Source organism: Stenotrophomonas sp. (assembly GCF_031995405.1).
Classification (GTDB): domain Bacteria; phylum Pseudomonadota; class Gammaproteobacteria; order Xanthomonadales; family Xanthomonadaceae; genus Stenotrophomonas.
Map to the genome: position 1 here is coordinate 1 of NZ_DAMAGC010000016.1, position 47033 is coordinate 47033.

Genomic DNA, 47033 nt, shown 5'->3' on the forward strand with positions numbered 1-47033 from the left:
CAGCGAACGGGCCACGTTCGGGATCATGCCGAAGATGCCGATCGACCCGGTGATGGTCGAAGGATCGGCATAGATGCGGTCGGCGTTCATGCTGATCCAGTAACCGCCGGACGCTGCCAGATCGCCCATCGACACCACCACCGGCTTGCCGGCGGCCTTCAGCGCGACCACTTCGCGACGGATCTGCTCGGAGGCGAACACTTCACCGCCCGGCGAATCCACGCGCAGCACCACGGCCTTCACGTCCTTGTCGTCGCGCGCCTCGCGCAGCAGCGCCGAGGTCGACACGCCACCCACGCGACCGGCCGGCAGGTCGCCACCGGCGATTTCGCCGGCAGCCACGATCACCGCCACCTGCGGACGCGAGTCGACCGGCGAACGACGGGTATCGAGCACGGACAGGTAGCTGTCCAGGTTGACGCTGCGGAAGCCGCCATCGGCGTCTTCATCGGCCACGCCACGATCGGCCAGCAGGTCTTCGACTTCCTCACGGGTCTTCAGGCCGTCGACCAGCTTCTGCTGCAGGGCGAACTTGGCCAGGTCGCCACCGGCGGCGGCGATCCCCTCGGGCATGGTGTCGATGCCGGCGGCCAGCTGCGCGGCGTCGAGCTTGCGGGCCTTGGCGATGTCGCCCAGGTAGCGCTGCCACACGTCGGTCATCCAGAACAGATCCGCTTCCTTGGCCTGCGCCGAGGCGGCATCGAGCACGTACGGCTCGGCGGCGGACTTGTACTCGCCGACCTTGAACAGGTGCACGTCCACGCCCAGCTTGTCCTGCAGGCCGGTGCGGAAGTACTGGCGGTAACGGCCGAGGCCTTCCAGCACCACGCCACCCATCGGATCCAGGTAGACCTCGTTGGCCTGCGCGGCCAGCAGGTACTGCGACTGGCTCATGTTCTCGCTGAAGGCCACCACCTGCTTGCCCGAGGCACGCAGGTCCTGCAGGGCGGCGACCACTTCGCGCATCGAGGCGAAACCGCTGGGCTGCAGCTTGTCCAGCTGCAACACCACGCGCTCGATCTTCTTGTCGTCGCGGGCGGCTTCGATCGCGCGGATCAGGTCACGCAGCTGCACCTCGTCGGCACCGTTGTCGCCCACCGCCTTGGCCAGCGCGCGGCTGACCGGATCGGCACTGTACTGCTCGACCAGCTTGCCTTCCGGCGCGATCACCAGGGTGGTGCGGTCCTGCAGCGACTTGCCCGCGGTGGCGCTCTTGCCCATCGCGAAGACGAACAGGACCAGCACCAGCAACAGCAGGCCGAAGAAGACCAGGTTGAGGATCAGCCTGCGGGTAAAGTTCATCACATCCCACAGCCCGATGAAGAAGCTGGCGACGGGATTGCGACGCGCGGGTTGGTTCATGGGGAAAACTCCAGTTGGCTTCTTGCCGTAGTGCCAGCATAGCCGTTGCCGGGCAGCCCGGCATCGGACACAAGTAAGGGGGTCGTCAGGCGGCGCACGTCAGGCCGCCGTGGTGACGCTGTTGCCGACACGCCGGCTGCTGACGTGCAGCCGCCATGCCATCAGGATGGCCGCGGCGGTCAGGCCCAGGATCAGGCCCAGCCACATGCCCTGCGGCCCCATGCCCAGCCCCAGGCCGAGCCCGGCGCCCAGCGGCATGCCCAGGCCCCAGTACGAGAACATGGCGATGAACATCGGCACGCGGGTGTCCTTGAGACCGCGCAGCGCACCGGCCGAGAGCACCTGGATGCCGTCGGGGAACTGGAACGCGGCCGCATACAGCAGCAGGGTGGAGGCCAGCGCGGCCACGCCCATGTCGGCGGTGTAGACCCCGACGATGGCGTCGTGCCCGAACAGCAGCACCAGCGCCGACAGCGTCTGCGTACCCAGGATGATCACCAGCCCGGCGATGGCCGCGCGGCGCACACCCAGCCCGTTGCCGCTGCCGACCGCATGGCCGACGCGCACGGTGGTGGCCTCGGCCACGCCCATCGGAATCATGAAGCACAGCTGCGCGACGTTGATCGCGATCTGGTGCGAGGCCGCCTCGGTAGCGCCGAGGCGCCCGATCAGCAGCGCGGTGACGATGAACAGCCCGCCTTCCATCAGCACGGTGATGCCGATCGGCAGCCCGGTGCGCAGCAGGTCCCAGATCGCGGCCCAGCGCGGTGCCTCGAAATGCGAGAACAGCTGCAGGTGCGCAAAGCGCCTGGTCTTGAACAGGTAACCGGCAAAACACAGCGCCTGGATCCACATCATCGTGGCCGAGGCGATGCCCAGGCCTTCAGCGCCCATCTCCGGGAAGCCCAGCTTGCCGTAACACAGCACATAGCCCAACGGCGCCAGCACCAGCAGGCCGCCGAAGCCCAGGATCATGGTCGGCAGCGTCCAGTGCATGCCTTCGCTGAGATAGCGCATGCAGAAGTACAGGGTCAGCGCCGGGCCACCCCAGCGCACCGCATGCAGGAAGGCCGTCGCCCCGGGCACGATGTCCGGCGCGATGCCGAACGCCGGCAGCAGCGGCGGCACCACGGTGAGGAAGGTGAACATGATCAGGCCCAGGCCCAGCGCCAACCACAGCGCCTGGCGGAACAACGGGCCGATCTCGCGCTCGCGCCCGGCGCCATGCAGCTGCGACACCGACGCGGTGAGCGAGATCAGGGTGCCGATCGGGATCAGCATCGGCAGCCACAGCAGCGCGGTGCCGATGGTCACCGCAGCGAGCGTCTCGGTGCCGTGGTGGCCGGCGATGACGTTGTCGACGAAAGAGATCAGGCCGGTGGAAACATGGCCCAGGACCAGCGGCAGCGCGAGCAGACCGGTGGCGCGCACTTCCTGGGAGAGGCGCGGCGTGGGAGTTGCGATGGACATGGGAATCACAGACGGCAACTACGGTCGCGCGCGGAGGGCACAGGCACCGGGTTGCAGCCGGGCATCTTACGCCCGCAGGCGCTCAAAACCCACGATGGCCGGTAAACGCGTGGTTTGCGACAGCGGGCGCCACGCATTGCGGTGGCACCCGGTCGTGGATCAATGGCCGACGTTCTGCTTCAACCACGCATCGCGCGCGCCCGGGGCCAGTGCAAGGAACTGGGCGCGGACCTGTTCGCGCTCCTGCGGCGGGGTGCGCTGGGCCACCAGGGTGAGCTGGGCAAGCTGGTCGCTGCTGAGCTGGCGCAGGATCGCCAGCGCCGGCTCACGTTGCTCGGCCGGCAGGTAGCCGAACAACCCCTGCAGCTTGGGGAACAGCTGGCCCAGCTGCGGGCCGAGCAGCCACCCGTCGCGGAAGCGCTGGTCCTGCTGGGCGAAACGCTCGCGCAGGGTCTGCTGCTGGGCCGGTGGCAACGCGGCGATGCGGCGCGCGGCGTCGCGCACGCGCGCGCGCTCGGGTTCGGGCAATGCCTGCCACGCGGCATAGCGGCTGCGCAGGTCGCGCAGTTGCGCCGGGTCCAGCGCGGCCGACGTGGCCGGCATCGCCGGGGTGGTGGTCGGTACCGGGGTGGCGCCGACGGGCTGCGGCAGCGGCAGAGCCACCGATTCCGGTGCCGCCGCTGCGCTGCCCGCCAGCGACAGGCCCACGACCAGGCTCAGGATCGTCTTACTCATCGGTGCTGGTCTCCAGCCCGGCCGTCGCGGGTTCCGGGCGGCTGGGTTGCGGTTGCGATTCGTCGACAGGAACCGGCCCGCCTGCGGCAAACCAGGCATACAGGTCGGCGTCCCGCGCTACGGCCAGCTCGGGGTCGGCCAGCATCGCCGCGTCGCTGGCGGTGTGGGCCGGATCGACCGGAGCGGTCACCGGCAGATCCTCGGCCGGCAGTTCCTCCACCGTCACCGGGCCGGCGTCGCCCACGGCGCCTTCCGGCGCGCTGGCCACCGGATCGGCACCGCCGCGCGCATGCTTCCACCAGGCCGCGCCACCCAGCAGGACCCCGGCGGTGACCGCGACAATCAGCAATCCCTTCCACGGCAATCGGCGCGTCCCCCGGCGCTTCGGCGCACGCGTCGGCGTGGCATCGGCCTTGTTCGGGGTGCGCCAGGAGGCGGCGTCCTGGCTCGGTGCGGGCGCGGCAACCGGTTGCTGCAGCCGCTGCAGGCGCGACAGGGGCAGGTCGCGCAGGCGCAGCTGCACCTGTTCGGCCAGCGCGCGCCACGCAGACGCATCGGGGTGCCCTTGGGCATCGCGCGGACACGCCTCGGCCAGCGCCTGCTGGTAGTCGGCCACGGGCAGATCGAGGATCTGCGCGGCAGCCGCCTCGTCCAGGCTGCCGCCAACCCGCAGCAGCAGCGCCAGCCGCGCGGCCGGGGCCAGCGCAGGCAGGTGCGCCAGTTCCGGCGGCCACTGGCCGCCGGCGGCCGGCACCCGGATCGGGGTGCGATGGGCCAGCAGGATCCAGAAGCGGTCCGGCCACTGCGCCATCGGCACGTCGCTGGCGATGCCGGCGAAGGCACGCATCACCGCGACCAGGGCCTGCTCGGCCACGGTCGGGTCGCCGCACTGCAGCTCGGCCACCACCAGGGCGCGGCGTTCAACGCCACGCAGGAACGCCGACAGCGCGCCGGCTGCGGTAGAAGAAACGGGGGCCGTCGCAGCCGTCATAGCAACTCCATCAAGTGCGGAAATGATAGCGATTGCGTCGCCGATCGGGCATGCCGATGTAGGCCACGTGTGAAGACGCGGGGCCCGGATTGACGCAGGGACGGGCGCAGGTTGTGCACAGCATCAATGAAATCCGCCGCGCGACAGTCCGTGAAGGCGGTTGCATGCATGTTTCAGCTTTGTTTCACAGATATCTTGTTGTTTTAATTGACTATTGTTGTGTGGCTATTTTTTGACCAAGTTGAGGAAGAGGTCGGAACTCCCTGACCCAGCGCCCGGAGTTCGCCAGTGGCACACAGACTTATCCACAGAAGATGTGGATAAGCCTGAATCTCTCGACAGGACAGATATTTAGCCACTATTTAGGTTGGGCGAGTCAGCTTGCCGAGCGTGTCGCAGGTCGCTGCCGGGCATGAGATGGACCGCTACACTGCTGCGATGCCCAGCTCCGAACCGGCCCCCTCCCTGTCGCTTACCGGCGGCCCCGCCCCCCTGCTGAATGCGCCGACCCTCCAGGTTGCGGTGCCGCTGCCCCTGCCGCAGTGGTTCGATTACGCCCCACCGCCGGGCGAGCCGCCGCATGCGGGCATGATCGGGCGGCGGATACGGGTGCCGTTCGGGTCTCGCGAGCTGGTCGGGGTGGTCGCGGCGATCGGCACGGTCGCCGATGGCGGCAGCCTGCGCGCCGCACTGGAATGGATCGATGTGGAACCGCTGCTGCGCGACGAGCTGTGGAGCTCGCTGCAGTGGCTGGCCCGCTACACCCATGCGCCGCTGGGCGAGGTGGTCAGCACCGCGTTGCCGGCACCGCTGCGGCGCGGCGATGCGCTGCCCGACACCCACCGCTGGGGCTGGCAACTGACCGAAGCAGGCCACGCGCAGCGTGACCGCCTGCGCGCCGGCACCCGGCCGCAGCGATTGGGCGCGCTGCTGGCTGACGGGGTGGTCGACGAGGACGTCTTGGACGCGCGCATGGACGACTGGCGCAGCGCTGCCCGTGCCCTGGCCAAGCGCAGCCTGGTGGCGCGGATCGCGCTGGACCATCAGCCCGCGGTGGCGCAGGCCGGTGCCGGGCCGCCGCCCAATCCCGAGCAGGCCGAGGCGATCGCCGCGATCACCGCCGCCACCGGCTTCGGCGCGTACCTGCTGGACGGCGTGACCGGCAGCGGCAAGACCGAGGTGTACCTGCAGGCGATCGTGGACTGCCTGGCGCGAGGTCGCCAGGCGCTGGTGCTGGTGCCGGAGATCGGCCTCACCCCGCAGACCCTGTCGCGCTTCCGCAAACGCCTGGGCATCCCGGTGCACGTGCTGCATTCGGGCCTGAACGACAACGAGCGCGCGCGGGTGTGGGCGGCGGCGGCACGCGGCGAGGCGCAGGTGATCGTCGGCACGCGCTCGGCGGTGTTCACCCCGCTGCCCAATGCCGGCCTGATCGTGGTCGACGAAGAGCACGATGGCAGCTACAAGCAGCAGGACGGCATCCGCTACCACGCGCGCGATTTCGCGCTGGTACGGGCCAAGGCGCTGGACGTGCCGGTGGTGCTGGGCAGCGCGACGCCCTCGCTGGAGTCGCTGCACAACGCGCAGGCCGGGCGCTACACGCACCTGCGCCTGAAGCAGCGCGCCGGCGATGCGCGACCGCCGCGCGTGCGCGTGCTGGATGTGCGCAAGCGGCCGTTGCGCGATGGCCTGTCGCCGGAGGTGCTGCAGGGCATCGCCGACCACCTGCAGGCCGGCCACCAGGTGCTGGTGTTCAAGAACCGGCGCGGCTACGCACCGGTGCTGCTGTGCCACGATTGCGGCTGGACCGCGCCGTGCCAGCGTTGCGATGCGCCGATGACCGTGCACGCCGGCGGACGCCGCCTGCAGTGCCACCATTGCGGCGCGCGCCAGTCCGCGCCGCTGGCCTGCCCGGACTGCGGCAGCCTGGCGCTGCAGCCGCAGGGCATCGGCACCGAGCGGCTGGAGGAACACCTGGTGCAGGCCTTCGCCAAGTACCCGGTGATCCGCATCGACCGGGGCACGACCGCGCGACGCGATGCGCTGGAAACCCAGCTGGCCACGCTCGGCGACCGCGCCGGGATCCTGGTCGGCACGCAGATCCTGGCCAAGGGCCACGACCTGCCCAAGCTCACCCTGGTGGTGGTGGTGGGGATCGATGAGGGGCTGTTCTCGGCCGATTTCCGCGCCAGCGAAAAACTCGCCCAGCAGTTGATCCAGGTGGCCGGCCGCGCCGGCCGCGCCACCGATCCCGGCGAGGTCTGGCTGCAGACCCACCACCCCGGGCATCCCCTGCTGGAAACACTGGTCAATGGCGGCTACCACGCGTTCGCCGAGGCCGAGCTGCAGCAGCGCGAAGCGGCCGGCTTCCCGCCATTCGCGTATCTCGCGCTGCTGCGTGCCGAGGCCCAGCAGGTGGAACATGCCAACGCGATGCTGAGTGCGGTGCGCGGATTGATTCCCGAGGATGCGGCGGTGGAGCGCTACGGCCCGATGCCCGCGCCGATGCCGCGTCGGGCCGGCTACCAGCGCACGCAGCTGCTGCTGTCGGCGCCGGCGCGGCGCCCGCTGCATGGCGTGCTGGATCTGATCACGCCGCAGATCCATGGGCTGCCGCAGGCGCGCAAGGTGCGCTGGTCGCTGGATGTGGATCCGACCGATCTGTATTGAGGTTGCCGGCTCGGTACAGATCCATCACCCGTGATCCAGCGCCTCAGGTCAACGCAGTCATGACACCGCGCTGATACGCCGGACGTTGTTTGAGGCGTTCGTACCACGCGGCCAGGTGCGGCAGGTGCGGGCGCTGGATCGGCATTTCGAACCAGGCGTAGATGAACGCGCCCAGCGGGATATCCCCCATCGCGAAGTCGTCGCCGGACAGCCATGGCTGACGCGACAGCGCGTCATCGGCCATCGCCAGCAGTTCACCCGAGCGCACCAGCGCCGCGGCGATGCGTGCCTCGTCGCGGTCGGCCGGGGCGGTGCGCAGCGTGCCCCAGAACAGATCGCGGAACACCCCGGCGAAGGTGGACGTGGTCCAGTCCATCCATTTTTCCGACTGCGCGCGGGCGACCACGTCTTCCGGGTACAGCGTGCCCAGGGCGTACCGCGCCGACAGGTACCGCACGATGGTGTTGGATTCCCACAGCGGCAGGCCGTGGTCTTCGATCACCGGCACCAGCCCGTTGGGATTCATCGCGCGGTACTCCGCCGATTGGGTACCGCCGAACGCACCGCCGACCTGGATCGACTCGTACGGCGCGCCGATTTCCTCGGCGCACCACAGCACCTTGCGCACGTTGCTTGAATTGTGTCGGCCCCAGATCTTCAGCATGGTGGATGTCCCAGTCGCAAAAGGCGTGGCACCGGGCCGCGCGGTGCCGCTACGATACGCCGATCGGCGGCGCAGCCGTCACCTCAAGGATGAAATGGAATGTTCACCCAGACCCTCGAGATCGGCCTGTTGTGCGTGGGCGTGGTGCTGCTGGTGATGGGCTACCGCCGCAACCATCGCAACCTGATGCTGGTCGCGGCCCTGGTGCTGATGTCGTTCGGGACGCTGCAGGACTTCAGCCGCGGGTTCATCGACGGCTACCAGCGCTCCGACGCGCGAGCGCTGTCGATGGCGCACCGGTAACCGGCCACGCGGGGTCCATTCGGGCGCCGTGCGGGCCTCGCGTGCAGGCGCGGCGCACGCTTCCCTTCACTTCGCCGGCTTGGCCGTGCTCTTCTTCGGCAGCGCGCGCACGTAGGTGGATTTGCCGTCCTTCTTCATCTCGAACAGCCCGGTGGCGGCCAGCAGCTCGCTCAGCTTGCCGTAACCGTAGTTGCGCGAATCGAACGAGGCCTGGTTGCCGATCTGGCTGCCCACCGGTCCCAGGTGCGACCAGCCATCGTCAGCCTCGGCCGAAGCCACGGCACTGCGCAGCATCTGCACCAGGCGCGTGTCGCTGCGCAGCTCCGGGCCACTCTTGCGCGGGCGCGCCTCCTCGTTGCCGTGCTCCACCTCCACGTCGGCGGCCAGGTCCTGGCCGAGCGCTTCCAGGTAGGTGAACTTGGAGCAGGCATTGACGAACGGCTCGGGGGTTTTCTTCTCCCCGAAGCCGTAGACCTTGACCCCGTCGGTGAGCAGGCGCATCACCAGCGGGGTGAAGTCCGCATCGCTGGACACGATCGCAAACCCATCCAGGTTGCGCGCGTACAGCATATCCATCGCATCGATCACCATCGCCATGTCCGAGGCGTTCTTGCCCCGGCTGTAGGCGAACTGCTGGATCGGGCGGATCGCGTAGGCATGCAGCACCGATTCCCAGCCTTTCAGCGCCGGACTCTTCCAGTTGCCGTAGGCGCGGCGCACGTTGGCCACGCCGTAGCGCGCCACTTCAGCCAGCACCACGTCGATCTTCGACGAGGGCGCGTTGTCGGCATCGATCAGCAACGCGATGCGCTTTTCCGGTTCGGTCATGTCAGCCTCCACGGCACTCAGGACGTGGCCGCCGGCAAGCGCGACGGCCCCTGAACCCAGTATCTGTCATCCACGTGAATATTCCGCTTCACGTGCGACGATAGGACGCGTCGACCATCTCCCCATGGGCCGGACGGCCGGCCCCCGCCAAGGAGTCCTTGCATGACCCGCGATCCCCTGCCCCACCTTGTCATCATCGGTGGCGGTTTCGCCGGCCTCTGGGCCACGCGTGCGCTGGCCAGCGCGCGCATCCGCATCACCCTGGTGGACCGCCGCAACCACCATCTGTTCCAGCCACTGCTGTACCAGGTCGCCACTGCCGGGCTGTCCGCGCCGGACATCGCCGCGCCGCTGCGGCACATCCTCGGCGACCAGCGCAATGTGGAAGTGCGCCTGGGCGAAGTGACCTCGATCGACAAGCAGGCCCGGCAGATCACCCTGGCCGATGGCAGCCACCTCGGCTACGACACCCTGATGCTGTGCACCGGCGCCACCCATGCCTACTTCGGTCATGACGAGTGGGCCGCCGATGCCCCCGGCCTGAAGACCCTGGACGATGCGATCGCGCTGCGCCGCAAGCTGCTGCTCGCCTTCGAGCGCGCCGAGGCCGAGCCCGATCCGGCGCGCAAGGCGGCGTGGCTCAGCTTCGCGGTGGTCGGCGGTGGCCCGACCGGCGTCGAGCTGGCCGGCACGCTGGCCGAGATCGCCCGGCACACGCTGCGCAACGAATTCCGCCACATCGACCCGGCCAGCGCCAAGGTGCGGCTGGTGGAAGCCGGCCCGCGCGTGCTGTCGACCTTCCCCGAGGTGCTCTCGCTCAAGGCCCGTCGCCAGCTGGAAAAACTGGGCGTGGAAGTACTCACCGGTACGCCCGTCAGCGACATCAACAGCGAAGGCTTCCAGTTAGGCGACCAGTTCGTGCCCGCGCGCACCGTGGTGTGGGCCGCCGGCGTGGCCGCCTCGCCACTTGCGCGCACGTTGGACGTGCCGCTGGATCGCGCCGGCCGCGTGCCGGTGCAGCCGGACCTCACCCTGGATGGCCATCCGGAGATCTTCGTCGCGGGCGATCTGGCCGCGCTCAGCCAGGCCGACGGCAAGCCGGTGCCCGGCGTCGCCCCGGCCGCCAAGCAGATGGGCAAGCATGTGGCGGCCATCATCCGCGCACGGCTGGACAACAAGCCCGCGCCGGGACCGTTCAAGTACCAGGACTTCGGCAACCTGGCCACGATCGGGCGCATGGCCGCGATCGTGCACCTGGGCAGGTTGCAGTTGTCCGGCGTGCTGGCCTGGTGGTTCTGGCTGGCCGCGCACGTGTTCTTCCTGATCGGCTTCCGCAACCGCGTGGTGGTGCTGCTGAACTGGGCGGTGGCGTACTGGAGCTATCAGCGCAGCGCGCGGATCATCTTTGGCGATGATCGCGAGGATCGGCGGGGGAAGGCACTCCCGTCCGCGCCCGATACGGATGAGCGGTCATCGCGATGATCAGGATGTAACGCTTGCCCGGAACGCGCGAGGTTGTTCGATGCCAGCAAGGCGCTGATATGCAGTGACCTGCAGATGGTCTTCAACGCCATCACGCCGCAAACAGTGGACGGGCACGTCCGTTCGGGTTGGTCTCACCAGAAAGATCTGCGCCCAGTGCTGCTGGGCGTGATCGCGCTGTGCTTCATCCTGGTGTTGGTGCCGCCGCCGCAGTAGAGGCAGCGTACGTCGACAGCGCTGAGCTGCCTGCCGTGTACTTCGGTGACACTGGACGTGCTCATTGCTTCGCCTTGCTGTACCACAGCGCGTTGACGATGACCCAGCGTTCGCCGAAGCGGCCCATGTGGAAATAGTCCACGAACCACGGCGTTTCCAGCCGCACCGAGGCGGCGTTGCCGGTCACGTCCAGCACCTGGCAGCTGCGGTTCCACTGCTGTTTCGGCGTTTTCAGTGCACCCTGCCGGGTCAGCCCGACCAGCTCTTCCTTCGACATCCGCCGCAGGCCGAGCCGCTCGTCCGGGGTATCGCCCAGGATGGCGCGTTTGGCCAGGTCCTTATGCAGCGAACGCGCGACGCGTTGCGGGTCGGCGTCGAGCTGGCCGTCCACGTAATCGAAACAGGTCGCCTCGATGGCGGCCAGCGTGGTCGGATCCGGAACGGTTGCGGCAGGCGGGGCGGTTGCGGCGGTGGCAAGGATCAGGAACAGGGCGGACATCGGTGCTCTCCAGCAGGGTGCGAATGAAGGGCGGTGTCGCGTGCAGTACGTGGCGTGCTGAAGGGCGTCACCCCTGCGCAACGCACCCCCACCCGTCCAGCCGCCCGCTGTACGGAATGGCCTCGGTACCCAGCAGGCCTTCGAAGCCGGCGATGTTGTGGTGGGTGGGCACCATCAGCGGGTGCACCAGGATCTGCCAGGGGAACTCGTCGTTGCCTTCGTAACGGGCGAAGGACACCTTCTGTTCGTTCTTGAGCAGGTGCACGGCAAAGGCGATGGCCACGTCTTCGGTGGGGAAGATCAGGGCGAAGTCCACCTCGCGGGGAATCGACAGGTCGTCGCCGTCCTGCAGCATGTTCCACAGCACATCGCCGTTTTCGTCTTCCGGGTACAGGGTCAGGTCGCGGGACATGGCACTCCAGGGGTTCAGCGGGCCGATCACCGGCAGATGCACGATGGTATGTCGGCGGCGAACATGCGAACAAGCGACGCGCGGGGTCCGGCGTTACACCGATTCCACCGCCTGCAGCCACGCCAGCTTGCGCGCGCGCGGCTGGCGCTTGAGCTGCCACTCGGCCCTGGAGGCGGTGGCGCGGTCGGGATAGGCGCGCATCGCCAGCAGCTTCACCGGCGGATTGGCGCGGGTGTATCTGGCCCCTTTGCCGTCCACATGGGCCTGGAAACGGGCCGCCACATCGTTGCTGATGCCGGCGTAGTAGCTGCCGTTGCGGCATTCCAGCAGGTAGACGTACCAGGGGGCGGGTTCAGCGGGCATACCGGGATTATCCACCGGAGCGGGGCCGCTGGCTGCTAGAATCCGCTCCGGATGCAGGAGAGAGGTGCCACGCTGGCACCCGCCGAAGGCGCAGGCTCCCATAATCGCTCAGGCCGGTGGCTGCACAGCCACCAACCATGCGTCCGACACGCCGATCTGGAGAGAGGTCTTCAATGACCCGCCGAAGGGGCACGTGGCCTGGCCACTGAACTCTCAGGCAAAAGGACAGCGGGAGCGGCAACGGAATCCCACCCCACGACAGTGCCCTGCGCTGGCGTGCGACGTGCGTGGTCCCGTCCCCGCCTGCCGTTGTACGGAGTTCTCCCATGCTGCTCTCCCTGATCTACCTCATCGCCATTTCCGCCGAAGCCATGACCGGTGCACTGTCGGCCGGGCGGCGGCGCATGGACCTGTTCGGCGTGGTGATCATCGCCTGCGTCACCGCGCTTGGCGGCGGCTCGCTGCGCGACATCGTGCTGGGCCATTACCCGCTGGGCTGGGTGAAGCATCCGGAGTATCTGGGCTTCACCATCTGCGCGGCCTTGATCGCCACCTGGGTAGCGCGCTGGATGCACCACTTCCGCCGCACCTTTCTGGTGCTGGATGGACTGGGCCTGATCTGTTTCACCCTGATCGGCTGCGCGGTGGCGCGCGAGGCCGGGCACGCCGCACCGATCGTGCTGATCTCCGGAATGCTCACCGGCGCCTTCGGTGGCGTGCTGCGCGACGTGTTGTGCAACGAGGTGCCGCTGATCTTCCAGAAGGAACTGTATGCGGTGATCACGCTGTTCACCGGTGCGGCTTACCTGGGCCTGCTGGAACTGGGCGTATCGCTCAATGCGGCCACGCTGTGGTGCCTGGGCGGCGGCTTCCTGCTGCGCCTGCTGGCGATCCACTTCAAATGGGAAATGCCTAAGTTCGTATATCGCGACGAGGTGCATTGAACGGAACGTTCAATGCACCGGTAGCGCCCGGCCGCTGGCCGGGCGACCTTTTACCGACCATAGGTCGGTGACGGAACGTTCAACGCGCCCCATGACCAAGGGCATGTGAGCGCAGCCCGCTGCACGCGGTAACATGACGCCCCCGTCCCCTCCCGGACGGCATCCAGCCACGCTGCGGCATTCGACCAGCGGCCCCGCCAGACAACCCCACTTCGCCTCGCCAGCCCCCACGGGCCGGTAAACCATGGACGCGCCGACCGCTGGGTGGGCGCGCAGGATGCCCATGTCTGCCCCGCTGCCCTCGCCTTCCCGTCGTCTGTTCAAACCGCTGTTGATCGTGGCCGTGCTGGCCGCTGCCGTCATCGCCTGGCGCGTGCTCGCGCCAGCCCCGGCCGCCGGCGCTGCACCTGCTGCTGCGGCCACTCCGGTCCGCGTCGCCACGGCGGTGCGCGAAGATCTGGTGGTGCGGCTGAAGGCACTCGGCACGGTGACGCCGTTGCACACGGTGAGCCTGCGCAGCCGCGTGGACGGCGAACTGCTGCGGCTGTCGTTCCGCGAGGGCGAGCACGTCAAGGCCGGTGCGCTGATCGCCGAGATCGACCCGCGCGCCTACCAGGTCGCGCTGTCGCGTGCGCTGGGCACCCAGCAGCAGAACCTGGCCGAACTGGACAACGCGCAGGCCCAGCTCAAGCGCTATGAAGAACTGCAGCGCAGGCACTTCGTCTCCGCGCAGGACCTGAGCGACCAGCAGAGCAAGGTGCGCCAGCTGCAGGGCCGTCGCCAGACCGACCAGGCCGCGGTGGACGAAGCACGCCTGCAGCTGCAGTACACCCGCATCACCGCACCGGTCGCAGGCCGCATGGGCCTGCGCAACGTGGACGTAGGCAACCTGGTGCGCAGCAGCGATACCGAACCGCTGGCCACCATCACCCAGACCACGCCGATCAGCGTGCTGTTCACCGTGCCCGAGCCGGACCTGCCGGCCGTGGTGGCCGCGGTGCGCGCGGCGCCGGAACTGCGCGTGGAAGCGTGGGATCGCGAAGAGCGCCAGTCGTTGGGCGACGGCGTGCTCTCCAGCCTGGACAACCGCATCGATACCGCCACCGGCACGCTGAAGCTGCGCGCGCAGTTCGCCAACGCCGAGGAGGCGCTGTTCCCCAACCAGTTCGTCAACATCCGCCTGCAGGTCAGCAGCAGCGATGCGGTGGTGATCCCCAATGCCGCCGTGCAGTTCGGCAGCAAGGGCAGCTATGTGTACGTAATTGCCCCGGACAACACCTCGCACCTGCGCAACGTGGTGCTGGGCCCGGCCGATGGCGAGCGCGTGTCGGTACGCGACGGCCTCAAGGCCGGCGAACGGGTGGTGGTGGAAGGCATCGACGGCCTGCGCGAAGGCGCCAAGGTGGAGGTGGTCAGCCAGGATCCGCCGCGGACCGGCGCATGAACCTGTCGCGTGTCTTCATCGAGCGCCCGGTAGCCACCACGCTGCTGATGGTGGCACTGCTGCTGTCCGGCGTGATGGCCTACCGGCTGCTGCCGGTGGCGGCGCTGCCACAGGTGGACTACCCGATCATCCAGGTCACCACGCTGTACCCCGGCGCCAGCCCGGGGGTAACCACCAGTGCGGTGACCGCGCCGCTGGAGCGCCAGCTGGGCCAGATTCCCGGGCTGAAGCAGATGTCCTCCACCAGCTCGGGGGGCGCCTCGGTGATCACCCTGCAGTTCTCGCTGGAGGTCGTGCTCGGCGTGGCCGAGCAGGAAGTGCAGGCGGCGATCAACGCCGCCGACAGTTTCCTGCCCGACGACCTGCCGGTGCCGCCGGTGTACCGCAAAGTCAACCCGGCCGACACCCCGATACTGACCCTGGCGGTGACCTCGCAGGGGCTGTCGCTGCCGCAGGTGCACGACCTGGTGGATACGCGCATGGCCCAGCGCCTGTCGCAGCTGCCCGGTGTGGGTCTGGTCAGCCTGGCCGGCGGGCAGCGCCCGGCAGTACGCATCCAGGTGAACCCGTCGGCGCTGGCCGCCAACGGGCTGAGCATGGCCGCCATCCGCACCGCGATCGGGGCGGCCAACGTCAACCTGCCCAAGGGCAGCTTCGACGGCCCCACCCGCGCGATCATGCTCGATGCCAACGACCAGATGCGCTCGGTGAGCGAGTACCAGGCGTTGATTCTTGCCTACAAGGACGGCGCGCCGCTGCGGCTGGGCGACGTGGCCACGATTGAAGACGGCGCGGAAAACCGCCAGCTGGCCGCGTGGTCGGGCACCACGCCTGCGGTCCTGATCAACATCCAGCGCCAGCCGGGGGCCAACGTGATCGCCGTGGTGGACCAGGTGCGTGCGCTGCTGCCGCAGTTGCAGGCCTCGCTGCCCAAGGGCGTGGACGTGGCGGTGCTGAGCGACCGCACCGAGTCGATCCGCGCCTCCATCCGCGGCGTGCAGCATGAGCTGTTGATCGCCATCGCGCTGGTGGTGATGGTCACCTTCGTGTTCCTGCGCAACCTGCCGGCCACGATCATTCCCAGCATCGCGGTGCCGCTGTCGCTGGTGGGCACCTTCGGGGTGATGCTGCTGGCCGGGTTCTCACTCAACAACCTCACGCTGATGGCGCTGACCATCGCCACCGGCTTCGTGGTGGACGATGCGATCGTGATGCTGGAGAACATCGCCCGCCATATCGAGCGCGGGGCCACGCCCATGCAGGCCGCACTGAAAGGCGCCCGGCAGATCGGCTTCACTTTGATCTCGCTGACCCTGTCGCTGATCGCGGTGCTGATCCCGCTGCTGTTCATGGCCGACGTGGTGGGCAAGCTGTTCCACGAGTTTGCGATCACCCTGGCGGTGGCGATCGGCATCTCCCTGCTGGTCTCGCTGACGCTGACGCCGATGATGTGCGCGCGACTGCTCAAGACCGGGCATGCCACCCGCCGCGATGCCGACGGCCAGGAATCGGCGCAGCAGGGCGATCCGTTCGATCGCGTGGTGGCGATCTACGACCGCCAGCTGCAGTGGGTGCTGCAGCGCCAGCCGCTGATGCTGGGTGCCACCGTGGCCACGCTGCTGCTCACCGCGGCGCTGTACGTGTGGGTGCCCAAGGGGTTCTTCCCGGTCCAGGACGCCGGCTTGATCCAGGGCATCAGCGAAGCGCCGCAGTCGATCTCGTTCCAGGCCATGGCGCAGCGCCAGCAGGCGCTGGCCGATGCGTTGCTGGGCGATGAGGACGTGGCCAGCCTGTCCTCGTTCATCGGCGTGGACGGCAACAACGCCACGCTCAACAGCGGCCGGTTGCTGATCGAATTGAAACCGCATGCGCAGCGCAGCAGCGACGCGCAGGCGATCATCGCACGGCTGCAGCAGCGCGTGGCGCGCGTGCCGGGCATCCAGCTGTACCTGCAGCCCGTGCAGGAACTGGGCATCGAGGACCGCATCAGCCGCACCCAGTACCAGTTCACCCTGACCAGCCCCGACAGCGACCAGCTTGCGCAGTGGACGCCCCGGCTGCTGGCCCACCTGCAGCAGTCCGCGGCCCTGGCCGACGTGGCCAGCGACCTGCAGGACCAGGGCCTGCAGGCGCACGTGCTGATCGACCGGGTCGCCGCCGCACGCCTGGGCATCCACGTGGATGCGGTGGCCGATGCGCTGTACGACGCGTTCGGCCAGCGCCAGATCTCCACCATCTTCACCCAGGCCAACCAGTACCGCGTGGTGCTGGAAGCGCGCCCGGACGTGGCCTTCGGGCCGGAGGCCATCGCACGCCTGCACGTGGCCGGGCCGGATGGCAAGCAGGTGCCGTTGAATGGCATCGCGCGCATCGAGCAGCGCCCGGCCCACCTGTTGATCAACCACGTGGGCCAGTTCCCGGCGGTGACGTTCTCGTTCAACCTGGCACGTGGTGCGTCGCTGGGCGAAGCGGTGCAAGCCATTGAAGGCGCGCGTGCAGCGGTCGGCCTGCCCGCCGGCGTGGAGCTGCGCCTGCAGGGTGCGGCCGATGCGTTCCGCGCCTCGTTGTCCAGCACGCTGTGGCTGGTGCTGGCCGCGGTGGTGGTGATGTACCTGGTGCTGGGCGTGCTGTATGAGAGCTTCATCCACCCCATCACCATCCTCTCCACCCTGCCCTCGGCCACGGTCGGTGCGTTGCTGGCGCTGCTGCTGAGCGGGCGCAGCCTGGACCTGATCGCGGTGATCGGCATCGTGCTGCTGATCGGGCTGGTGAAGAAGAACGCGATCATGATGATCGACTTCGCGCTGGAGGCCGAGCGCGAGTTTGACCTCGCCCCACGCCAGGCGATCCACCAGGCTGCGCTGCTGCGCTTCCGTCCGATCCTGATGACCACGTTGGCCGCGCTGTTCGGCGCGATCCCGCTGATGTTCGCCAGCGGCTCGGGGGCGGAGCTGCGGCAGCCGCTGGGCGTGGTGATGGTGGGCGGGCTGATCGTCAGCCAGGTGCTCACCCTGTTCACCACGCCGGTGATCTACCTGTTCTTCGACCGTTTCCGCCGGCGCCCCGCCGAGGGTGCAGACGATGCGGCCGAGGCCCAGGCGTGAGCCCGCTCGCGCGCGCGATCGGCTGGTTCGTGCAGCACCCGGTGGCGACCCTGCTGCTGTCGGTGGCGGTGGTGCTGGCCGGCCTGCTGGGCCTGCGGCTGCTGCCGGTGGCACCGCTGCCGCAGGTGGACTACCCGGCCATCAACGTCAGTGCCAGCCTGCCCGGGGCCAGCCCCGAATCGATGGCGGCCAACGTGGCCACGCCGCTGGAACGCGCGCTGGGCACGATACCGGGGTTGAGCCGGATCGACTCCGCCAGCACCCAGGGCTCGACCCAGATCGAGCTTCAGTTCGAACTGGGCCGCGACGTGGACAGCGCCGCGCGCGACGTGCAGGCCGCGATCAACGCCGCCCGCGGGCAGCTGCCCAGCGGCATGCCGGGCATGCCCCGGTACAACAAGGTCAATCCCTCACAGGCGCCGATCCTGGCACTGGCGCTGAGTTCGGACAGCCTCTCGCCCGGCCAGATATTCGATGTCGCCTCCACGGTGATCGCCCAGAAGCTGGCGCAGATTCCGGGCGTGGGCGAAGTGCAGGTAGGCGGCAGCTCGCTGCCGGCGGTGCGCGTGTCGCTGGACCCCAATGCGCTCAACCAGCAGCGCATCGCACTCGATGACGTCGCGGCGGCCATCCGCACCGCCAACGCGCTCAAGCCGCTGGGCAACGTGGCCAGCCAGGGCCGGCAATGGCAGCTGGACGCCAGCCTGCAGCTGCGCACGGCCGCCGAGTACCGCGACCTGATCATCGCCATGCGCGAGGACCGCCCGGTGCACCTGCGCGACGTGGCCCAGGTCAGCGAAGGCGTGGAGGACCGCTATGCCAGCGGCTTCCACAACCAGCGCCCGGCGGTGCTGCTGATCGTCAGCCGCCAGCCGGATGCCAACATCATCGAGACCGTCGACGCCATCCACGCGCAGATGGACACGCTGCAGGCGCTGCTGCCGGCCAGCATCGACATGCAGGTGGTGATGGACCGCTCGCCAGTGATCCGCGCCACCCTGCACGAGGCCGAACTGACCCTGCTGCTGGCCATTGCCCTGGTGGTGCTGGTGGTGCTGGCCTTCCTGGGCCACTGGCGCGCGGCGCTGGTGCCCACCCTGGCCATTCCGGTGTCGCTGCTGGGCGCATTGGCGGTGATCGCGCTGCTCGGCTTCTCGCTCAACACGCTGTCGCTGATGGCGCTGATCGTGGCCGCGGTGCTGGTGGTGGACGATGCCATCGTGGTGCTGGAGAACATCGCCCGCCATCGCGAAGAGGGCGCCTCGCCGATGGACGCCGCCCTGCGCGGTGCCGGTGAGGTGGGCGCCACGCTGTTGTCGATGAACATCGCACTGGCGGTGGTGTTCGTCTCGATCCTGTTCCTGGACGACTTCGTGGAGAAGCTGTTCCGCGAGTTCTCGCTGACCCTGGTGGCGGCGATGGGCGTGTCGCTGCTGGTCTCGCTGAGCCTGACCCCGATGCTATGCGCGCGCCTGCTTGGGCGTGAGCGTCCCGGCACGCGCAACGTGCTGCAGCGGGGCGGCACGGCGTTGTTCGAGCGACTGCGGGACGGCTACGTGGCCAGTCTGCAGAAGATGCTGCGCTGGCTGGCCGTTCCGCTGCTGCTGTTCGGCGCGGTGATCGGGCTGAACGTGTGGCTCTTCCAACAGGTGCCCAAGGGCATCGTGCCCAAGCAGGACACCGCGCAACTGCGTGGTTTCGCGCGCGGCGACGACGGGCTGTCGTTCCAGGTGATGCAGCCCAAGATCGATGCCTACCGCACGCTGCTGCTGGCCGACCCGGCCATCAGCGACATCATCGGGTATATCGGCGGGCGCAGCGGGGTCAACAACGCCTTCGTCATGATCAAGATGAAGCCGCTGGCCGAGCGCAAGGTTTCCAGCCAGCAGGTGATCGACCGCCTGCGCGCCAACATGCCGAAGATTCCCGGCGGCGGCATGTTCCTGTGGGTGGACCAGGACATCAAGCTGGAGGGCAGCGGCGACAGCGGCCAGTACGAGTTCCAGCTGCTGTCCGGCGAGCTGGAACCCCTGAGGCAATGGGCGCCCAAGGTGGCCGACGCGCTGCGTGCCCTGCCCGAACTGGTGGACGTGGAATCCAAGGGCGACGAGGGCATGCGCCAGGTGGTGCTGGACATCGACCGCGACGCCGCCGCCCGACTGGGCGTGGACATGCGCATGATCGCCTCGGTGCTCAACAACGCCTTCAGCCAGCGCCAGGTGGCCACGCTGTACGACACGCTCAACCAGTACCGCGTGGTGATGGAACTGGACCCCCGCTACACCCAGGACCCATCCACGCTGGACCAGATCCACGTGATCGGCAAGGACGGCCAGCGCCTGCCGCTGTCGTCGATCGCCAGTTGGTCCTACGGCATGGCGCCGGACCGCATTTACCACAGCCAGCAGTTCGCCTCGGTCTGGATCGAGTTCGCCCTCGCACCTGGCGTGACCCTGGACCAGGCGGTGAAAGCCGTGGACCGCGCGATGGCCCGGATCATGCTGCCCACCCATGTGCAGGCCCGACTGAGTGGCGAGGCCGGTGGCTTCGAGACACTGCGCGAGCGGCAACTGTGGCTGATCGTCGGCGCGATGCTGGCGGTGTACCTGGTGCTGGGCGTGCTGTACGAGAGCTTCGTGCAGCCGCTGGCGATCCTGTCCACCCTGCCCTCCGCCGGCGTGGGCGCACTGCTGGCGCTGATGGCGTTCGGCAACGAATTGAACCTGATCTCGCTGCTGGGGCTGTTCCTGCTGGTAGGCGTGGTGATGAAGAACACCATCCTGATGATCGATTTCGCGCTGTCGGCCGAACGCGAGCGCGGGGTGTCGTCGTATGAGGCCATCTGCGAGGCGGCGCGGCTGCGTTTCCGGCCGATCCTGATGACCAGCGTGGCAGCGTTGCTGGGCACGTTGCCGTTGATGCTGGCTACTGGCGAAGGCTGGGAAATGCGCCAGCCGCTGGGGATCGCGATCGTGGGCGGGCTGCTGGTGAGCCAGTGGCTGACGTTGTATACGACGCCGGCGATCTATCTGGCGTTGGCGCGGTTGCGGCGGGGATAGCAAAGGCCTGACCGTATCCAGTTCCAGACGCGAGGCCATGGCCGCTTCCGTATGGGTATACGGAAAGTGCCACTACTCCTCGGCCATGGCGAGGCATCCTCCGCAGGCCACTTCGCCCCATCAGACGCTAATGAGCGCATCCAACCAAGCGCCCTGCTCTCTTCCCCGCAACCATCGCCGCAGACACCGCCATGTTCTCATCGGACAAAGGCACATGTGCGTTACCGAGTCCTTTCACGCGTCCACCGGTGCGCTCAATTCACCTGATGGTCGATGTGATCATAAGCGCAAGTTTCAGCTCGCACACCTTCCTTGAAGTACCGGTACTTTCCATCGGGATATGCGATCTCCCAACCCAACAAGCCTCCGGAACGGGCTACATAGAACGTCAGCACCTTTCCAGCCTGTGGCGACCTGATCACATAGGTGGACACCGTTTGGGCGCCAGTCGAAAGCGCGCACTGGCCAACCAGCGCAAAATTTACGCCCTCACTCTCCCAGTGCGGCGCCAAGGATGAAGGCATATAGAAATAGAAGTAAGAAGATTTTACACACGCCCTGGAGGGGGGATTGTCACCGCAGGCAGAAAGCGAATTACGCTCTCCCAGCACCCTCATAGTCGCGCCCGAGTAATTAATGAACGAACTCATCCCATCGCCATTATCAACACCATCCTTGAAAAAAACGTCCCCTTGGACGTCCTTGGCAATTACCGAGCAAGATAACGATCCAAGAAGAATAAGCAGGAAGCACCCTACTTGCATGTTGCGCATTTTATTGACCTTTTCTCAAATGAGGAAAGCATCCCGTATGCAAAGCTATTCGCCATGGGCTCACGCTGCTCTGGCCCACTGCCTTGTCCGGCGGTATGCACATGACCGAACTCGTGGAGTATCGCAAAAGTCATCGCAACGGACCCACCCGCGAATGAGGCATTATGATATGAAAACGCCACGGACGGATCAGAAAACCTAACAATACCAAAACCAAGAAATACGACATCAGCAATCCCTGGATCCACGAATGCGCCCGTGCCCGGGTCCGTCAAAAACTCTACGTTCTCGGGATCCCAACGCCAAGAGGTGCTGTTCCAGCTAGAAATAATGCCGGCGTCTTTGGAGTACTCAACGCGCTTCTTTGCCCGGCCGAGCGCGTAATTTATGCTTGAGACGGCAGCAACATCCTCCTTCACCGGTTTCTCATCCTTGCCTACTCGTGGCGCAATGCTCTTGCTCTCTACCTTTGGAATTGCGGCCGCAGCTTGACCGGGCTCCTGATTGATACCCTGTACGCTCCCCGTTGGAATTCCGGGGTGATCCGCCATCGACGACATCCTGCCATCTGGATCCACAAACCGATATGGATTGCTGTCCGCGTACCTGTACCGATTGAACTGGCCAATCGGGTTGTTGTACGCCGTCACCGGATCAACAGACAAGAACCGCCCAACCTCCGGCTCATAGTACCGCTGCTGCATATAGTTAAGCCCAGTCTCTGCATCCTCCACATGCCCGGTATAACCGGGCCCTCCGGCCAACGGGCGGTTGATCACTTCACCGTATGGGCCGTAGACGGTGCGCTCAATGACCACGCCGCTCGCGTTGGTCACGGCCACGGGCGAGCCCAATGCGTCCGTGTGGATGTACTCCACCACCTCGGCTGCGTCTACGCGTGGCGCCACGCCAAAAACCGTCAACACTGCGCCCACCAAAGAAGCCACCAACTTCCCTGCATCTAAGGCACGATTCATGGCATCGGCTCCGCAACGAACGGATCGGACCAGGCAGAACAGCCTGCCGCATTGCAAGCCCTGACCCGGAAGGGGGTGCTGCTCGACATCTTGTTGACCTCCATGACGCAACTCATTCCCGAGGTCATGCAGGTGGCCGGACCGTCCAGCTCAAAGCCGAGCGAAGTGCCGTCGTCACCCCAGAAAGCGCTGTAGCGAGTCTTAAGTCCCGAGATGCGTTCGTACCACACCCATAATCCGAATGGCACCGGTGGCGGCATCTGCACCTGCACCTGCATCGTGCCGGACCAATCCGAGCACCCTGCCTCGTTACAGGCGGCCACCCGGTATTGGTGCGTGCCTTCCGGTCGCCCATACAACGCACGCTGAGTCGCGCCCTCATCGTGAATGGTTAACCAGCCGGCGCCTTGCAGCGCCTCCTGCAATCGATACGTGGTCGTCCAGCCAACGCCGCTCCAGCTCACCGTGTAGTTGCCGGAGTTGTTGATGCCGATGCCAACCAACTGTGGCGCATTGTCTGGTCGCAGGATCATCGTGGTGCTTGCCACCGGTGAATAGCCGCTGCAGCCGGCCGCGTTGCAGGCTTGTAGACGATACGCATAGCTTCCGCGACCCAGCGCTGTGATCGTTGCCTGTCCGTTACCCAGCCCTCCCTGTAAAGCCCAGGCACCACCACCGGCACTCTGTTCCAGACTGTAGGCGGTAGCCCCGGACACCAATGGCCAGGTCACGGTCACCGTGCCCCCGAGACTTACTGAGGAAACAGCCAGGCTGGGCGAAGATGGTGCGTAAAACACGTTCACCACCGCTTCTGCTGAGAGGGGCCCACAAGCGGAGCCATTGCAGGCCTGCGCCGTATACCGATACTGGCCTGCAGGACGCCCTATGTAGCTCTGGCTGGTCTGCGCAGCGTCCACGACAACCTGATAAGCACCACTGTTTGTGCTTTCTCGCAGCACGTAGCGCGTTGAACCACTGACAGCAGACCAGGTTACCGCGTAGCTCCCGTTGGGCGCTTGCGTTGGCGCTGCAACCGTCGGCGCAGACCCAGGCGGATTGGGTACATCCACCGATGCAGTGGTCGACCAGACCCCACAGCCGCCGTCGTTGCACGCGCGAACGCGGTAGCGGTAGATGCCGGGGGTGCGGCCACTCACACTGAAGCTCGTGGCATTGGCATTCAGCAGCTGATTCCACGCAGATCCAAATTCCTCGAGTTCATAGCGGGTCGCACGGGTAACTGCCGTCCAACTGACGGCATAACTCGCCGCGCCGCTCGCAGGCACGCTCAGGCTGGGCACGTTGACCGGCGCTGTATCGCGCTTGACCCGCGCGACCAGGCTACCAGCCAGGCTCACATACGACGTTGCAATGCCGGTGCGGTTGTCCTCCTGGTAGCGCAGCTGACCATCCTGACCATACAAAGAGACAATCATGCCTTTGCCCGGCGCGTCGGACAAAACCCGTCGCCCCTGCCAGTCGTATCGATAGGCTTCGGTTCCCGTTGCTCCACGCAGGCGGTTGCCGAAGTCGAACACGAACGGCTGGCCGTTCTTGATGCTCACGTTGCCCTGTGCGTCGTAGCCAAACCCCACCACTGTGGCGCCCCCCATCATGACGTTGGTCAGGCGATTTGATGCATCGTAGTAGTAAGAGGTCTGCTCCACACCGGCACCGCTGGTACGGGTAAGCCACGTGCGGTTATCGAGCGCGTCCAGACCGAAGGCTTCCTGACGCAGGTCAATCAGGTTGGCATTGGTCAGCCGGTCAAGCCCGTCGTACTGCATGTCGCGGTTGCCGCGATACTCCCCTGGCGTTGTGTAGGCATCACGTATGGCAGTGGTATTTCCATTCGCATCGTAGAGGAACGTTTGATCGATGACACCGACATCCGTGGATCGCGCAGGCGTCTGCCTCAGGTTCTGCTGCAGCACGTGCGTCACACCGTTTCCATAGGTAAATGATTTCATGCCGCCGTTTGGAAAATAGCTGACCTGCGTGGCATAGGTGCCCGCCTGGCTCGGCTGCCCAAGCGCGTTGGGAAGGAAGGCCACACTCAACCCATTGGGATACTGCAACGTTGAGAGCGATCCATTGGCGTCGTAACCGTAGCCCAGCGACAGCGAGGCAATGCCCAGCTGCAGTTGGGTTTCGGCGGTCATCATGCGACGCTTGTTATATGTGAAGCTGTTGACCACGTAGTTGGCGCGCGCATCGTTGTAAGTGGTGACCGTGCTAGCCAGACCGTCTGGGGTGTAGGACCAGTCCTGATCGCCATTGCCGTCAGGGAAGCGCAGCGTGAGCAGGCGATTTCGGCTGTCATAGCTGCGATCAACTCGGCGGCCGGAGCTGTCAGCCAGAGCGGTATCGCACGACGCGGCGGATACCAGGCTCAGGCCCGCGGCCGTCCAGGCAAGATTGCCTGCAGCATCGTAGCTGCTCACCGTTGCGCCAGTTTCCGGCTCGACCACCTTACACAGTTGCTGGTTGGCGTCGTAGACGTAGCGCCGGGTGAGCGACTTGTCGCCGCCTTGGTTGCGGCGGGTAATGGCCAGAGGCTTGCCCAGCACGTCCCGCTCGACTTGGGTGATCACACCTTCCGGCTGCTGGACTTCCAGCGGTGCGCCCGTGTCTGGCGCATCGAAGGTCTGGAACGTGGTGATGGTCGCTTGGCCACGGGGGTTAACCACTTGCTGGCGATATCCAGGCAAGTAGTCGGTCAGGGTAACCAGATCGCCCAGTTCGCTGTCCTGCACCACACCGGTGACACGCCCGAGCACGTCAAAGCTGGTCGAGATACCGACAGCGCCCTGGTCAGCCGACGAAGGATAGGACGTGAAGACCAGCTGACCGCGGTGGTTGTACGCCTGGCGTTTGAATCGCTGCGTCGCTAACTCATTGGCTGCGTCGTACTCACGGGTGACGATTGGGCGCCAAAGCGCATCGTAGTAGGTGATCGTGCGTGCGTTACCGGTTGCCGCCGTACGCCGCCAATGCCCTGCAGGGAGCCCGTATTCAGCCGCAGGTATTGCCTCGTATATCTGCGTGGTCGCATTCCACGCAACGGTGTCGTCGCCTGGGTGGTCAATCTGGGTGATCCTGCCCATGGCGTCGTAGCCGTACTGCGTGGTGAATCCATTCTGATCGCTCGTGGAGCGTATCCAACCCGCATCATCGACCGCAGCCGACTGCTGGGTAGCGTCGGGGAATCCGACAGTCTGTGGGATGCCACGCTTCCAGTTGGCAAGCGTGATCGTGTTGCCGCGCCCGTCCTTCACCGACGCCAGCGTGCCATCGGCGTGGTAGCCGAGCTCGTGCTTGAGCTTGCCGAACTGGTACTCAGCCGTCGCCCGTGCTAACGCGTCGTATTGCGTGCTGGTGGTGCTGATGCCGTTGACGGACGAGGAGGAAACCTGGCCCAGCACCCAATGCGCAGGAAAGTCCGCATAGACCGTGGTCGCCTGTCTGCTGCTGCCTCCTGTCGCGGTACTGGACTGGTTGACCGCGGTCCGACGCGCCAAGGCGTCCAGGCAAAGCGTCGCTCCACAGACAGCCACTTCGGAAAGGAAGTTGGCCCCATCCCGTGTGGTGACACTGCGTTTGAGTGGGCGCAACAAGGCGGTATTCCATTCATTGCCCATACCCACCAGGTCAAGGCCCACCGCCACCGGGAACTGCTGCTGGCTTGCTTCGGCGGCCGATACGTAGGTATTAGTCTGCGTCTCCAGAATGGTGCCCACGGCATCGCCTCGCTGCACCGCCAGCAGCTGGCCTTCGTTCAATTCGATGCCCGTGCCGTACTGGTAGCGAGTGACGCTGCCTTCTGGCCCTCGAACGATATTGAATTTGGTGTTTTCGTTCTCATCCCAGGAAGGCTGTCCCCACTCGTAGGACCAGTTCATCGTCGGAAGCCCCGGGCCACTGACGACCTTACTAGCAAGGGTGAACGACCAGTTGTAGTCCGGTACCCGCTTGTACCAGTAGGTTGGCGACTCCACCACGCAGGACTCAGGCACGTTGCTGCGATAATGCTGCCTGACCTCAAGCGTGTAGCTCGCTTGGGCACCCGAAGGCGCGACAATCGACAACCCGTAGCTGCCGCTCGGGTCGGCCAGGGATTCCGGACAGCCCGACGGATCGCCTTCGAGAGGCGGTGTCCATGCGGGCGGATTGATGACCAGCGCCCCCGTGGAAGCGTAGCTCCATGCGCTGCCATCTGGCTGGCGGACCGAGGCAAGCTTGGTGCCGGCGTAAGCGTAAGTCCATGTACCGACGCTACTACTGGCCGTTACGATGTTGGCGCCGGAGTATTCCAGCGTAATCTGTCGACCGTCGTTTGCGGTGATGGCGGTGAGCTTGTCACCGCTATACGTGAAGTTGACCCAGTTCCCGAAGCGGTCCTCGACGCGCGTGGCCAGAAGGTAAATGACCTGCCGAGCAACGTTAGTGCCGTTGCCGCGCCTAAGGCTGGCGTGCGGCTTGCTGATACCCCAATCGAACTGGTAGCGCATGCCGTCTGGTGAGATGGCGATAAACCCTTGGCCCGGATAGCCATTGGCCGTTGCAGGCTTGCACTGGAAGCGCCAGAAATCTTTGGTGATCCACCCAACGGTGCCTGCAGGCCCAGCCGGCACCTTTTCGCTGGGATTGATCAGCAGGGTGCGGCTGCCTCTACCGGGCACGCTAACCTGATAGCCGTTCCAGTAGTCCTCTGGACCGGTGAAGCCGGCCAGCGCCGGCTCCTGTGGCAGGCTGCAGCGCTGATCGACAGTACCACCGGCCGGTCGCCATCCGCCGGCTGCGGCGGCAAAAACACCCGACATAAAGGGCACATCGACGTCCCATTCGCCAAAGCCAAGCAGGTGCTGGCCGTTTAGGCGGGATCGATCATCCACATTGAGTTTGCGTCGCAACTCTACCGGTAGCCCGCTGTTTCCCGGGATGCTGATGTCAACGTTCTCAAACGTGGTGCTGCCGTTGAACAGGCTGACCTGCTCGCCAAACAGTGTGTCGGCGGACAGTACGCCCAGGTCTTTTGCACCGTTGATTCGCTCGATGGAGCGCTCGTGCAGGCCGTAGGAGCCGGGTGTTTGTGCGTGGGCAAATCCGAAAGACAAAGCGAGGCCGAGCCCGGCCAAATACCGCGCGACGTGCTGCATCCAGTTTTCCCCTGAGCCATTCCCTGCCGCCCCAGTTGCTGGGGCAGCTAGCGAGGAGCGTTGTAGCAACGAAAATGAATCGTTGTCAAACGACCCGGTGCAAGCGGCGCCGGGTCCGCGCTTCAGCCACCCATGGGGTGGCTCTACCGGATCGACGTGCCTGTCCGGTCACACGGTGCCGCGTCACGCCGCTTCGCGGACCCGCAGCGCGCGGCGTGCACGTACCGCTTCGGCCAGGCTTTCGAGCACCGCCAGCGAGCTGTCCCAGCCGATGCAGCCATCGGTGATGCTCTGGCCGTAGGTCAGCGGCTGCCCTTCGACCAGGTCCTGGCGGCCGGCGACCAGATGACTTTCCACCATCACGCCCACGATGCGCTCTTCGCCGTTGGCCAGCTGTGCGTTGATGTCGGCGATGACCTTGGGCTGGTTTTCCGGGTTCTTGCTGCTGTTGGCGTGGCTGGCATCGATCATGATGCGCGCCGCCAGGTGCGATTTGGCCAGGGTCTGGCTGGTCGCTTCCACGTGCGTGGCATCGTAGTTGGGCGTCTTGCCGCCGCGCAGGATGACGTGGCAATCCGGGTTGCCGGCGGTGGCCACGATGGCGGTGCCGCCCTCCTTGGTGACCGACAGGAAGTGGTGCGGATTGGAGGCCGCGCCGATCGCATCGGCGGCGATCTTGATGTTGCCGTCGGTGCCGTTCTTGAAGCCGACCGGGCACGACAGGCCCGAGGCCAGCTCGCGGTGCACCTGGCTTTCGGTGGTGCGCGCACCGATGGCGCCCCAGGCGACAAGATCGGCGATGTACTGCGGGGAGATCACGTCGAGGAACTCCACACCGGCCGGCAGGCCGAGCTTGTTGATGTCGCGCAACACGCCGCGCGCCACGCGCAGACCCTTGTTGATATTGAAGCTGCCGTCCAGGTCCGGGTCGTTGATCAGCCCCTTCCAGCCCACGGTGGTGCGCGGCTTTTCGAAGTACACGCGCATGACGATTTCCAGTTCGTCGGCGTAGGCATCGCGCAGTGGCTTGAGGCGCTGGGCGTACTCGATGGCGGCGACCGGGTCATGGATCGAGCACGGCCCGATCACCACGGCCAGGCGGTCGTCGCGGCCGTGCAGGATCTCGTGCAGGGCCGCGCGCGAGGCGCTGACCGTGGCCGAGGCTTCATCGTCGCAGGGCAGCATCGCCAGCAACTGGGCCGGCGGGGTCAACGGTTCGATCTTGCGGATGCGCAGGTCATCGGTGTGCGGGGGCATTGGGGGAAACTCCTTGGAAGTGGGGGTCCCCAGCGCGGCGGCAACAAAAAAGCCGCCAGGTGCGCTGGCGGCTTTCGGGAATGCGTCTGAAGGTTTCTTCAGGGTGAGCGCATGCCTTCCTCCGCCGGTGGCTTCGGAAAGTAATACCAAAAGTACGAATTGGCGGGGCGTGCGTTCATTGGGGAGTATTGATAGCACAGCTTTTGTGCGACGCAAAATGTTTCATTCGCAACTGGCCGGCAATGTTCAGCCGCTGCCCGGACTGCGTTATGCCTTGGGCAACGCGGCCAGCTCGGCCAGATGCTGCTGCAAACCACCCGCGCTGCCGGCGACATGCGTGGTGGTGAAATAGGTGTGCCAGCCCGTGGCATCGATCGCGGCGAGCAACGCATCGGCGTCCTGGCGTTCGTTGCATTGCCATACCGCGTAGAACTGCTCGGCACGGGTATGCGGCACGTCCTGGTCGATGGGCCCCATCGCCAACGGTTTGATCCTGGCCGGATCCACGTGCTGCATGCCTGCGCCGATGCGGGCGAAGAAGGCCGCCCGCGAGAGTGCGTCCAGCGCAGTCCACGCCGGGGTCGCGGTGTAGAGCTCGATCAACATGTAAGACATGGCATTCCCTGGGGTCAGAGCGAGCGCAGCGCGCGCTTGCGAATGTAGGTATTGGCAACGTGATCGGCATGCCGCAGCTGCCAGCCATCGCACAGCGCGCGCACCCAGTCCGGCTGGCTCTTGCCGGCATCGTTGAGCCAGTTGCCCACCGAGTCCTGCACGTAGCGCGATGGGTCGCAGCACAGGGCATCGAGCAGCGCCGCCGCGTGCTGTGGTTCCTGCTTGAGCAGCGCGATATGCGCTGCCCACACCCCGCGCGGGCGCAACGCTTCACACGCGAAGCGGCGCACGTTGGGCGAAGGATCGGCGGTCCACGGCTGCAGATGCGTCAGCACCCGCAGCGGCTCGGCGGCGATGTGCGGGCGTACGGCCAGCCACGCCCATTCGCGTACGCCGAAATGGGGATCGTCGGCCAGCGCGCGCATCGCGTCGAGTTTGTGTTCCAACGACAGGCGCGGGTCGCTGCCGATCAGGTAGCAGGCCCAGCCGCGCACGGTGTCGCTGGCATGCGTGGACCAGTGCGCCGCGTCGCCAAGCGCGTGCGCGCGCAGCAAGGTGGCCGCGCCCTGCATGCGCAGGGTGATGCCGCTGCTGGCGGCCTTGCGCATGTTGGCCACGGCGGCCGCTGGCAGCGATGGGGCGACGTTGCCCAGCAAGCGGGCGAAATCGACGGCGAGGATCTCGGCCAGGTGCGTGGCTTCGGCTTCGCCGCCATCGAGTCGGGCGCGGCGTTCGCGCGACAGCGCCTGTGGCTTCATTCGGCCCTCCCGGCATCGGTACGCGCCCAGATGCGGCATAGCATGCCGCTGAGCAGCGTACGTTCCTGCTCGCTGAGATCGGCGAACAGGGTACGGATCCACTGCGTGTGCCGGTCGAAGAGATCGAGCGCAAGGGCTTCCCCGGCGGCGGTGAGGCGCACGTGGACCCGGCGCTTGTCGGCCGGGTCCACATGGCGCTCCAGCAGCGCATCGCGCTCCAGCCCATCGAGCAGGCCGGTGACGGTGGCACGGGTAACCCCCGCACGCTCGGCCAGCTGATGCGGCGACAGTGCGTCGCCGGCGCCCTGCAGCAGGAACAGCAGTACGAAGCGGCCCTCGCTGAGACCCGAAGGCGCCAGCCGATGCGCGCAGTCCTGGTCGATCGCACTGGCCAGCGACAGCAGTTGGAAGCACTGCGTCAGGCCGTCGAGTTCGGGCTGGCCGCGACGCTTGAGCTCGGTCAGGAAAGCGTGGTGTTTGGGTTCGAGCACGATGCGCGGCGAATATGATTAGTCACCTAATCATATCGTCAACTGCGCGGACTGCAATCTCCATTGGCCCACGCGCCGCTGATTGGCGCTGGTGCGATCGCAATTCCCATCGCACACAAAAAAACCCCGCCTTTCGGCGGGGTTTTTGTCGTACTGCGGACGGTGAGTGCCAGCCAACGGTCGGCACCTACCGGACCGATGCGTGCCGGCGCAGGGCCGGCAGCGGCATCAGAAGTCCATGCCGCCCATGCCACCCATACCGCCCATGCCGCCGCCAGCAGCGCCAGCGCCGTCATCCTTCTTCGGGGCATCGGCCACCATGGCTTCGGTGGTGATCATCAGGCCAGCGATCGAGGCAGCGTTCTGCAGCGCCGAACGGGTCACCTTGGTCGGATCCAGGATGCCGAACTCCAGCATGTCGCCGAATTCGCCGGTCGCGGCGTTGTAGCCGAAGCTGCCGGTGCCTTCCTTGACGCGGTTGACGATGACCGACGGCTCTTCACCGGCGTTGGCCACGATTTCGCGCAGCGGGGCTTCCATCGCGCGCAGGGCGATCTGGATGCCGTGGTTCTGGTCTTCGTTGGCACCCTTCAGGCCGCTCAGCGCGGTAACGGCACGGACAAGCGCAACGCCGCCGCCCGGGACCACGCCTTCTTCAACGGCTGCACGGGTAGCGTGCAGGGCGTCGTCGACGCGATCCTTCTTTTCCTTCATTTCGATTTCGGTCGAGGCGCCGACCTTGATCACGGCAACGCCGCCGGCCAGCTTGGCCACGCGTTCCTGCAGCTTTTCGCGGTCGTAATCGGACGAGGTGTCTTCGATCTGGGTCTTGATCTGGGTGACACGCGATTCGATGTTGGCCTTCTCGCCGGCGCCATCGATGATCGTGGTGTTTTCCTTGGAGACCTGCACCTTCTTGGCGCGGCCCAGGTCCTTGATCGTCGCCTTTTCCAGCGACAGACCGATTTCCTCGGAGATCACGGTGCCGCCGGTCAGCACGGCCATGTCTTCCAGCATCGCCTTGCGGCGGTCGCCGAAGCCCGGTGCCTTGACGGCCACGACCTTGACGATGCCACGGATGGTGTTGACCACCAGGGTCGCCAGCGCTTCGCCTTCGATGTCTTCGGCGATGATCAGCAGCGGCTTGCCGGACTTGGCCACGCCTTCCAGCACGGGCAGCAGGTCGCGCACGTTGGAGATCTTCTTGTCGTGCAGCAGCACGTACGGATCGTCCAGGTCAGCGGTCTGCGACTGCTGGTTGTTGATGAAGTACGGGGACAGGTAGCCGCGGTCGAACTGCATGCCTTCGACGACGTCCAGCTCGTTTTCCAGGCCCGAGCCTTCTTCAACGGTGATCACGCCTTCCTTGGTCACGCGGCGCATCGCTTCGGCGATGATGTTGCCGATCGATTCGTCGGAGTTGGCCGAGATCGTACCGACCTGGGCGATCGCCTTGTCGTCGGTGGTCGGCTTGGAGATGTTCTTCAGCTCGGCAACGGCGGCGATGACGGCCTTGTCGATGCCACGCTTGAGGTCCATCGGGTTCATGCCGGCAGCAACGGCCTTGGCGCCTTCGCGGATCAGGGCCTGGGCCAGCACGGTGGCGGTGGTGGTGCCGTCGCCGGCGTCGTCGTTGGTGCGGGAAGCAACTTCCTTCACCATCTGCGCGCCCATGTTCTCGAACTTGTCAGCCAGTTCGATTTCCTTGGCGACAGACACGCCGTCCTTGGTGATGGTCGGGGCGCCGAAGCTCTTTTCGAGCACGACGTTGCGGCCCTTCGGGCCCAGGGTAGCCTTGACGGCATTGGCGAGCACGTTGACGCCGCGCACCATGCGCGAACGGGCATCTTCACCGAAACGAATATCTTTGGCAGCCATTGCGATTACCTTTTATGTGGCGCCGGGCCAGGCCCGGCTGCTTGAATGGGGGAGATTGCGGAAGCGCCGGCACGGGCCGGCGGCATCACTCAGCCGAGGATGGCGAGGATGTCGTCTTCGCGCAGGACCTTGTATTCGACGCCTTCGGACTTGTAGCTGCTGCCGGCGTACTGGCCGTAGATGACCTTGTCACCGACCTTCAGCGACGGCGCGCGGACGCTGCCGTTGTCCAGGGGCTTGCCCGGGCCGACGGCCACGACTTCACCCTTGGTCGACTTTTCCTTGGCGGAATCCGGAATCACGATGCCGCCGGACGAGATTTCGTCGGCTTCGATCGGCTTGACTACGACGCGGTCATGAAGCGGCTTGATGCTCATGTGAGACCCTTTTAAGTTGTTGATTGGTCTAGGAAAGTCTGGCGATGTTAGCAGTCACCCAGGGCGACTGCCAACCACGCTCACGAAAAAACCCGGCAGTGCGGGTACGGAGCAGAGATGGTGCTGGGCGCGCGCCTTTCAAGGGGGAGGGTCGAAATTTTTCCGGGGTGCGTTTGGTTGAAGGGCAAAGGCAAAGGCAAAGGCAAACGCAAAGGCAAAGCATCCTGGCTCCGTTCGGGATTGCCGCGAGCGTGAGGGCCCCGTAGCGGCCGGTAGGCCCCTGGCGCAAATGTCCCCCGGCCTGCGGCCTCCTCCTTTATTTTGCCCAGGAGCCTACCGGCCGCTACGGGGCTCGGCTGCGGAAAGAAGGCAGAAGCCAAGCGTGTCGGTGGGTCGGGCGCTGGGCCCCGATGCCCTTGGAGGCGAAATAAAGGAGGAGGCCGCCCTGCGGCCGGGGGCGTCGCCGGAAAGGGCATCGGGGCCCAGCGCCCGACCCACCGACTCCCGCTTGAGGCGAAATAAAGCACGAAGGGCGGCCGCAGCCCGACGCCGGGGGCGTCGGAAAGGGCAAGGGGGCCCAGTGCCCGATCCACCGACCGCCGCGCCTGGAAGAATTCAATGCGTGCTTCTGAGGGCGCCGCACAAGGGCGAAGAACCTTTTTTCAGGCGATCGACCGGCCAAGCGCATGGGCCGTGTCCAGGTGGGGTGCCGGGTCGGTGGTGTCCACCTCCAGCAGCAGCGTGGAGGACGCCACCGGCGCGCCGCAGTAGTCGAAGATGCCGGTGTCGATCTGGGTTTTCATCGCGCCGGTATAGCCGCGCTTGGTCCAGGTGCGCTCGTCCGCGCCGCCCAGGCCGACCAGGTGCACCTTCAGATGGCCGAGCTTCTTGACCACCCGGCCGTCGGCGTCGTCGTAGGCCCAACCATTGGAGAAGACCCGGTCGATCCAGCCCTTGAGCTGCGCAGGCATGGCCCACCAGTAGACCGGGAAGACCAGCACCAGTGCGTCGGCGCGGTCCAGGCGGGCCTGTTCGGCCAGGACATCCTGTGGAAACGGCTGCAGGCGATGGTGGCCGTCCAGGTCGGCCTGGGTGAAGCGGGGGTCGAATCCTTCGGCGCTCAGGTCGGCCCGTTCGACAGTGGCGTCGGGGTTGGCCGCGGTGATGCCGCTGGCGATACGGGCGGCAACGGCGTGGGTCAGTGAATTGGGGTTGGGGTGTGAGGTGACAATCAGGGTGTGCATGGGGCAGTCCGGCGAGGCGGGGAGAGGTGTATACTTTTAGTAAGTTACGACTCGTAAGTTACGATTGGTATATAGCCGTGTCAAGTACCGCTCCCGATCCGTCCGTGGACACCCCGCGTCGCAGGCTGACCCGCGCCGACCGGCACGCCCAGCTGCTGGCCGAAGCCTGGCGGCTGGTGCGCGAAGAGGGTACCGAGGCGCTGACGCTGGGGCGGCTGGCCGAGCAGGCCGGGGTGACCAAGCCGGTGGTCTACGACCACTTCGGCACCCGGGCCGGGCTGCTGGCCGCGCTCTACCGGGATTTCGACCAGCGCCAGGGGGCGGTGATGGACGCCGCGTTGGCGGGCAGCGGGCCAACCCTGCACGACAAGGCGCAGGTGATCGCGCAGTCCTACGTGGCCTGTGTGCAGACCCAGGGCCGCGAGATTCCAGGCGTGATCGCCGCGCTGGCCGGTTCGCCGGAGCTGGCCCGGATCAAGCGCGAGTACGAGGCGCTCTTCATCGCGCAATGCCGCGACCTGCTCGCGCCTTTCGCGCGCGGTGGCGTGCTGCCGTCGGCCGGCTTGTGGGGCATGCTCGGTGCGGCGGAAGGATTGTCGCTTGCTGCGGTCACTGGCGACATCACGCCGCTTCAGGCACAGCAGGAGTTGGCGGCGACGATCATGGCGATGGTGGAGCGCGCGTGATGGACACTGCAGCGGGCCGACATTGCCCGCGCCTGTCCGCGTCATGACCAATGCATCTTTGCTTATTGCCTGGATGCGCTGAAAGCGCGCGAAAAGGCCCTGTTTTCGGTAATGAATGAGACAGCGTCGTGGCAACGGCGTGGTTTGTCATGAATTGTTTAACCACATGTCGATGGCGTCTACGCATCTGCGCCCCGCACGCACGCGACGGTAACCTCGGCCCGACTACGGTGCATCCACCGGCATCATTTCGTTGCCGAACACCGGAGATGCACAGATGGGTACCAACCAGAACCCGCAGCAGAACCAGCAGAATCCGCAGGAACAGAAGAACAACCAGCCGGGCCAGCAGGGCCAGCAGCAGCAGCGCGATCCGCAGCGTCAGGGCCAGCAGCAACAGCAGGACCAGGACCAGAAGCGCGAGCGCAATGCCCAGCAGGGCAGCCAGGACGAAGAAGAATAAGTCGTCCGCGGTTCCCGCATTCGGCGAAGGCCCGGCCTCTGGTCGGGCCTTCGCATGTGTGGGGGTATGAAGGTTGCTCGCGTATCATGCACGGCCATTCCGCATCGACGGTGTCGGTGCCTCTGCACAGGATTGTCTGCATGTCTGTCGTCTTCCCGCGTTGCACGCTGCTGGCGCTTGCCCTTCTCGGTGCCGCTGCTGCAAGTGCGGCGCCTGCCGGTCGCGCGGCCATCGAACCGCTGCTCGAACAGAGCCCGGATGTGGCCTTCAGTCAAGGTGTGCAGGAGGGAAAGGCGCAGTTCCGTGGCCGCCTGCAGCAGTTCGCCAACGGCGATACGCTGCTGCGCGTGGGTGAGGGCGACGGCGAACCGGTGATGCTGATCGTGTGCTCGCAATCGGGTTGGATCAATCCGGTCGGCGAGACCGGCAGCGCCACGCCGTTGAGCGCCGAGCAGCTCAAGGCGGTGCGGATGATGCAGTACATGGGCACGCTCACCGGCGTGGCGATGGTGCAGGGTGTGGTGGGCGCCGAATGGGCGCTGCCGGCGTCTGCCGAACCGGTGTCCTCGACCGGTAGCCACGCATGGGCGTATGGCCGCGAACAGTTCGACATCACTGCCCGTCGGGTCGCGGGGCAGGGGCTGCAGCTGCGCACGGTCAAGACGTCCAACGGTGCGAACACACACACCTCCGACCCGGACGCCAGCTTCAGCACCGATGACGATCGCGCGGCGCGCCTGGCCGAGCTTGAACCGGTGGGCACCTGGCGCGAGCTGGTGATCGCCGACGGTGAGCGCCCGCCCGCGTTGCCGGCGGACATGTCGCTGAAGGGATGGCTGTCCAGCGGGGCTCAGGGAACGGTTGCGACGGTCGGCGAAGCGCGCCGCAACTGCAGCAAGGATTGACGCGCGCCTGTGCTGGGGCAGTCCTGGCGCGTGATCTATGTGATAAGCATTCGCATTTAGGTTAGACTGCGTCGTCCCCTTGTGAAGCGGGTTGTGCGGCTCCGCGCCGCTGCCCCCGAGTGCCCATGACGTTGTCCTTCGCGGCCCGCCGCCGATCGCCCGCCCTGCTGCCCCTGGCCGGTCTGATGCTCAGCCTGGCCTGCGCGATGCCGAGCGCGTCGGCGCAGCAGCGCAATCCGCAGCAGCGGGTCGGCGAGACGGTCTTCGTGCAGAAGGCCGAGAGCTACCGCTTCGAGCGATTCACCCTGGACAGTCCGGATGGACAGCGCCGCTGGCAGGTCAACGTCGGCATTCCCGTGCGCAGCGGCAAGGTGCCGGCGCCGGTGCTGTACATGCTCGACGGCAACGCGGCGGCGATGGTGATGGACCAGCCGCTGCTTGCCGAACTGGCGGCCAAGGCCGCGCCGGTGCTGGTGTTCATCGGCTACGACAATGACCTGCGCATCGATTCGCCGGCGCGCACCACCGATTACACCGCGTGGATCGACCGCGCCGACGATGAGGGGGGCAAGCCGACGGTGGTCGGTGGGGGTGCGTTCGCCTTCCAGGATCTGATCGAACGGCGGATCAAGCCGGAGGTGGAGAAGCGCGCCAGCATCGATCGGCAGCAGCAGGCGCTGTGGGGCCATTCGCTGGGGGGGCTGTTCGTGCTGAGCAGCCTGTACACACGGCCTGCCGCGTTCCAGTACTACCTCTCGGCGAGCCCGTCGCTGTGGTGGAACCAGGGCGCGCCGCTGGGCGACATGGAGCAGCAGTTCCTGGAGAACCAGCACGGCCAGCCTGCGAAGGTGTGGGTGATGCTGGGCGGTGCCGAGCGCAACGGTGACCGCGGCAACCGCGACATGGGCAACCCGCGCGTGGTCGCGCATCTGCGCCGCATCGGCGGGGCCACGCCGGATGCGGCGATGCAGTTGTCGCAGCGCCTGGCCAGGGTGCCCGGGCTGGACGTGCACTACCGCGAATTCGATGGGCTGGGCCACGGCCCGATGCTGTCCGCGTCGCTGCAGGCGACATTGAGCGTGTTGTATGGCGTGGGCGACCGCAGCCTGACCGCTGCTGCTGCGCAGCCCTGATCGTTTCTCGACATTCCGCACGCCGCGCGCGTGCAACCCGCTACCCAGGCTTCCCGTGCTACCTCGCACCGGCCCAGGCAACCGATGATCCACCGCGCATCGCGCGGTACCCGTGCAAGGAGCCTGTCATGTCGTTCCGTTCTTCTTTCCGTCTCACCACCCTGGCCGCCGGCCTGCTGCTGGCCGTAGCAGGCCATGCGCAGCCGGTGTTCGACCAGCCCGCCAGCGTGTTCAAGGGCAGCGTCGTCTCGCGGGGTGAGAATGTCGTCCCCGGCAGCACGGCCGAGGTGATCGGCCGCGGCTTCGTGCCGGGCCAGCACGTCAGCCTGGTGCGCGGTGAAACCGTGCTCAACGGCCAGCCGTTGACCGTCGATGCGGACGGCAACTTCAAGACCCAGCTGCAGATTCCGGCCGATGCGGTGCCGGGCACGCATCCGGTAGTGGTGCGCGCCAGCCAGCCGGCGGCGGCGACGGTGCTCAACCTGCGTGTGTCGCCGCAGCTGCCGCTGTCCGGGCAGGCGCGTTTTGCCACCCAGTCCAACAAACTCGTGCAGGGCCTGTATCAGTCGGCTTACAGCCCCAAGAGCAACGCGGTGTTTGTCACGTCGGCGGTGGGCCGCCCGCCGGTGACCCAGTCGCAGCTGCTCAAGGTCGACCCGAAGACGCTCAAGGTCATCAAGGCGATCACCCCGGCGCCGGTGCCCGACGCCAAGGGCGGCAGCGTGTTTGCGGTGTACGGCGTGGGCGTGGACGATGCCAACGGCAATGTGTGGGTGAGCAACACCCGCCAGGACACCCTGGCGGTGTATCGCCAGTCGGATCTCTCGCTGGTGCACCAGTTCCCGGTCGGCACCGTGCCGCACGCGCGCGACGTGGTGGTGGATGCCAGACACGGCAAGGTGTTTGCCTCGGCCACGGGTGAGGACCATCTGTCGGTGTTCGACGCGAAGACGCTCAAGCCGCTCGAACCGATCGCGTTGGCCTCGGGCGTGGACGACGAGAAATTCGTCCCGATGAGCCTGGTGCTGGATGAAGCCGGGGGCAAGCTGTTCACGGTCAGCATCGGCACCCCGGAAGCGGCGGTGATCGACGTGGCCAGTGGCAAGATCGACAAGGTCATCGACCTCGGCAATTCGATCAGTGCCTCGGGCGTGGCCCATGACGCGGAGCAGAACCGGCTGTATGTGGCCTCGCAGGGCACCGACAACCTGTTGATCGTCGATGTCGCCAGCGGCAAGGTGCTGCACGATGTGCCCGTCGGCGCCGGCGCGCTCAACGTCGCCTTCGATCCCAAGGCCGGCCTGGCCTACGTCACCAGCCGCGGCGCCGGCACCGTCACCGTGGTTGATCGCGGTGGCAAGGTGGTCGGCAATCTGGACGGCGGCACCTTCCCCAACCACGTGCGTGCCGACGGCAAGGGCAACGTGTTCGCAGTGAACAAGTCGCGCGGTGCCGACGACGCCAAGGGCGACCGCATCACCCGCATCGCGCTGCGCCAGCCGTAATCCACCGGGCAGGGCGGCCGCCGGTCGTCCTGCCGAAGGAGCAATGAATGAAATCAAGGGTATCCCTGCGGCTGTTGCCGCTCGCGATGACGGTCGCCCTGGCCGCGTGCAGTGGCCCGGCTACGCCGCCGGCCGGTGAGGCCGGCGCGCCGACGGCAGCGGCCAACGCCGCATCGCCTTCTACCGACCTGTTGCCTGCCGGGTGGGCGCGTGTGGACGGCGGCGCACTGCCGAGCCTGATCGGGCAGACCGCTGTGTTGCCTGCGACGGTGCGCTCCGATGACGGCGCCGACGTCGAGGTGGACGACACCGGCCGCATCATCGTCGGCGGCGATGACGTGATCGCGGTGATCGATGCGTTGGGGCTGGGCAAACAGGTGTTCGCCGCGCCCAGGAACACCACGACCGATTCCGGTCGCGCCGCGCCGCATCAGTTCCTGTTCAACCGCACCACGGGCGTGGAAGGGGTGTTGAGCCTGCACGGCTCGCTGTTCCTGGGCAACAGCCTGCGGCGGCATACCGAACTGGCGCAGAAACTGCGCGCGGTGGGCGAGCCGGCGGTGGTGGTCGATGACCTGCAGCCGGCCCCGGACAAGGTGCGCAAGATCGCCGCCGCCCTCGGCCTTGCCGCTGCCGGCCAACAGCTGGGCGCGCAGGTGCAGCAGCAACTGGATGAAGCCGCCGCCATCGGCAAGGGCATCGGCCGTGCGCCGCGCGTGATCCATGTGTCGGCGACCGGCGCCGGTGGTGCCCCGACCGTGGCCGGCGCGGACAGTGCGTCGGCCAAGCTGATCGCCCTCGCGGGTGGCCTGAACATCGGTACCGAGGCGGGCGTGGCCAACTATTCGGCGCTGAGCAACGAGGGCGTGGTGGCGGCGGCACCGGAGGTGATCCTGGTGACCGAGCACGATCTGGCCTTGTTCGGTGGTGCCGAGGGGCTATGGAAAGCCTATCCCACCCTGAAGCAGACCCCGGCCGGCCAGGCCAACCGGGTCTGGGTGATGCCGGACGTGCAGCTCAAATACGCCAGCGTCGGTTCCGGCGTGGGTGCGTTGGCGTTGGCGAAGGCGTTGGCGGCGCTGCCGCCGGCATGAGTCCGGCCGATCGCCGCCGTCGCCGCGGTCGCGGCATGCTGCTGCTGGCTGCCGGCGTGCTGCTGCTTGCGGTGCTGGCCTCGTTCGCGGTGGGGCCGTTGCGGTTGCCGCCACTGGAGGTACTGCAGGCGATCGGGGTGAAGCTGGGGCTGGTGGAGCCGCATGCGGTCAGTGGCCGTGATATGGCCGTGGTCTGGCAGCTGCGCATTCCGCGCGCCCTGCTGGGGGCGATGGTGGGCGCGGCACTGGCGATGGCCGGCGCCAGCCTGCAGGGCTTGTTCGGCAATCCTCTGGCCGACCCGGGCATCGTGGGCGTCAGTCAGGGGGCGGCGCTTGGTGCGGTGGCGGCGATCGTGCTGGGGGCGGCCGGTGCCGCCGGCTGGATCGTGCCGGTGGCGGCCTTCGCCGGTGCGACGTTGGCGATCAGCCTGACCTACGCGTTGGCCCGGCCCGGCAAGGGCAGCGGCAATGCCACGTTGCTGCTGGTGGGCATCGCGATGGCGGCGTTCTGCTCGGCGGTGATCGGTTTTCTGACCTACATCGCCAGCGAGAGCGAACTGCAGTCGCTGGTGTTCTGGCAGATGGGTTCGCTGGCACGCGCGAGCTGGTCGGATGTGATCGCGGTGGCGCCGCTGTTCGCGATCGGGGTGTTCGCGTTGCGCCGGCTGGCCACGCCGCTGGACATGCTGGCGCTGGGGGAGCGCCAGGCGCAGCACCTGGGTCTGGACGTGGCGCGCACGCGGCGGCGGTTGGTCGCCTTCAGTGCGCTGCTGGTCGGTGCGGCGGTGGCGTTCGCCGGTTCGGTGAGCTTTGTCGGGTTGGTGGTACCGCACGTGGCGCGCATGCTGGTCGGGCCGGGGCATCGCTGGTTGCTGCCGGTGTCGGGCGTGCTGGGGGCGGTGCTTATCGTGATTGCCGATACCGCCGCGCGCACGCTGGATCCGCCTGCGGAAATTCCGCTGGGCCTGTTCTCGGCGGCGCTGGGCGCGCCGTTCTTCCTGTGGCTGGTGCTGCAGCAGCGCCGCAAGGACGCGCCATGAGCGTGTTGCTGCACATGCGCGGGGTGGTCGTGCGCCGCCAGCAGCGCGAAATCCTGCACGGCATCGCGCTGGATTTCGTGCCTGGCACGGTGACCGCGCTGGTCGGTCCGAACGGGGCGGGCAAGTCGACCCTGCTGGCGGTGGCGGCCGGCGACCTGCATGCCGACGAAGGGCAGGTAATGCTGCAGGGAAGGCCGTTGGCCGACTACCGCGCCGGCCCGCTGGCGCGCGAGCGCGCGGTGATGCCGCAGGAACACGGCGTGCGGTTTGCCTTCAGCGTGGAAGAGGTGGTCGCCATGGGGCGGTTGCCGCACCCGCCCGATCCTGCGCTGGATGAGGTGCAGGTGGAGCGCGCGATCGATGCGGCCGAGCTGCAAGCGCTGCGCCAGCGCGAGGTGCAGCAGTTGTCCGGCGGCGAATCGGCGCGGACCACCTTCGCACGCGTGCTTGCGCAACACACGCCGCTGCTGTTGCTGGACGAACCGACCGCCGCGCTGGACCTGCGCCACCAGGAACGCACGCTGCGCAGCGTGCGCGCCCTGGCCGACGCCGGTGCGTGCGTGATCGTGGTGTTGCACGACTTGAATCTGGCGGCCGGACATGCCGATCGCATCGTGCTGCTGGAGCAGGGCAGGGTAGCGGCCGATGGCACGCCGGCGCAGGTGTTGACCGAAGCCAACCTCGGCCGCGTCTACCAGCAGCCGGTAATCGTGCTGCAGCACCCGCAGCGCGGCGTGCCGCTGGTGGTGGTCGCCGACCCTACGTAGAGCCGACCGTTGGTCGGCTGCGCCGCATTCGCGATCAGCGCCATCGTAGAGCCGACCGTTGGTCGGCTTCTCAGGACGCCGAACCCATCGCCGGGCGGTGCTGGCCGTTGGCCGGCTTCTCGCACTGCCATGGGTTCATGAGGAGCCGGCCAGCGGCCGGCACTACCCCCCCCCGGAGGTATTTTCGCGCCGGCGTTGGCCCGCGCGGCCGCTGGCGCCCGAAGCTGATTACCAGCCGAACGTCGCCGTGGCCATGACCGTGCGGCCGCTGCCGTAGTAGCACGACGACACGCCGGTGCAGGTGGACACAAAACGCTTGTCGGCCAGGTTGCTGGCGTTGAGCGCGAGCTGCACCTCGGTGCTGCCGATGCGGCCCAGGTCGTAGCGCAGCGCAGCGTCGAACAGGGTGTAGGACGGGATGCGATACAGGTTGGCGCTGTCGCCGTAGCTGACGCCGTTGTAGCGCGCGCCTGCGGCCACGCTCAGTCCGCGCAATGCCCCGCCCTGGAAGGTGTAGTCGGCCCAGAACGACGCGCTGTAGTCGGGCACCATCGCCAGTTCCCGGCCGTTGTAGGCGGCCGAACGGGTCATCTCCGAGTCCATGCGCGAGGCCGCACCGATCAGGCTGAAGCCTTCGATCGGGGTGATCCGGCCTTCCAGTTCGATACCGCGCACCCGCCCTTCGTCGCCCTGGATCGAGCAGGTGGCGGTGCCGGTGGCGCCGCAGTTGCGGTGGCTGGCCACCGGATCGTCGACGATCATGTTCTGCTGGCGCAGGTCGTACACCGCCAGGGTCACCAGGCCATCCACCGAGGCCGGCTGATACTTCAAACCCGCTTCCCACTGCGATCCGGTGACCGGCTCGAATGCGGTGTGGGTGAAGCTGTCCAGCGGCGACTTGGTCGAGGGCTGGAAGGATTCGGCATAGCTCACATACGGGGTGAGGCCGTTGTCGAACACATACAGCAGGCCGGCGCGGCCGGTGAAGGCCTCGCTTTTGATCACGCTGTGGCCGCCCGGGGTGGAGATGCCGGTGGCAATGTTGCGGTTGGCGCTGGTGCTGTCGTCCTTGGTCCAGTCATAGCGGCCGCCGAGGGTGAGGCGCCAGTTGGCCAGTGCGATCTGATCCTGCAGGTAGACGCCGCTCTGGCGGTTGACCCCGGCGGTCGGCGTTTCGGTGCTGACCGTGGGCACGTAGCGGGCATACACCGGGTTGAAGATGTCGATCGGGCGCGGGCTGCTCATCGCGCTGCGCACGCCGTCCCAGTCGGCGCGTTGCCAGTCCCAGCCCAGCAGCACGGTATGGTCGGCCGCGCCGGTGGCGAAGCGCGCCTGCAGGCGGGTGTCGACGGTGTCGCCATCCGAATTGCCGGTGCCCATCACGCCGCGTCGGTTCTGGGTGCGGCCATCGGCATTGAGCGCGCCGAAGGTGACCACGCCGCGGTACAGCGAATCCACGTGGGTGCGGCGCGCGCTCTGGGTAAGCGTGAGGTGGTCGTTGAACGCGTGTTCGAACATCCAGCCGGCCGTCCACAACGTACGGTCGAAGGTGTTCCAGCCGGGCTCGCCGATGAAGGTGCTGTTCTTCATGTAGCCGTAGCGGGTCGGGTTGAGCGTGCCGGCCGCGGGCAGGAACTGGTACGTGGAGCCGCCATCATCCTTCTGGTACATGCCCAGCAGGGTCACGCGGGTGCGCTTGGCGACCTGCCAGGTGTAGCTGGGCGCAAGGAACCAGTGCTTCTGTTCGGTGTGCTGGATCTGGGTATCGCCATCGCGGTACAGGCCGACCAGCCGGAACAGGTGATCGTTGCCTGCGGTGCCGGCGCCGACATCGAAGGCGGCGCTGTACTGGCCATTGGCATCCAGCCCCAGGCGCAGCTGTTGCTGCTGATCCGGCGTGGGGGTCTTGCTGACCTGGTTGACCATGCCACCCGGGGCGACCTGGCCGTACATCACCGCCGAGGGGCCCTTGAGCACTTCCACGCGCTCCAGGTTCCAGCTGTCGAACATGCTCCGGTTCCACTGGCTGCCCTGCGGCGCGCGCAGGCCATCCAGCGTCACGTTGTTGGCCCAGCTGCCGGCATCGAAGCCGCGGATGCGGAAGTCGTCCACCCGGTTGTCGATGCCGCTGCTTTCCAGGCTGACGCCGGCCACGTAGCGCATCGCATCGTTGAGCGACCGCACCCCGCGCGCGTCCAGTTCGGCGCGCTCGATCACCGACACCGACTGCGGCGTCTCGGCGATGCTGGTGCTGGTCTTGGTCGCGCCGCTGGCGCTGTTCGCGGCGCGGTAGGCATTGACCCGAACGGCGTCCAGGTCGGTGGCGGTCTGCGCGTGGGCAGGGAGTGCGCCGGCCATGGCCAGGACGCAGGCGAAGGCGAGCAGGTCGGGTCGCAACCGGCGGGAGGTTTCAGCGAAGACGGGCATGGCAGGGGCTCTGGGACACGGAAGGGGCGCAGGCGCTGGCCTTTCGCGCGCGGCCTGCAGCCGCCACCAGCGTCGTTGCGTCGCCGGGGCGACGTTGCCCGCTGCATTCTAGGCATTTTCACAACATATGCAATTGCGACACATTCGCATATACGAGACTGCGATGCGTGTTTATTGGTTTGCCAGATGGATCAGGGGGTAGGGCGGTCACCTCATCGTTCCACTCATGAGTGCAATAACCGCTTGCGCATCACGTGGCGAGGTCTAGAATGCGCCCATCACCCGAGTACCTCCGCCATGACCTCGATGCCGCTCCTGACGTTTTTTACCCAGACCCGCGAAAGCGCGGAACGGGCGCGTCTGCCCTGCGGCTCATCAGGCGGCTGACCGGTTTCCGGTCACCCTGAAAGACCCCAGACAGAGCGCCCAACCGGGCGCTCTTTTCGTTTCAGCGCTTCATGAACCCTGCAAAGGAGAACGTGCCATGCACCAGATCGCCGAGCCCCAAACCTGGCCGCACGCCCGTTAGCCAACGGCGGCGTGCGGCTCCTCGATGTTGGCGACGAGAGCATTCACCATGAACACCACGACCCACACCCTTTCCCACTGGCGCAACCTGGGCATCATCGCCCACATCGACGCCGGCAAAACCACCCTCACCGAACGCCTGCTGTGGAAAACCGGCGAGATCCGCCGCGTCGGCGAAGTCCATGATGGCGCGGCGACCACCGATTTCTCGGCGATCGAGCGCGAGCGTGGCATCACCATCGGCGCTGCCGCCGTGCAGGCGCATTGGGCGCCGCGCGGTGGCGACGACCACCGGCTGACCCTGATCGACACGCCCGGACACATCGATTTCGCGATCGAAGTGGAGCGCTCCCTGCGCGTGCTCGATGGCGCGGTCGCGGTGTTCTCCGCGGTTGATGGCGTGCAGCCGCAGTCCGAGACGGTCTGGCACCAGGCCCGTCGTCACGGCGTGCCGCTGATCGCCTACGTCAACAAGATGGATCGCATCGGCGCCTCGTTCGACCGTGTGCTGGGCCAGCTGCAGGATAAGCTGCAGGCGCGTCCGTGGGCGATCGGCTGGCCGCTGGGCGACGAAAACCACTTCCACGGCTGGGTCGATTTCATCGCCCGGCAGATCGTGGAATGGGACGACGCCGGCAATCCGACCCGCAGCGACTGGAGCGCCGATGAGCAGGCGCAGTGGCAGCCGTATCGCCTGCGTCTGATCGAAGCGGTGGCCGACCATGATGATGTGCTGGCCGATACCTGGCTGGCCGGTGGCAGCGTGGATGACGCGCTGCTGCGCGACGCGCTGCGCCGGGCCACGTTGGCCGGTGCCGGTGTGCCGGTGCTGGCCGGTGCGGCGTTCAAGAGCAAGGGCATCGACACATTGCTGGATGCGATCGTCGATTTCCTGCCGTCGCCGCTGGACCGCCCGGCCGTGGTTGCGATGCGGGGTGAGAGCGAGGTGCTGTTGCCGCCGGACCCGAAGGGGCCGCTGGCGGCGCTGCTGTTCAAGATCACCCACCAGGCGCATGCGGCGCTGAGTTTCGTGCGCGTGTACTCGGGCACCTTGAAGGTGGGCGATCAGGTGGCCAGCTCGCAGCACGCACAGGGCCGGCGCATCAGCCGTCTGGTGCGGGTGCAGGCCGACCAGACCCACGACATCACCGAGGCGGTTGCCGGTGACATCGTGGCGGTGATCGGCTGGAAGGATGCGGTGAGCGGTGAAACGCTCAGCGCGCCGTCGGCGCCGCTGCTGCTGGATGCCATCCACGCGCAACACGCGGTATTGGCGTGGCGCCTGAACGCGGACAAGGCGTCCGACCTGCTCCGGATGAGCCAGGGCCTGTCGAGCCTGGCGCAGGAAGATCCCTCGTTCCGCGTCGCTACCGATGCGGTAACCGGGGAGACGCTGATCTGGGGCATGGGCGAGCTGCACCTGGAAGTGATGGTGGAGCGCCTGCGCAGCGAGTGGAACGTGCCGGTCAAGGTGGGCGCGCCTCGCGTGGCCTACCAGGAAGCGCCGGCGCGGGCAGTGCAGGGCGTGGAAGGGAGGGTGGTCAAGCAGACCGGTGGCCAGGGTCAGTTCGCCCGGGTGCTGATCGAGGTGACGCCCACCGGCGACGATGCGGTGCGCTTCATCGACCGCACGGTCGGCGGGGTGATTCCCAAGGCGTTCGTGGCGGCCGTGGAGAAGGGCGTGCGTGCGGCGCTGGAAGAAGGTCCACGCGGGCATCCGGTGGTCGGGATCGAGGTGACGCTGACCGACGGACAGACCCACGCCAAGGATTCCTCGGAGATGGCCTTCCACCGCGCCGGCAGCGAGGCGGTGAAGGCGGCGCTGGCCACGGCCGGCACGCGTCTGCTGGAGCCGGTGATGGAGGTGGCCATCCACGCCCCGTCGGCCCATGTCGGCGACGTGGTGGGCGATCTCAACCGTCGCAGCGGGCGGGTGGCGTCGATCGAAGACCACGGTGCACAGGTGGAGGTGCTGGGCTATGCGCCGCTGGCGCGGCTGGCCGGCTACACCACCTCGCTGCGCTCGCTGACCCAGGGACGCGCGTCGAGCGACATGCGCTTCAGTGGGTATGAGGAAGTGCAGGCGGCCTGAGCGATGGGTTGCCCCGTGCCGCTGCCGGCCGCGGAGCGGCTTGCGGGCAGGTGTCGCAGAGGTGGGTGAAGAGGGGCCGGGCAACCGGCCCCTTCTTTTTTGGGCGCTTCTGCCGAGGGAGCGGAACGTGCTGTTCGCAATGGCCAGGTAGGGCGCGCAGCGTTTGTCCGCGCGGGTTTTTTCCGCGCGCGCGTGGGGAAACTCGGGTTGTCGAAGGAGAGCGCCGCGGTTTTCGGCATTTACCTCACATGAACCAATCCGTGGGCGCCGGGCAGTTTCGTATTAGTTGTATTGGGTTGCGCAACGCGATCCGGAGAA

General features: G+C 66.8%; 37 protein-coding genes and 2 riboswitches. Of the genes, 17 read left to right on the plus strand and 20 right to left on the minus strand.

Annotation, left to right across the window (positions count from 1 at the left end; all coding sequences use genetic code 11):
* The 4 genes from sppA to RTO53_RS04500 form a co-directional block, all read right to left on the minus strand.
* Positions 1-1362 (minus strand): signal peptide peptidase SppA (sppA, locus tag RTO53_RS04485; protein WP_312236676.1); only part of this gene is annotated, 1362 nt, incomplete at its 3' end.
* Between the two features lie 99 nt (positions 1363-1461).
* Complete coding sequence (locus RTO53_RS04490; RefSeq protein ID WP_312236677.1) at positions 1462-2832, minus strand: MATE family efflux transporter; 1371 nt, start codon at positions 2830-2832, stop codon at positions 1462-1464.
* A gap of 159 nt (positions 2833-2991) precedes the next feature.
* Positions 2992-3567 (minus strand): DUF3106 domain-containing protein, encoded by a 576-nt coding sequence (locus tag RTO53_RS04495; protein WP_312236678.1) that lies wholly within the window; start codon positions 3565-3567, stop codon positions 2992-2994.
* Positions 3560-4558 (minus strand): hypothetical protein, encoded by a 999-nt coding sequence (locus RTO53_RS04500; protein ID WP_312236679.1) that lies wholly within the window; start codon positions 4556-4558, stop codon positions 3560-3562. Before RTO53_RS04500 ends, RTO53_RS04495 begins: the two co-directional genes overlap by 8 nt.
* Before the next feature lie 438 nt (positions 4559-4996).
* Between RTO53_RS04500 and RTO53_RS04505 the strand changes: the two genes are divergently transcribed.
* Complete coding sequence (locus RTO53_RS04505; RefSeq protein WP_312236713.1) at positions 4997-7228, plus strand: primosomal protein N'; 2232 nt, start codon at positions 4997-4999, stop codon at positions 7226-7228.
* A 43-nt stretch (positions 7229-7271) separates the two neighbouring features.
* On the opposite strand, the gene RTO53_RS04510 is transcribed toward RTO53_RS04505, so the two are convergent.
* On the minus strand, positions 7272-7892 hold the full coding sequence (locus RTO53_RS04510; protein ID WP_312236680.1) for a glutathione S-transferase: 621 nt from the start codon (positions 7890-7892) through the stop codon (positions 7272-7274).
* Positions 7893-7991: 99 nt separating this feature from the next.
* Here RTO53_RS04510 and RTO53_RS04515 point away from each other — a divergent pair, with 99 nt between their 5' ends.
* A complete protein-coding gene (locus tag RTO53_RS04515) occupies positions 7992-8195 on the plus strand; it encodes a hypothetical protein (RefSeq protein WP_312236681.1) in 204 nt (67 codons plus the stop codon).
* A 66-nt stretch (positions 8196-8261) separates the two neighbouring features.
* On the opposite strand, the gene RTO53_RS04520 is transcribed toward RTO53_RS04515, so the two are convergent.
* Entirely contained in the window at positions 8262-9023 is a 762-nt protein-coding gene (locus RTO53_RS04520; protein WP_312236682.1) for an NYN domain-containing protein, read from the minus strand.
* A gap of 162 nt (positions 9024-9185) precedes the next feature.
* On the opposite strand from RTO53_RS04520, the gene RTO53_RS04525 reads away from it, so the two are divergent.
* Both RTO53_RS04525 and RTO53_RS04530 read left to right on the plus strand, forming a co-directional pair.
* Positions 9186-10505 carry an NAD(P)/FAD-dependent oxidoreductase gene (locus RTO53_RS04525; RefSeq protein WP_312236683.1) on the plus strand — a complete coding sequence of 440 codons (1320 nt, stop codon included), beginning with the start codon at positions 9186-9188 and terminating at the stop codon, positions 10503-10505.
* Positions 10506-10538: 33 nt separating this feature from the next.
* Positions 10539-10721: a hypothetical protein gene (locus RTO53_RS04530; RefSeq protein WP_312236684.1), complete on the plus strand. Its 183-nt coding sequence runs from the start codon at positions 10539-10541 to the stop codon at positions 10719-10721.
* Between the two features lie 61 nt (positions 10722-10782).
* Here the strand turns inward: RTO53_RS04530 and RTO53_RS04535 are convergent, their stop codons facing one another.
* The 3 genes from RTO53_RS04535 to RTO53_RS04545 form a co-directional block, all read right to left on the minus strand.
* Complete coding sequence (locus tag RTO53_RS04535) at positions 10783-11220, minus strand: nuclear transport factor 2 family protein (RefSeq protein WP_312236685.1); 438 nt, start codon at positions 11218-11220, stop codon at positions 10783-10785.
* A gap of 67 nt (positions 11221-11287) precedes the next feature.
* Entirely contained in the window at positions 11288-11632 is a 345-nt protein-coding gene (locus tag RTO53_RS04540; protein WP_312236686.1) for a ribonuclease E inhibitor RraB, read from the minus strand.
* Between the two features lie 93 nt (positions 11633-11725).
* Positions 11726-11995, minus strand: a complete 270-nt coding sequence (locus tag RTO53_RS04545) for a GIY-YIG nuclease family protein (RefSeq protein WP_312236687.1) — start codon at positions 11993-11995, stop codon at positions 11726-11728.
* 44 nt (positions 11996-12039) lie between these two features.
* Positions 12040-12133, plus strand: a riboswitch (glycine riboswitch).
* Between the two features lie 8 nt (positions 12134-12141).
* Positions 12142-12232, plus strand: a riboswitch (glycine riboswitch).
* Between the two features lie 89 nt (positions 12233-12321).
* Between RTO53_RS04545 and RTO53_RS04550 the strand changes: the two genes are divergently transcribed.
* The 4 genes from RTO53_RS04550 to RTO53_RS04565 all read left to right on the plus strand — a co-directional run bounded on the left by RTO53_RS04550 (position 12322) and on the right by RTO53_RS04565 (position 20546).
* Complete coding sequence (locus RTO53_RS04550) at positions 12322-12939, plus strand: trimeric intracellular cation channel family protein (protein WP_312236688.1); 618 nt, start codon at positions 12322-12324, stop codon at positions 12937-12939.
* A gap of 283 nt (positions 12940-13222) precedes the next feature.
* Positions 13223-14383 (plus strand): MdtA/MuxA family multidrug efflux RND transporter periplasmic adaptor subunit, encoded by a 1161-nt coding sequence (locus RTO53_RS04555; RefSeq protein WP_312236689.1) that lies wholly within the window; start codon positions 13223-13225, stop codon positions 14381-14383.
* Entirely contained in the window at positions 14380-17487 is a 3108-nt protein-coding gene (locus RTO53_RS04560; protein WP_312236690.1) for an MdtB/MuxB family multidrug efflux RND transporter permease subunit, read from the plus strand. The genes RTO53_RS04555 and RTO53_RS04560 overlap by 4 nt, the downstream gene beginning before the upstream one ends.
* Positions 17484-20546: an efflux RND transporter permease subunit gene (locus tag RTO53_RS04565; protein ID WP_312236691.1), complete on the plus strand. Its 3063-nt coding sequence runs from the start codon at positions 17484-17486 to the stop codon at positions 20544-20546. The genes RTO53_RS04560 and RTO53_RS04565 overlap by 4 nt, the downstream gene beginning before the upstream one ends.
* A gap of 254 nt (positions 20547-20800) precedes the next feature.
* Here RTO53_RS04565 and RTO53_RS04570 read toward each other — a convergent pair whose 3' ends face one another.
* From RTO53_RS04570 to RTO53_RS04615, 10 genes are all read right to left on the minus strand, one after another.
* Positions 20801-21319 (minus strand): hypothetical protein, encoded by a 519-nt coding sequence (locus RTO53_RS04570; RefSeq protein WP_312236692.1) that lies wholly within the window; start codon positions 21317-21319, stop codon positions 20801-20803.
* Entirely contained in the window at positions 21301-22296 is a 996-nt protein-coding gene (locus RTO53_RS04575) for an RHS repeat-associated core domain-containing protein (protein WP_312236693.1), read from the minus strand. The genes RTO53_RS04570 and RTO53_RS04575 overlap by 19 nt, the downstream gene beginning before the upstream one ends.
* A complete protein-coding gene (locus tag RTO53_RS04580; protein ID WP_312236694.1) occupies positions 22293-27455 on the minus strand; it encodes an RHS repeat protein in 5163 nt (1720 codons plus the stop codon). Before RTO53_RS04580 ends, RTO53_RS04575 begins: the two co-directional genes overlap by 4 nt.
* Before the next feature lie 183 nt (positions 27456-27638).
* The gene (gene aroG / locus RTO53_RS04585; protein WP_312236695.1) at positions 27639-28712 is read right to left on the minus strand and encodes a 3-deoxy-7-phosphoheptulonate synthase AroG; all 1074 of its coding nucleotides are present in this window, start codon (positions 28710-28712) and stop codon (positions 27639-27641) included.
* A gap of 267 nt (positions 28713-28979) precedes the next feature.
* The gene (locus tag RTO53_RS04590; protein WP_312236696.1) at positions 28980-29327 is read right to left on the minus strand and encodes a DUF6616 family protein; all 348 of its coding nucleotides are present in this window, start codon (positions 29325-29327) and stop codon (positions 28980-28982) included.
* A gap of 14 nt (positions 29328-29341) precedes the next feature.
* On the minus strand, positions 29342-30085 hold the full coding sequence (locus RTO53_RS04595; protein WP_312236697.1) for a DNA alkylation repair protein: 744 nt from the start codon (positions 30083-30085) through the stop codon (positions 29342-29344).
* A complete protein-coding gene (locus tag RTO53_RS04600) occupies positions 30082-30576 on the minus strand; it encodes a MarR family transcriptional regulator (protein WP_312236698.1) in 495 nt (164 codons plus the stop codon). Before RTO53_RS04600 ends, RTO53_RS04595 begins: the two co-directional genes overlap by 4 nt.
* 228 nt (positions 30577-30804) lie before the next feature.
* Positions 30805-32454, minus strand: a complete 1650-nt coding sequence (groL, locus tag RTO53_RS04605) for a chaperonin GroEL (protein WP_312236699.1) — start codon at positions 32452-32454, stop codon at positions 30805-30807.
* 89 nt (positions 32455-32543) lie between these two features.
* Positions 32544-32831, minus strand: coding sequence for a co-chaperone GroES (locus RTO53_RS04610; protein ID WP_256775965.1), 288 nt, complete (start codon positions 32829-32831; stop codon positions 32544-32546).
* A 662-nt stretch (positions 32832-33493) separates the two neighbouring features.
* Positions 33494-34075, minus strand: a complete 582-nt coding sequence (locus RTO53_RS04615) for an NAD(P)H-dependent oxidoreductase (RefSeq protein WP_312236700.1) — start codon at positions 34073-34075, stop codon at positions 33494-33496.
* A 77-nt stretch (positions 34076-34152) separates the two neighbouring features.
* On the opposite strand from RTO53_RS04615, the gene RTO53_RS04620 reads away from it, so the two are divergent.
* The 8 genes from RTO53_RS04620 (at position 34153) to RTO53_RS04655 (ending at position 41668) form a co-directional block, all read left to right on the plus strand.
* The gene (locus RTO53_RS04620) at positions 34153-34761 is read left to right on the plus strand and encodes a TetR/AcrR family transcriptional regulator (RefSeq protein WP_312236701.1); all 609 of its coding nucleotides are present in this window, start codon (positions 34153-34155) and stop codon (positions 34759-34761) included.
* 277 nt (positions 34762-35038) lie between these two features.
* Positions 35039-35224, plus strand: coding sequence for a hypothetical protein (locus RTO53_RS04625; protein WP_312236702.1), 186 nt, complete (start codon positions 35039-35041; stop codon positions 35222-35224).
* 140 nt (positions 35225-35364) lie between these two features.
* Positions 35365-36129, plus strand: coding sequence for a hypothetical protein (locus RTO53_RS04630; protein ID WP_312236703.1), 765 nt, complete (start codon positions 35365-35367; stop codon positions 36127-36129).
* A 125-nt stretch (positions 36130-36254) separates the two neighbouring features.
* Entirely contained in the window at positions 36255-37262 is a 1008-nt protein-coding gene (locus tag RTO53_RS04635; RefSeq protein WP_312236704.1) for an alpha/beta hydrolase-fold protein, read from the plus strand.
* A gap of 128 nt (positions 37263-37390) precedes the next feature.
* On the plus strand, positions 37391-38767 hold the full coding sequence (locus RTO53_RS04640; protein WP_312236705.1) for an ATP-binding protein: 1377 nt from the start codon (positions 37391-37393) through the stop codon (positions 38765-38767).
* Positions 38768-38814: 47 nt separating this feature from the next.
* Complete coding sequence (locus RTO53_RS04645) at positions 38815-39861, plus strand: ABC transporter substrate-binding protein (protein ID WP_312236706.1); 1047 nt, start codon at positions 38815-38817, stop codon at positions 39859-39861.
* The gene (locus tag RTO53_RS04650; RefSeq protein ID WP_312236707.1) at positions 39858-40901 is read left to right on the plus strand and encodes an iron ABC transporter permease; all 1044 of its coding nucleotides are present in this window, start codon (positions 39858-39860) and stop codon (positions 40899-40901) included. The genes RTO53_RS04645 and RTO53_RS04650 overlap by 4 nt, the downstream gene beginning before the upstream one ends.
* Positions 40898-41668 (plus strand): heme ABC transporter ATP-binding protein, encoded by a 771-nt coding sequence (locus tag RTO53_RS04655; RefSeq protein ID WP_312236708.1) that lies wholly within the window; start codon positions 40898-40900, stop codon positions 41666-41668. Before RTO53_RS04650 ends, RTO53_RS04655 begins: the two co-directional genes overlap by 4 nt.
* Before the next feature lie 228 nt (positions 41669-41896).
* Here RTO53_RS04655 and RTO53_RS04660 read toward each other — a convergent pair whose 3' ends face one another.
* A complete protein-coding gene (locus RTO53_RS04660; RefSeq protein WP_312236709.1) occupies positions 41897-44095 on the minus strand; it encodes a TonB-dependent siderophore receptor in 2199 nt (732 codons plus the stop codon).
* A 577-nt stretch (positions 44096-44672) separates the two neighbouring features.
* Between RTO53_RS04660 and fusA the strand changes: the two genes are divergently transcribed.
* Positions 44673-46715 (plus strand): elongation factor G, encoded by a 2043-nt coding sequence (fusA, locus tag RTO53_RS04665; RefSeq protein WP_312236710.1) that lies wholly within the window; start codon positions 44673-44675, stop codon positions 46713-46715.
* The last annotated feature ends 318 nt before the right edge of the window (positions 46716-47033 follow it).

Coding starts and splice junctions, on each gene's coding strand:
- RTO53_RS04490 (WP_312236677.1), bottom strand. CDS start 2,832: ATGTCCATCGCAACTCCCACGCCGCGCCTCTCCCAGGAAGTGCGCGCC.
- RTO53_RS04495 (WP_312236678.1), bottom strand. CDS start 3,567: ATGAGTAAGACGATCCTGAGCCTGGTCGTGGGCCTGTCGCTGGCGGGC.
- RTO53_RS04500 (WP_312236679.1), bottom strand. CDS start 4,558: ATGACGGCTGCGACGGCCCCCGTTTCTTCTACCGCAGCCGGCGCGCTG.
- RTO53_RS04505 (WP_312236713.1), top strand. CDS start 4,997: ATGCCCAGCTCCGAACCGGCCCCCTCCCTGTCGCTTACCGGCGGCCCC.
- RTO53_RS04510 (WP_312236680.1), bottom strand. CDS start 7,892: ATGCTGAAGATCTGGGGCCGACACAATTCAAGCAACGTGCGCAAGGTG.
- RTO53_RS04515 (WP_312236681.1), top strand. CDS start 7,992: ATGTTCACCCAGACCCTCGAGATCGGCCTGTTGTGCGTGGGCGTGGTG.
- RTO53_RS04520 (WP_312236682.1), bottom strand. CDS start 9,023: ATGACCGAACCGGAAAAGCGCATCGCGTTGCTGATCGATGCCGACAAC.
- RTO53_RS04525 (WP_312236683.1), top strand. CDS start 9,186: ATGACCCGCGATCCCCTGCCCCACCTTGTCATCATCGGTGGCGGTTTC.
- RTO53_RS04535 (WP_312236685.1), bottom strand. CDS start 11,220: ATGTCCGCCCTGTTCCTGATCCTTGCCACCGCCGCAACCGCCCCGCCT.
- RTO53_RS04540 (WP_312236686.1), bottom strand. CDS start 11,632: ATGTCCCGCGACCTGACCCTGTACCCGGAAGACGAAAACGGCGATGTG.
- RTO53_RS04545 (WP_312236687.1), bottom strand. CDS start 11,995: ATGCCCGCTGAACCCGCCCCCTGGTACGTCTACCTGCTGGAATGCCGC.
- RTO53_RS04550 (WP_312236688.1), top strand. CDS start 12,322: ATGCTGCTCTCCCTGATCTACCTCATCGCCATTTCCGCCGAAGCCATG.
- RTO53_RS04555 (WP_312236689.1), top strand. CDS start 13,223: ATGTCTGCCCCGCTGCCCTCGCCTTCCCGTCGTCTGTTCAAACCGCTG.
- RTO53_RS04560 (WP_312236690.1), top strand. CDS start 14,380: ATGAACCTGTCGCGTGTCTTCATCGAGCGCCCGGTAGCCACCACGCTG.
- RTO53_RS04570 (WP_312236692.1), bottom strand. CDS start 21,319: ATGCGCAACATGCAAGTAGGGTGCTTCCTGCTTATTCTTCTTGGATCG.
- RTO53_RS04575 (WP_312236693.1), bottom strand. CDS start 22,296: ATGAATCGTGCCTTAGATGCAGGGAAGTTGGTGGCTTCTTTGGTGGGC.
- RTO53_RS04580 (WP_312236694.1), bottom strand. CDS start 27,455: ATGCAGCACGTCGCGCGGTATTTGGCCGGGCTCGGCCTCGCTTTGTCT.
- aroG (WP_312236695.1), bottom strand. CDS start 28,712: ATGCCCCCGCACACCGATGACCTGCGCATCCGCAAGATCGAACCGTTG.
- RTO53_RS04590 (WP_312236696.1), bottom strand. CDS start 29,327: ATGTCTTACATGTTGATCGAGCTCTACACCGCGACCCCGGCGTGGACT.
- RTO53_RS04595 (WP_312236697.1), bottom strand. CDS start 30,085: ATGAAGCCACAGGCGCTGTCGCGCGAACGCCGCGCCCGACTCGATGGC.
- groL (WP_312236699.1), bottom strand. CDS start 32,454: ATGGCTGCCAAAGATATTCGTTTCGGTGAAGATGCCCGTTCGCGCATG.
- RTO53_RS04610 (WP_256775965.1), bottom strand. CDS start 32,831: ATGAGCATCAAGCCGCTTCATGACCGCGTCGTAGTCAAGCCGATCGAA.
- RTO53_RS04615 (WP_312236700.1), bottom strand. CDS start 34,075: ATGCACACCCTGATTGTCACCTCACACCCCAACCCCAATTCACTGACC.
- RTO53_RS04625 (WP_312236702.1), top strand. CDS start 35,039: ATGGGTACCAACCAGAACCCGCAGCAGAACCAGCAGAATCCGCAGGAA.
- RTO53_RS04630 (WP_312236703.1), top strand. CDS start 35,365: ATGTCTGTCGTCTTCCCGCGTTGCACGCTGCTGGCGCTTGCCCTTCTC.
- RTO53_RS04635 (WP_312236704.1), top strand. CDS start 36,255: ATGACGTTGTCCTTCGCGGCCCGCCGCCGATCGCCCGCCCTGCTGCCC.
- RTO53_RS04640 (WP_312236705.1), top strand. CDS start 37,391: ATGTCGTTCCGTTCTTCTTTCCGTCTCACCACCCTGGCCGCCGGCCTG.
- RTO53_RS04645 (WP_312236706.1), top strand. CDS start 38,815: ATGAAATCAAGGGTATCCCTGCGGCTGTTGCCGCTCGCGATGACGGTC.
- RTO53_RS04650 (WP_312236707.1), top strand. CDS start 39,858: ATGAGTCCGGCCGATCGCCGCCGTCGCCGCGGTCGCGGCATGCTGCTG.
- RTO53_RS04655 (WP_312236708.1), top strand. CDS start 40,898: ATGAGCGTGTTGCTGCACATGCGCGGGGTGGTCGTGCGCCGCCAGCAG.
- RTO53_RS04660 (WP_312236709.1), bottom strand. CDS start 44,095: ATGCCCGTCTTCGCTGAAACCTCCCGCCGGTTGCGACCCGACCTGCTC.
- fusA (WP_312236710.1), top strand. CDS start 44,673: ATGAACACCACGACCCACACCCTTTCCCACTGGCGCAACCTGGGCATC.